Raw genomic sequence first — 57,671 nt, forward strand, 5'->3', positions numbered from 1 at the left:
TATGTAAAGAAGCCGGGAGAAGCGAAATTTGATATAATTCCCGATGCCAACGGGGAGTCATTGGTGTATAATAATTTCGTAAATACCGGAAGCTCTTTTGTGACATACCAATTTAAACGGACAGGCATTTGTGCTGTGGGCATGGCGGAAACAGTGACGAATGTGTATGTGGCACCTCTTCCGTGGACAAATTCATTGGACACGTATACCAATGTTTACCCCTCTTTTACCGTAAATTCAACATGGGGAAATATGCCGCAGGCACATTGGAAATTGGAAACACCTCCCGCAGGGATATCAATTTCTAATCATGGTGTCGTAGCGGGTTTGACTTCCAATTCTGTATTTTGGGCAGATGTGACGGTTTCATCGGATAAATGCCCGGGGCAATCGTGGACGAAGAAGCTGGAAGTAAGAAGAGAGTTTTACTATACGGGAAGTTCACAATCTATTACGCTGGCACCGGGTAAATACAAAATGGAGTGTTGGGGGGCAGAAGGAGGAATCGGTTATATAAATCAAGCGTATCCGGGTAATCCCGGAAACGGGGGATACAGCTATGGAGAACTGCAGCTTACTTCTTCAACTGCTTTTTATATATATGTCGGAGGTCGGGGAGGTAATGCAAAGAAAAATTGTAAAAGCTATTGTGGAGGAGGTGCTGCGGGTTGGAATGGTGGTGGTAGGGGAGGACATGATGATAACGATGATAATGGAGGAGGTGGTGGTGGAGCCAGTGACATCCGTTTGGTTTCCGGTAATCTTTATTCCCGAATCATGGTTGCCGGAGGAGGTGGTGGAGCACGGGGGGGTACGAGTACTTACGGGGGCTCTGGAGGAGGTGTATGGGGAGGCGGAACAACAGGTGCCGGCCAGACCGGCAATTCTGCTTATTTTGGACAAGGGGCTGCAGGAGGGAAAGGAGGATCTGCTACCGGTGTTTATGGCGGCGGTGGCGGTGGTGGAGGCTACTATGGAGCAGCTTCTAATGGCAGGGATGTAGGATGTGGTGGTTCCGGCTTTGTATCCGGTATGTCCGGATGTAATGCCATTACGGGTGACGGGAATTTAGCCCCGACAGGACAACCTAATCACTACAGCGGACTCGTCTTCCAGAACGCCAGTATGTCAAGTGGAACACGCATAGGAAACGGATTGGTACGGATTAGTCCGGTGATACCCTAATTGTGGCGGAAGGGCGGAATGTTTGTAACTTGTTGGCGGGAAGTCCGTATGTATGAATAAATGAAATATGGATAAGATGAATAGAAAACGATGGATGACAGTGATAGGTTTGTTAGGATGCCTGCTTTGTTTTTGGGTCGGAGAGGTGTTCGGATATGAGTTCAAGCTTCCGCCTTTGCCCTATGAGAAGAGTGCGTTGGCTCCGGTAATCAGCCGGGAGACGATGGAGTTTCATTACGGTAAGCATTTGAAAGGATATTTGGATAATTTGAACAGTCTGGTTCCGGGAACTCCGTTTGAGGGGGCGGATTTGCCGACAATTGTCAAGTATGCGACCGGCCCGATTTATGATAATGGCGCCCAAGCGTTAAATCATATTCTTTATTTCAATACGTTTTCCGCAGAACCGGCACATGAGCCTACGGGTGCTTTGGCAGAGGCGATAGCCCGTAAGTGGTCTACTTTCGAGGATTTCAAAAAGGCTTTTTCGGAAGCCGGAGTTTCGCTGTTCGGCTCGGGATGGGTATGGCTGGTGAAAGATAGGAATGGCGATTTGTTTATTTTGCAGGAGAGTAATGCTGGGAATCCGTTGTCCAAAGGATATACACCGTTGTTGGGTATTGATGTCTGGGAGCATGCTTACTATTTGGATTACAGGAATAAACGGGCGGATTATATGGAGAATATCTGGAAGATTATTGATTGGGATACTGTGGAAGCCCGTTATTAAAAATTGATTTTTTAGCGGTTGGTATATCAAAATGTAGTATATTTGCATGTGATATCTGATCGTGCGAATGGATTTTAAGGTTTTCTTATATAAACATAATGGAAGACGCTTGTTTTTTGAGTATGGTTTTGCTCAAAAAGCGGATGATATAATGATTGGGATTGAAGGAGGATGCCGTAAGGCATCCTTTTTTTGTATTTGTTGATTAAAACAAGCAGATGATATGAGTGATGCAATAAAACATGAATGCGGAATCGCAATGGTGCGGCTGTTGAAGCCGTTGGCTTTTTACCGGGAGAAGTACGGGAGTTTCACGTATGGTTTGAATACGTTGTATTTGCTGATGGAGAAGCAGCATAACCGGGGACAGGAGGGTGCCGGTATGGCTTGCGTGAAGTTGGATGCCCGGCCAGGAGAGGAGTATATTTTTCGGGAGAGGGCGCTGGGTAGCGGAGCTATCAGTGAGGTTTTTGAGGCTTTGGGAAAACAGATGAGTGAGGCCCGCCGGGAGGGGGTAAGCGATGAGCGGTTGCCTTTTATGGGAGAACTTTATTTGGGGCATTTGCGGTATAGTACGACGGGGAAGTCGGGGATTTCGTATCTGCATCCGTTTTTACGTCGGAATAATTGGAGGAGTCGGAATCTTTGTCTGGCTGGTAATTTCAATTTGACGAATGTGGATGAGATTTTGGCGGATATTGTGGCGAAGGGGCAGCATCCCCGGCATAACGCCGATACGTTTATTATGTTGGAACAAATAGGCTATCTGCTCGACCGCGAGGTGGAGAAGTTGTATGAACAGTATAGTGTGACCGGTTTGTCGGGCTTGGAGTTGAATGAGGTGATAGAAGAGCATTTGGATATAGAAGCGATTGTCCGGACGGCTTCGGAGAGGTGGGATGGCGGTTTTGTGATTTGCGGGCTGACGGGAAGCGGGGATGCGTTTGTGTTTCGGGATAAGTGGGGAATACGCCCGGCTTTTTATTATTCGGATGATGAGATTATTGTTGTGGCTTCGGAAAGACCTGTGATACAGACGATTTTGAATGTTTCGACGGAGAGTGTGTGGGAGTTGTGTGCGGGGCAGGGGCTGGTGATTAAGAAGAACGGGGCGATGCAGGTGTCGCAGATTCAGCCGGTGGGAAAGATTACTCCCTGTTCGTTTGAGCGGATTTATTTTTCGAGGGGGAGCGACCGGGATATTTATAAGGAGCGGAAGATGCTGGGGCGATTGCTGACTGACCAGATTTTGCGGGCGGTGCATTATGATACGGACCATACGGTGTTTTCTTTTATCCCGAATACGGCGGAAGTGGCTTATTACGGGATGATGGAGGGATTGGAAGAGTATTTGAATTCTAAGAAGAGTGTGGAGTTGTTGGGAACGACGGACAAGATTTCTTCGTATCGGGCGGAACAGATTCTGTCCCGGCGCATCCGGACGGAGAAGTTGGCGATAAAGGATATTAAGCTCCGTACATTTATTGCGGAGAATAACAGCCGGAATGATTTGGCGACGCATGTGTATGATATTACATACGGTTCGATTGTCGAGGGGGAGGATACGATTGTGGTGATGGATGACAGTATTGTGAGGGGGACGACGTTGAAGCAGAGTATTATTAAGATTTTATGCCGTTTGAAACCGAAGAAGATTGTGATAGTTTCCTCTTCTCCTCAGATTCGCTATCCCGATTATTATGGGATTGATATGTCCCGGATGGAAGAATTTATTGCGTTTAATGCGGCGATAGAGTTGTTGAAGGAGACGGGAAAGAAAGAGGTGATAGAGGAGGTTTACCGGAAGTGTAAGGCGCAGCAGGGGAAGCCGAAGGAAGAGATTGTGAATTATGTGAAGGAGATTTACGCTTCGTTTACCGACGGGGATATTTCAAAGCGGATTGCCTTGATGGTGACGCCTCCCGATTGCGAAACGGAAGTCGAAATTGTTTATCAGACGATAAAGAATATGCACGAGGCGTGCGGAAGCCATAACGGTGACTGGTATTTTTCCGGGGATTATCCGACCCCCGGAGGGAACCGCCTCGTGAATGAGTCGTTTATCAATTATTACGAAAAGATTTATATTTCCTGATCGATTTGATATACGTTGCGATCGACTGCCGAGCGGGATACCAGTTCGGCGATGAACCCCGCAAGGAATAGTTGCGTACCCAATATCATGCTGGTCAGAGCAATATAGAAAGAGGGCGTGTTTGTGATTAGCGGAGCTTTGATACCGTGCACGAGGCAGAGGTATTTGTTTACGGCAATCCAGCCGATGGCAAAGAGTCCGATAATAAATAGCAGGGTGCCGATAGTACCGAATAAGTGCATGGGTTTTTTGGCAAACCGCGTGATGAAGGTGACGGACAATAAGTCTAACATTCCGTTGATAAAGCGGTTCCATCCGCCGAATTTGGTTACCCCGTATTTTCTGGCCTGATGCTGTACGACTTTTTCCCCGATGCGGGAGAAACCGGCTTCTTTGGCAAGGATAGGAATGTAGCGGTGCATTTCGCCGTATACTTCGATGCTTTTGACTACAGTGTTTTTGTATGCTTTCAGACCGCAGTTGAAATCATGCAGTTTGATGCCGGAGAATTTGCGTGCCGTGGCGTTGAATAGTTTCGTGGGAAGGGTTTTGCTAAGTGGGTCGTAGCGTTTTTTCTTCCACCCGGATACCATGTCGTAGTTTTCTTCCAGTATCATTTTGAATAAAGCCGGTATTTCGTCAGGGCTGTCCTGCATGTCTGCGTCCATTGTGATGACGACATTACCCTGTGCCGCATGGAATCCGCAGTGCAGGGCTGCCGATTTTCCGTAATTGCGTCTGAATTTGATAGCGCGTATATGGGAATTATTGCCGGACAGCGTACGGATAATTTCCCAGGACCGGTCTTTGCTGCCGTCATCAATCATGATGATTTCATAGCTGAAGTGGTTTTCATTCATGACTTTTTCAATCCATGCCGTGAGTTCGGGCAGGGATTCTTCTTCGTTGTACAAAGGTATGATGACGGATATATCCATGATGCTGTAATTTGAGTTTTTATATAAGTTTTATCGGTTGTTTCCGGATGAAAACGGCTATAATGAGCGAAAATATCAATCCGTGGATAAATTTACCGAATAATTCGGATAAACCGATAGAAAAGGGGGTTGTAAAGGTGGTGATAATTTGAGCCATCATGTCGTTTAACGCATGTTCTCCATATATTTGTTTTATCATGTCTTGCATGATATTCAGGTAACTGGTGATGAGTTCCGGATGAGATGAATAGAGAATGATGGTGTAAAGACTGTAGACAAGTCCGGCAATGAAAGAGAGCCATATTCCGGTAAGGAGTGCTTTCCCGTATGTGATGTATCCCTGCCGGGCGTCGCTGTCCCGGTATTGGCGGATGCGCATGAACAGGCCGATAATCAACAGGAAGTTGAGGGTACGGTCGAGTACCGGATTGTTGAATATGTGCCCCGTGTTGAGAAAGCAGATGTAGGAGGCGATTGCCAAACATCCTCCCATGAGTAAGGCAAAGGGGGTGGTCAGTTTATAAAATAGTTGTTTTTCCGTTTGCATGGTTATTTTCCCGCCCTTTTTCTTAAATATATTTTTTCACCTTCTTTCAACGGGGAGGTCGCCTGAGTGTTGTTGAAGTATGTCAGACTTTTGAGTCTGACACCGTACGTTTGGGATATGGTGTACAGGTTTTCCCCTGCTTTTACCCTATGGAAGTCATATCCTGGTGCTGCCCGCAGTCTTTTGTGTTTAAGAAATACGTATTCTCCTTTTGTGAGAGAGGCATCTTTCTTTTCGTTGTAGGCGAGCAGGCGTTTGAGTTTGATGCCATAGTATTTGGCGATGCTTTCAAAGCTGTCGCCTGTTTGGGCTTCGATACATAGGATGCCGTTTTTGATTTCTTCCCGTTTGTGGTAGTTTACCGACGCGGTACGTTGGGTCGTGATGGGTTTGGCGACGGTCGGTTGCTGCTGTATGGTCGGTGTTTCAGCCGGCGCTTTGGTCGGATGTTTGATTTTCCGGTCGTACAGGTATAGTTCTTCTTCTTCTATGATTTGTATCAGTTTGTCTGCATATTGGGGATTGGTGGCATAGCCGGCGGCTTTCAGGCCTTTTGCCCAGCCTTTGTAATCGGTACTTGAAAGTTCAAATAGTCCGGCGTACCGGGGGCGCGAGGTGAGAAATTCGCTGTGGTCTATCCATGATTGTTCGGGATTGTCGTATTTGCGGAAACATTCGTCTTTGGCGTCATCGTCTTTGTGGTAGGTGGGGCCGTCCCAGTCATGGCATTTGATGCCGAAGTGGTTGTTGGCTTCTGTGGATAGGTCCGACATGCCGCAGCCGGATTCAAATATGCCCTGTGCAAGCGTGATGCTGGCAGGAATACCGGTGCGTTCCATTTCTTTGATGGCGATGTGTTTGTATTTCCGAATGAATTCTTTGCGGGATTGTCCTTGTGTTGTCGAAACTGTCAGACAAAGTATGAGAATGATAAAAATTCCGGGAGTGTGTTTCATTTGCTTTTTTTATTCTGTTTTTTTGCGAACTTTACCTTTCTTTTCCGGCGTAAAAATAATAAAAAAGTCATGGAGAAAAAAGAGCTGAAAATAGATTATCACGTTTATAGGAAAACATATCCTGAAAAGTATGGCGATTTGTGCCGTAAGGTGTTTGAGGTAATCCCTCATGCTTATAGTGTTTATTCGGGTTTTTCGGTGGGTGCCGCTCTGTTGTTGGATAACGGGGTGGTGGTGACGGGTACGAATCAGGAGAATGCGGCTTATCCGAGCGGTATTTGTGCCGAACGGACGGCGTTGTTTTATGCAGGTTCGCGTTATCCGGAGGCGAGGGTGGAGGCGCTTGCTATCGCTGCTTTTGACAAGGGGGTGCAACCGGAACATTTTGTGGCTCCCTGCGGGGCTTGCCGGCAGGTGATGGCGGAAACGATAAAGAGGACGGGGGATTTTGATGTGATTATGCTGGGAGGGGAAGAGACGGTTATGCTCAAAGCGTCTGCTTTGCTTCCGTTTGTGTTTGATCTGCTATAGTTTTATTCTCCGAAAGCGATGCGGTTAAGGATGGAGCGTCCTAAGGTGAGTTCGTCGGTATATTCCAGGTCGTTGCCGACGGAGATTCCTTTGGCGATGGTGCTGATTGTCAGATTTTCGTGGTTTTTGAGTCTTTTGTAAATGAAGTATCCGGTGGTATCTCCTTCGATGGTGGCGCTCAAGGCGAAAATGATTTCTTGGATGTCTTCGTTTTCTATCCGTTGCAGGAGGCTGTCAATGTGAAGGTCGGAGGGACCGATGCCGTCGATGGGTGAGATGATGCCCCCTAGAACGTGATATAGTCCGTGGTATTGTCCGGTTGCTTCGATGGAGAGAATGTCTTTCAGGTTCTCTACTACACAGATGGTATGGGGGTCTCTTTGAGGGTCTGTGCAGATTTCACATAGTTCGCTGTCTGCCATGTTGTGGCATTTCCGGCATTCTTTGATGTTTTTTTTCAGATCATCCAGACTCTGAATAAATGCGGTGACTTCCTCCGGGCTTTTTTTCAGCAGGTGAAGTACGAATTTTAAAGCTGTTTTACGCCCGATGCCCGGTAGGGAGGCGAATTGCTCTACGGCATTATCCAGTAGTTTTGAGGAATGGTTTTGCATCTTGGCGGGATGTTATTCGTCGAATCTGATGTCTTTTAATATCATTTGGATGTCCGTTTTTCCCATGAATTCGTTTTCCTGGAGGTTGTAACATATATCGAAACATTTCCTTGAAGTGATTTCATGGTATAATTTCCCCATGCCGAATCCGATGCCGCTTTTGTCATTGCATACACGCGTGTCGTCGACGACGACCAGTTTTAAGTGTTCGTTGTTGCGTCCCACTCGTTTACTTCCGATAAAGTTTGTGACATTTGGGGTCATAAATACGGGTATGGTATTGTTTGGGCCGAAAGGTGCGAATTTCTGGAGCATGCCGTACAGTTCGGGGGTGATGTCCGATAGCTTTATCTGGGCGTCTATGTTGATTTGGGGCGTCAGCATTTCTTCGGTGATTGTTTCACTGACGATTTGTTCAAATTTCTTTTTAAACGGTTCGATGTTTTCCAGTTTCATCGTGAGTCCCGCTGCGTATTTGTGTCCTCCGTAGTTTTCAAGATATTCACTGCATTGCGATATGGCGTAGTATAGGTCGAATCCTTCAACGGAGCGGGCGGAACCGGTAGCGAATCCGTTCGATTGAGTCAGTATGATTGTCGGACGGTAGAAGGTTTCTGTTAGTCTTGAGGCTACGATACCGATGACGCCTTTGTGCCAGTTGGGATTGTAGAGTACTGTTGTTTTTTGTGTGGGGGAGATTTCGGCTTGAAGAAGGTATTGGATGGCTTCTTCCGTAATGTCGTGGTCTAGTTTTTTGCGTTTGTCGTTGAAGGTGTTGATGTCGGAGGCTATGTTTTCGGCACAGTTTTCTTCGTCCGCCGTCAGTAGTTCTACTGCTTTGCGCCCCGATTCGATGCGTCCTGCCGCATTGATTCTCGGTCCGATACGAAAAACAATGTCGTTGATGGTGATTTCTTTGTCGATGTTGGAGGTTTCGATGATGGTTTTTAGTCCCAGGCCGGGCTGCGTGTTGAGTTGCTGGAGTCCGTAATAGGCCAGTATCCGGTTTTCTCCGGTGATGGGGACGATGTCGCTGGCAATGCTGACACATAGTAAGTCCAGCAGTTTGTAGAGTTCAGACATCGGCAGATTGTGTTTTATCGTGTGTGCCTGAACAAGTTTAAAGCTGACACCGCATCCGCTCAGCCATTTATAGGGATAATTGCAATCGTTGCGCTGGGGGTCCAGGACGGCTACTGCTTCCGGCAAGGATTCGCCGGGAGTATGGTGGTCACAGATGATGATATGGATACCTTTTTCTTTGGCATATTTTACTTTTTCGACGGCTTTTACGCCGCAATCCGTGACAATTATCAGTGAGAATCCGTTTTCGGCAGCATAATCGATGCCTTTTATGGAGATACCGTATCCTTCCATGTACCGGTCAGGAATGTAATATTCCAGATTGGAAGGATTGCATTTGTTTTTGAGGTATTTGTAAAGCAAGGCAACCGCTGTTGTTCCGTCGACGTCATAGTCTCCGTATATCATGACTTTTTCGTCTTCTGCAATGGCTTTGTCCAACCGTTCAACGGCTTTGTCCATGTCTTTCATCAGGAAAGGGTCATGAAGCATATTAAGGGACGGATGGAAAAAGGCCTGTACTTCTTCCGGTGTTTCAATCCCTCTTTGAAGCAAAAGATTTGCTATGATAGAGCAGCAGTTTGTTTTTTTTGATAGTTCTGATATTTTATTTTCCTCTGCGGGAGTGTTTAAAACCCATCTTTTTTTCATTATACTTTTTTCAATTCTGCTACAAAGTAGCGGAATTTCCGCGTGATTTCAAAGCTAATTATTTATAATTTTTCAATAGTTATGGTATGGTTTTATCTATCAAATAAATAGAGTCTGCTTTTTGAGATTCAATGGTTTATTTTATTATCTTTGTACCTTTAAAAGGGGAAATAATATATTAATTTATTGAAATTAAAGTATATAAAGAAATGAGTTTTACCGAGTTAAGTGAACAAGAAATTATCCGAAGGAATTCTTTGGCCGAATTGGAAAAATTGGGGATTGAGGCTTATCCGGCTCCGGAGTTTAAGGTGAATGCCCATGCGGCGGAAATAAAGGAAAGTTTTAAGGATGATGAGGCTCCGAGAGAAGTGGTGGTGGCAGGACGTATGATGAGCCGGAGAATAATGGGTAAAGCTTCGTTTTTTGAGTTGCAGGATGCTACGGGCAGGATTCAGGTGTATGTGAGCCGGGATGATATTGCTGTCGATGAGAATGCAACGGCTTATAATACGGTGTTTAAAAAGTTGATGGATATAGGGGATATTGTAGGGGTGAAAGGATTTGTATTCCGTACGCAGACGGGAGAGATTTCGGTACATGCCAAAGAGTTGGTTATGCTGTCGAAGTCGTTGCGTCCGCTTCCGGTGGTAAAGGAGAAGGACGGAAAGGTTTTTGATGCGTTTACGGATGCCGAGCAACGTTATCGTCAGCGTTATCTGGATTTGATTGTAAATCCGCAAGTGAAGGATGTGTTTGTGAAGCGGACGAAGATGATTAATGCTATCCGTGAGTTTTTTAACAGTAAAGGTTATTTGGAGGTAGAAACTCCCGTGTTGCAGTCTATTCCTGGAGGAGCATCTGCCAGACCGTTTATTACGCATCATAATGCGTTGGATATTCCGCTTTATTTGCGTATTGCGAATGAGCTTTATCTGAAGCGATTGATTGTGGGAGGTTTTGAAGGCGTGTATGAGTTTTCGCGTAATTTTCGTAATGAAGGCATGGACAGGACGCATAATCCGGAGTTTACTTGTATGGAGATTTATGTGGCTTACAAGGATTATTTGTGGATGATGAATTTTACGGAGGAGATGATTGAGCGTGCGGCGATGGCGATTAACGGAACAACGAAGGCGGTTATCGGAGAGAATGAGATTGATTTTAAGAGGCCTTTTAAGCGGGTACGGATGGCAGATGCGATTAAGGAGTATACAGGGTATGATATAGAAAAGATGTCGGAAGAGGAGTTGTATGATGCTTGTGTGAAGATGGGTATTGAGGTGGATAAGACGATGGGAAAGGGCAAGTTGATAGACGAGATTTTCGGAGAGAAATGTGAGGCTCATTATATTCAGCCTACGTTTATTTATGATTATCCGAAGGAGATGTCGCCTCTGACCAAAAAACATCGGGAGAATCCGGATTTAACGGAACGTTTTGAGTTGTTTGTGAATGGGAAGGAGGTTGCCAATGCTTATTCCGAGTTGAATGATCCGGTTGATCAGCTGGAGCGTTTTCAGGAGCAGTTGCGGTTACAGGAGCGGGGAGATGATGAGGCGATGTATATTGATTATGATTTTGTGCGTGCTTTGGAGTACGGAATGCCTCCGACGTCCGGTATGGGAATCGGTATAGACCGTCTTTGTATGTTTTTGACGAATAGTCCTTCTATTCAGGATGTTTTGTTTTTCCCACAGATGAAGCCGGAGAAGAAGATTGTGGCGGATGCCGATGATAAATTTGAAGCTTTGGGGGTTCCTCACGAATGGGTAGACGTTATCAGGAAGGCCGGCTATCAGACGGTAGAGGCATTGAAAGCTGTCGATAATTTCAATAAGTTGCACCAGCAGTTGTGCGGAATAAACAAGAAAGAGAAGTTGGGGCTGTCGGCACCGAGTCCGGAGCAGGTGAAGGAATGGATCGGATGATAAATAGAATGTTATGGAATTATCTCAAACACCAAGAATAGGGGTTGTCGGAGGCGGTAGTTGGGCAACGGCGATTGCAAGAATACTGACGGAGACTAATGGGCATATTACCTGGTTTATGCGTAATATCGATACGATTAATGCTTTTAAGTCTTTTAGTCATAATCCGCGTTATCTGACGGAAGTGGAGTTCGATTTATCCAGGATTACGTTTACGAATCGGCTGGATGAGTTGATTGATATGTGTGATGTGATTATATTTGCTATTCCGAGTGCTTTTTTGAAGAATGTGACTTCCCAGATTACCCGTCCGTTGGGAGGAAAGATTGTGGTTTCGGCAATTAAGGGATTGATTCCCGATGACAATTTGATTATTGCAGAGTTTTTCAATAATTATTTCAATGTTCCTTTGGAGCAGATTGTGGTGATTTCAGGACCGTGTCATGCGGAAGAGATTGCTTTGGAAAGGTTGTCTTATCTGACTTTTGCCAGCAATGATTTGAAGGTAGCGCGGTATGTGGCCCAGGCGTTTGATTGTCATTATGTGAAGACCAGTATATCGGATGATATATATGGTACGGAATATTCGGCCGTTTTGAAGAATGTGATTGCCATTGCTGCCGGGATTTGTCACGGTTTGAGATATGGGGATAATTTTCAGGCGGTGTTGATTGCAAATGCGATACAGGAGATCGAGCGTTTTGTGGCGACGGTTCATCCTATTCACCGGGATATAAAGAGCTCGGCTTATTTAGGAGATTTGTTGGTGACGGCTTATTCGCAGTTTAGCCGTAACAGGACTTTCGGAACGATGATAGGAAAGGGGTATTCGGTGAAGTCTGCGCAGATGGAGATGCTGATGATTGCGGAGGGGTATTTTGCCGTGAAGGGGATAAAGGAGATTAATGAACATTATAATGTACACATGCCGATAACGAATGCCGTATATAATATACTTTATGAACGTATAAGTCCGGCGATGGAAATCCGTTTGCTGACGGAAGAGTTGAGATAATAACAGGTATTGCCTATGTTTTATTTGGAAGAGATAAGAACGCAGAAGCAGGAGGAGGCGTTTATAGAACTCCCGGTTCGTTTATATAAGGATTGTCCTTATTGGATACGTCCTTTGAATCAGGATATACGGAATGTGTTTAATCCGGAAAAGAATCCGTGTTTCAAACAGGGTGAATGTGAGCGGTGGATGTTGAAGAATGAGGCGGGGGAGTATGTGGGAAGGGTGGCGGCTTTTGTTAATGGCAAGACTTGCGGACTGGATAAATATAAGGTGGGACAGATGGGTTTTTTTGAGTGTGTGGATGACCGGGAGGCTGCTTTTATGTTGTTTGATTGTTGCCGGAAGTGGCTTGAAGCAAGGGGAATGGAAGCAATGGAGGGACCTGTGAATTTTGGAGAGCGTATAGAATGGTGGGGATTGCTGATTGATGGTTTTGAGCAGTATCCGAATTATGCGATGCCTTATACTCACTCCTATTATGTGAAGTTTTTTGAAGAATACGGATTTCGTGATTTTTTTAAACAGTATACATATCGTACCAAGCTGGTGATGGATAGTTTGGCGCCGATTGTTGTGTGGAAGGCGGACCGATTGTTGAAGAATCCGGATTATTCGGTTTTTACTTATAGGGAAATTGGCATGCGGAAGGCGATAGATTCGTTGTTGGATGTATATAATAAGGCATGGAATCTGGAGGTGCACGGCGTTGACGGGATTACCCGGGAGCAAGTGGTGACTATTTATAAGAGTTTACGTCCGATAATTGATAAGGATTTGATTTATTTTGCTTATTATAAGGAGCAACCGATAGGTTTTTTCTTGATGTTTCCGGAGATTAACCAAGCGATAAGACATTTGAAAGGCAGGATGGATTTGTGTGGTATGCTGAAATTTTTGTATTATCGTCATGTAAAAAAAATAGATGTGGCGTTGGGGCAGTTGTTTGGCGTGGTGCCGGAGTTTCAGGGGAAAGGGGTGGAAGCTGCCATGATTAAGCGTTTTTGTGAAAAGATTGTAGAGAAGAATAGTTGTTATAAATATTTGGAAATGAATTGGGTGGGTGATTTTAATCCCCAAATGATGCATTTGATGGAATATTTGAGTGCAACAGCCGTAAAAACACATGTTACTTATCGTAAGCTTTTTCGAGATGACATAGAATTTGTCCGGTCAGTAGATAAATAATGATGAGATTATGCGTCTTTTTCTGTTTGTGTTATTGTTATTGCCGGTTTTTGTAGCTTGTAGTGATGATCCTTCAGAGCCACAAGAGGGTGTGGGGCGTACTGTCATTGTATATTTGGGCGTGGATAATAATTTTGCCGGTGAAGGCGCTGAAAAAATCAAGGTATTGACCGAGAACTGGAAGGGAAGTTATAATGGGAATCTGTTAGTATATGCTGATGCGGGGAGAGCGGTGTTGGTACATATTTATGAGAATAAGAGTGGTCGGAGGATGGCAGATACTATACAGGAATACGGCTCTGAAAATTCGGCAGATCCGGTTGTGTTAAAAAGAGTATTGTCTGAGGTGAAAGAGCAGTTTCCTGCCGATTCATATGGAATGATTGTGCTTTCGCATGGTTCCGGGTGGTTGCCCCAGGGGCAGTTGACGGCTCCGGCTTCTATTATTCAGGATCGTCGTAGCGAGATGGAATTGGGGGATTTTGTAGAGGCTATTCCGATGCCTTTGGACTTTATTATTTTTGATGCCTGTTTTATGGGGACGATAGAGGTTGCTTATGAGTTGAAAGAGAAGGTGAAATATGTGGTTGCTTCTCCGGCCGAAGTGTTGGCGCCGGGGTTTGTTTATGAGAATATAGTTGGGCATTTGATGAAGGATGAACCGGATTTAGTAGCTGTTGCGAAAGATTTTTATGAGTATTACGATGGATTGAGCGATTTTTGGAGGTCGGCTACCGTATCGGTTGTAAAGACGGAGGGCTTGGATGAGGTTGCTGCTTGTTTCAGGGAGATTGGAGATATGGAGGATGCGGAAGGGATGGATTTATCGCAGATACAGAATTATGGGTATGCTTCTCATATTTTATTTACAGATATAGGGGATTACGTTTCTCATTGGAGCCCGAAATGTTATGAGCAGTTTATGAAAAAGTTGAATGAGGCTGTTGTTTATAAAGCTCATACACCTGGGTATTATTCTTCAGGAAATATGGCTTATAATGCAATTAATGCATATAGCGGATTGGCGCTGTATGTTCCGCAAGTTTATTATCCATTTCTTAATGAGGAATTTCAAAAATTGAAATGGGTAAGGGCCATTAGTCGATAATCAGTCGTTTGATGACTTTGAGGTTGTGTGTATAACGTTTCAAGTCTTCGTTAAAAATGCCTTGGTGGTCTATTTTATCGATTCTAACTTTTCCGGAAGCGTGAATAATCCGGTTTTCCTGCCAGATGATGCCGACGTGTGTGATGGCTCCCAAGTCGTCTCCAAAAAAAGCTAAATCTCCGGGAAGAGCTTCTTCGACGAATGAAAAGTTTTGTCCGCAGAGTACCTGTTGTGAAGCGTCGCGAGGGATTTCCATACCGGCCATTCGATATACGATTTGAGTGAAGCCGGAGCAGTCGATACCGTATGGAGTCCGTCCTCCCCAAAGATAGGGCGTGTTGTGATACATGAGGGCGTATTCGATAATTAATTCCCGGAAACTGTCGATGCCGACATCTTTTAAACGGGTTACTAATGTGTATGTGTCGTTGCCGATAAGCATGGTGTTGTTGTCGGCGTTAAAAAAAGGTAGTACGCTTCCGGAAGTAATCAGATAGTTACCGTAGGCTCCTTCTTTGCGAACGATGTTAAATAGTTCGGTGGTCAGGACTGGAGTTTCTGCTTGATATTTTGCAGCGTATTCGTCCGTTACTTCCTGATACATTTTTTTATCAATCCATCCTTCGTATTGGTCGTGTAGTAATTTGATGTATACCCATTTGTCTGTTGTTTCCAAAATGGAAAAGAGTTCTCCGAACAGGACTTGGGAAACCATTTCGCTTCTTTCCGACTGCTCCTTCCGCATGGGGATAATGCTTAAATTGGCAATACCATACATAAGATGTTCTGTTTAGAATGATAAAACAGTAGTTATTTTGACAAAGATAATGTAAGTTGGATACAATGCCAAGTTTGTTTATATATAAAGTGATATAAAAGTAGTAATGGATTAAAGATACTCGGGGGCTTCCGGTCCCATGTTGAATAATAAATCTAAGATACTTAAGTTGGGTATAAAGGGGAATTTTTCTCCGAATGTCTGCGGGTAAGTTTGGAGTGCTTCAGGGAATACCGATGGTGATAATGCAGATTTTTTCGGATGAATGGTGTTTCTGTAGTCGATATAATTTTTGGTATTTTCCTGGATGTAATTTTCTGTCAGGCTTATATTAATATGTAATTTCAGTAATTCAGTTAGTGTATCAAGGATTTTTAGGTTTAAATCCAATAGATATTTTTCTTTGTTGTTAAAATAGGTTTTGAAATCTTCTTCGTAATAGTCATAAAAAGGAGAATTTCTGTAAGCTGACTCGATACCTTTGAAATGTAATTTTTGCCAAGGAGTTGAGTAATCGATTTCAGCATCTTTGGTGAAAAATTTGATTTGTCTGTTCTTTTTGATAGGAATAGTTAGGGATAATTTCCCGTTTGCAGACATGATTTCGCATCGGTTTCTGTAGGTTTGTTTCGGATAGTGCTCAAATTGCTCTATTAAAACGTTTGAATTGTGATTTAGCGCGTATATGTACCCGATGGGAGGGAAATAGGCTGTGCTTATTAAAAGAGTGTCCATTTTAAATAGTTTATGATAGCAAAATTATAAAATTACTTTTAAAAAGGAATAGAAGATTGTTTGGATGGCAATGTGTTGGTAATTAGTGTGTTGGTAAAATGTTTTCGTCGAATTATAAAAACAAAAACAGGAACTTCCAAAATAATTTACAGAAAAATTGTGAAATTTTATAATTATTATTTTTTTTATAATATAAAATTGATACCTTTAAAGATGAATTTTGGAGTGATTGAGGGACGGTATAATTTAGGCGCAGAAGGGGGTGTAACAGAGGGTGATTGCAAGGCGTATAATGTAGTTTAGGAAAATTGACAGATATAGATTTGGATAGGAAAGGGAGGTGGCTATGGAATTGAATTTGATACAGAAAGATCCATTGTTAGATGCGTTTCGCTATACAATAGAGCAACGTTATCGGAATTTTATTTTGAGGGAAGTCGGATTTACAGAGGAAAATAAGAGGTTGGCGGATGTTTTTAATTCGTATTTGTATTATGGAATGCACTATTCCAAGGAAAAATGGGTTTTTCGGGAATGGGCTCCTAATGCGACTGCAATTTATTTGATTGGAGATTTTTCCGGGTGGCGAAAGGAAGAGGGGTTTCGTTTGAAGAGTGTGGGGAATGGGAATTGGGAGTTGGTGGTGGCGTCAGAAAAAATAAGGCATGGTATGAAGTATCGCTTGTTGGTAGAATGGGAAGGTGGTTGTGGCGAACGACTTCCGAGTCATGCGAGACGGGTGATACAGAATGAAGAAACGAAGGCTTTTGATGCGGAAGTCTGGTTTCCGGAACAATATGTGTGGAAGCATAAGTGTCCTTCAAAGTTAAAGAATCCGTTAATATATGAAGCGCATGTAGGGATGAGTACGGAAGCGTGTCGGGTTTCTACTTTTGAGGAGTTTCGTACACAAGTATTGCCGCGTGTTGCGGACTTGGGATATAATGCGATTCAGTTGATGGGTATTCAAGAGCATCCTTATTATGGCTCTTTCGGCTATCAAGTGTCAAATTTTTTTGCTGTGAGTTCCAGATTCGGGACGCCGGAAGATTTGAAATGTTTGGTGGATGATGCCCATGGGCGAGGGATTGCTGTCGTGATGGATTTAGTACATTCGCATGCCGTAAAGAATGAACTTGAGGGATTGAGCCGTTTTGACGGGACGTATAATCAATATTTTTATCAGGGAGAGCGCGGTGAGCATAATTTGTGGAATTCAAGATGTTTTGATTACGGTAAAAATGAGGTCTTGAATTTTCTTTTATCTAATTGTAAGTATTGGCTAGAAGAGTTTCATTTTGACGGTTTCCGTTTTGATGGAATAACCAGTATGTTGTATTGGGATCACGGGCTTGGGCGTGATTTTACGGAATATAAGTTTTATTATGATGGGAATCAGGATGAAAATGCAATTATTTATTTGACGTTAGCCAATCGTTTGATTCATCAGATAAATAAAAATGCGATTACCATAGCAGAAGATATGAGCGGAATGCCGGGGCTTGCTGTGCCGATAGATGATGGAGGAATTGGTTTTGATTTTAGGTTGAGTATGGGAATTCCTGATTATTGGATAAAGTTGGTGAAAGAGAAGAAGGATGAGGAGTGGCATGTCGGGGATATGTTTTATGAATTGACTAATAAGCGGGAAGATGAGCATACTATTAGTTATGCGGAGAGTCATGATCAAGCGATGGTTGGAGACAAGACTTTGATATTTCGGATGGTAGATAAGGAAATGTATACTTCCATGAATGTGTTTGAACGGAATATGACAGTCGATCGTGGAATGGCTCTGCATAAGATGATTCGCCTTTTGACAATAATGACAGCGGGGGACGGGTATCTTAATTTTTTGGGTAATGAATGGGGACATCCCGAATGGATCGATTTTCCAAGAGAAGGGAATGGCTGGAGTTTTGAACATGCGCGGCGTTTATGGCATTTGGCAGAAGATACAAATTTGCGTTATCGTTATCTGAATGTGTTTGATAAGGATATGATTCATTTGGTGAAGTCGGAAAATATTTTTCAATTCCGTCCGGAGCCGATGGTAAGAGATAATGAACAGCAAGTGTTAATTTTTTCCAGAGGGGATTTGATATTGGCTTTTAATTTTAATCCTTTTAAATCTTTTTCTGATTATGCTTTTGGCGCAGCTCCCGGAAAATACAAGGAAGTATTGGGTACGGATGATAAAATATATGATGGGTTCGGACGTATGGATAAGTCTATAGAACATTTTACCTTATATGATGAAAAGACCGGAGATAATCGGATGAGTCTGTATCTGCCGGCACGTTCCGCTTTGGTCTTGAAATATGCAGATTGAATAAATTTATAGAAATTAATAATAAATATGGCTTATTTAAAGTTTAACAAAGATGAATTAGTGAATTTGGAGTATTCACTGAAACGTGAAATTTTAGCGACGAATAGAGCAGGAGGATATTTATCTTCTACTATTATTTGTTGTAATACACGAAAGTATCACGGATTATTGATTGTGCCGATTGAAGAATTTAATGGAGAACGGCATGTATTGTTATCTGCTCTTGATGAAACTGTTGTACAGCATGGCCAGGCATTTAATTTGGGTATTCATAAGTATCCGGGAAATTATGAGCCGCGGGGGCATAAGTATATTGTAGATTTTGAGTACGAACCGGTTTATACCTTGACTTATCGTGTCGGTGGGGTGGTTTTGAAGAAGGAGATTGTATTGGTGCATAATGAGGACCAGGTTGTAATTCGGTATACTTTGGTGGATGCTCATTCGGAGACGTTGTTGCGCTTGAAACCTTTCTTGGCTTATCGGAATGTGAATAGTCTTTGTAAGGCAAATATGATGGCTAATACAAAATATGAACCGATAGAGAATGGAATTCGCTCTAAATTGTATAATGGTTTTCCATTTTTAAATATGCAGTTGAGCAAGGCCAATGATTTTGTAGCAGTGCCGGATTGGTACAAGAATATCGAGTATATGGAAGAGGAAAGTCGGGGATATGATTTTCGGGAAGATTTGTTTGTTCCAGGGTATTTTGAAGTGCCGATTAAAAAGGGAGAGAGTATTATCTTTTCCGCTTCTACGACTCCCGCTGCTTCCGGACGTTTGAAAACGAAGTTTCAGAAATTAGTAGATGAACGCGGGCCTCGTAACAGTTTTGTGAATTGTTTGAAATATTCAGCTTCTCAATTTATTGTGAAAGAGGGGAAAGATTCTGAAGTAATTGCAGGGTATCCTTGGTTTGGAGCTTGGGGACGTGATACATTTATTGCTTTGCCAGGGGTAACACTTTCTGCTAATAATGATGTGAAGAGTTGTAAGGATGTATTGGATACGATGGTCCGTCAATTGAATAACGGCTTGTTCCCGAATGTGGGGAAAGGAAAGAATGCGGCATATAATTCCGTTGATGCCCCGATGTGGTTTTTCAAGGCTTTACAGGAGTATGGGGAAGCAGTTGGTGATGACGCATTGATTTGGAAGAGTTATGGCAGTAAGATGAAGTTGATATTAGCGGCTTATCGGAATGGTATTAATGCTTTTGTAAGAATGCATGATAACGGATTGATTTGGGCAGATGAGCCGGGGAAAGCACTTACTTGGATGGATGCTATTGTAAATGGTTGTCCGGTAACACCACGTGGAGGCTATCAGGTAGAAATAAATGCTTTGTGGTATAATGCCATTTGTTATAGTTTAAAGTTGGCACAGGCAGCAGGTGATACTAAGTTTGTGAAAGAATGGGAGGCAATGCCTGAGAGGATAAAGGATAATTTTGTTGATATTTTCTGGATTCGGGATAAGGAATATTTGGCAGATTATGTCGGACCGGAAGGACAAAATATTTTTGTTCGCCCCAATCAAATCATAGCTTGTTCTCTGGAGTATAGTCCATTGACAGATGAAATGAAAGGGAAAGTGTTGAGTGTTGTAAAGAGAGAATTATTAACTCCGAGAGGTTTACGAACGTTATCACCTAAAAATCCTTTATATAAGGGGCTTTACGGAGGAGATCAGGTTACTCGCGATGAAGCTTATCACCAAGGAACGGTATGGCCTTGGCTGACGGGACCTTATATTGAAGCTAATTTCCGTTTGTATGGTGCAGCTTTTGTTCCGAAGGCAAAAGAATTGGTTGCCGGGTTTGAAGAAGATATGACTTTGTATGGAGTATGTTCCATATCGGAAGTATATGATGGTAATCCGCCTTATCAGCCTAACGGTTGTATATCCCAGGCTTGGAGTGTCGGTGAAATTCTTAGAGCGCTTGCATTGACAGAAAAGTATGAAAATCTGGCTTCTCAGAAGAAAAAGAAATAAGGGTTGTAAATTATATTGAAATAAAATAATATGAAGACAAGAGTATTAATGTTCGGTTGGGAGTTTCCTCCCCATATTGCAGGAGGCTTGGGAACGGCTTGTCTTGGCTTAACAAAGGGGTTGGCCAAGCAGGGGGTGGAGGTCTTATTTGTGATGCCGAAAGCCAGTGGTGATGAAGATCAAAGTTCTGCCAAGATTATTAATGCGAGTGATGTTGAAGCGTTGTACAATCTTGCCGATATAGAGGAATATTGGAAGAATATCAATTTTATGGAAATAGGTTCCAATTTGATTCCTTATATGGATCCGGAGCAGTTCGAGCGGGAGGTGAGTGAGCAGAAAAAATACGGCACCCGTACAGAACGTATCGGTTTTAAGAATAAATATACGTTTTCCGGTAAGTATGGAGCAAACCTAATGGAAGAGGTGGCTCGTTATGCGATAGTTGCAGCAACGATAGCCCGTCAACAGAGTTTTGATGTTATTCATGCTCATGATTGGCTGACTTATGCTGCAGGAATTGCGGCAAAGAAAGCGACCGGTAAACCTTTAGTAATTCATGTACACGCAACAGAATTTGATAGAAGCGGGGAGAATGTAAACAGTTTGGTGTTTAATTTGGAACGCCAAGGAATGTTGGCTGCAGATAGGGTAATCACTGTAAGTAATTTGACCCGTAATATTGTGATTAATCGTTATGGTATAGATCCGGCTAAAGTTGTTACGGTTCACAATGCTGTAGATTTCCAGTCTTATTCCGAACTGAATGTGGAGCGGGGTGTGAAAGAGAAAGTAGTGACTTTCTTGGGACGAATTACTTATCAAAAAGGACCGGAATATTTTATCGAAGCCGCGAATAAGGTACTGAAAGCCTATCCAAATGTTCGTTTTGTAATGGCAGGTAGTGGTGATTTGATGAACCGTTCAATTCGTCGGGTTGCCCGTTTGAAAATAGCTACTCGTTTCCATTTTACGGGTTTTTTACGGGGACAAGATGTACAGAGAATGTTTGCACATAGTGATGTTTATGTGATGCCCTCTGTATCAGAACCATTCGGTATTTCCCCTTTGGAGGCTATGCGTTCGGGTGTGCCGACGATTATTTCTAAGCAATCAGGAGTCGCAGAAGTATTGAAGCATGCCATAAAAGTTGATTTTTGGGATGTGGATGCTTTGGCCGATTCGATTTACGGACTATTGAAGTATCCGGCATTGTCAGAAATGGCAGGTCGTTGTGGGTTGGATGAGGTAAATACCTTGAAATGGGAGAATGCCGCCTATAAACTGAAAAAAATATATGAAGAAGTGAAAAGATAGAGGGGTAAATAAAAGAAATAACAATAAAAAGATATATTATGGATAAGAAAACCTTATGTTTATATTTTCAGGTTCATCAACCGGTACGCCTCAGAAAATATCACTTTTTTGACTTGGGTAAAAGTCATGATTATTATGATGAGTTTGCTAATCGAACCATTACACAAAAAGTTGCCCGTCGCTGTTATTTACCGGCAAATCAATTGATGTTGGATTTGATAAAGAAATATGGGAAAAATTTTAAAGTAAGTTTCTCCATTTCAGGATTGGCAATAGAGCAATTTGAAAAGTATGCGCCGGAAGTTATAGAAAGTTTTAAAGCTTTGGCAAAGACTGGTTGTGTAGAATTCTTAGCAGAAACTTATTCACATTCTTTGGCATCATTAGTGGATGAAAAAGAATTTGATTTGCAGGTGAAACAGCATGCCGCTTTGATTAAAAAGCTGTTCGGGTATACACCTGTTACATTTAGAAACACAGAGCTGGTTTATTCAGACAAAATAGGTGAAATGGTAGCTCGTATGGGGTATAAGACGATGCTGACAGAGGGAGCGAAGCATGTATTGGGATGGAAGAGCCCTGATTTTGTTTATACAAACGCTTTAAATCCGAAATTAAAATTATTGCTGAAAAATTTCCGTTTGAGTGATGATATTGCTTTCCGTTTTTCCGATAAATCATGGGAAGGATGGCCGTTGACAGCTGAAAAATATGCTAATTGGTTGGCAGAGACAGTGAAGAATGAAGATATTATCAATCTGTTTATGGACTATGAGACTTTCGGTGAACATCAGGATTTTTCTACCGGAATTTTTTCTTTCATCGCTAATTTACCACAGCAGGTATTTGCAACGTCAGCTTTTGAATTTCTGACTCCTTCCGAGGCTACGGCAAAACATCAGCCGGTAGCTCCGTTGAATGTGCCTTACGCTATTTCCTGGGCAGATGAAGAGCGCGATTTGACGGCATGGTTAGGAAATGAATTGCAGTTGGAAGCTTTTGAAGAATTATATAAAGTAAGAGATAAAGTAAAAACAATAAATGATCCGGCATTAAACTACGATTATTGTTGTTTGCAGGCAAGTGACCATTTCTACTATATGTGTACAAAACTGTTTTCGGATGGGGCTGTTCATAAATATTTCACACCTTATGATTCTCCTTACGAAGCATTTATAAATTATATGAATGTATTGAGTGATTTTATTGCCCGTGTAGATGAAAAATATGCAGGGAAATCCAAAGTCACTAAAAAAGTGGAGAAAACAACTCAAGTAAAAGCAAGTGCAACAAAAGAAGAAAAAGTAAGTGTGAAAACAACAACTTCTCGGACTAAGAAAAAATAATTGTTTGATAAATGAGTTTTTAGAGTAGGATTTATAAAGTTTGGATTGTTTTTTAATGGTAAACTTAATGAATCCTACTTTTTTCTGTGATTTTTTTCTTATCTTTGCACACCTATATATTTAAATATTAAAATTTTATGGATAATAATAAAATGAAAAATCCCGCTTATTTATTTGAGGTTAGTTGGGAAGTCTGTAATAAAGTCGGTGGGATACATACAGTTATTTCGACAAAGGCATTAAATATGGTAAAAGAATATAGCAATAGCCATATTCTTATAGGGCCGGATGTATGGAGATATACGGAGCGAAATCCGGAATTTATTGATGATCCCCGTTTGTTCAAATCGTGGCGGATGAGAGCTGCACAAGAAGGTTTGCGCATCAAAGTCGGTCGTTGGAACGTTGCCGGACAGCCTATAGTCATACTTGTCGATTTTACGACTTTTATAGCACAAAAAGATGCCATTTTCGCTTCTTTTTGGGAAAAATATAAATTGGATTCTATTGGAGGACAGTGGGATTATGTAGAACCGGCGTTGTTTGGTTATGCATCCGGTAAAGTAATTGAAAGCTTTGTGCGTTTTAATACAACATTGCGTCAGAAAATCATAGCACAATTTCACGAATGGATGACCGGTACCGGATTGCTATATTTAAAACACGCTATGCCGCAAGTAGGTTGTGTATTTACGACTCATGCAACCGTATTAGGACGTTGTGTTGCCGGGAATAACTTGCCGCTTTACAGTGAGATGAAAAACTATGCCCCGGAAGAGCTTGCCCGTCGTTTTAACGTCGTATCAAAACAATCTTTGGAAAAAACAGCAGCATGTAATGCAGATTGTTTTACCACAGTGAGTGAAATTACAGCGACCGAATGTGCTCATTTCTTGGACAAAGAAGTGGATTTAGTCACACCAAACGGTTTTGAGCCGGTATTTACACCTAAAGAGGAACAGTTTGAAGCAAAACGTTTGGCAGGACGGGAAAAGTTTATGCAAGTAGCTCAAGCCTTATTGGGGCGTCCGGTAGATCAAGATGCTTTTATTGTTGGTATTAGCGGACGGTATGAATTCAAAAATAAAGGAATAGATGTATTTGTTGAAGCTTTAGGGCGTTTGAATAGGGCGAGTGGACTCAAAAAAGAAGTATTAGCCTTTATTCTTGTACCGGCAGGACAAAATGGTCCTAATAGTGAATTGGTACATAATCTGAACACTCCGAATCAGCCGACAACAGTTAGCAACAGCTATGTGACTCACAATTTATCCGATGTGGCACACGATCCGGTAATGAATAGTATTCGGGTACAAGAATTGGGTAATAGTGAGCAAGATCGTGTAAAAGTATTCTTTGTACCTTCTTATTTGAATGGAGACGATGGCGTTTTCAACATGCCTTACTACGATTTATTAATAGGTATGGACTTGACAATCTTCCCGTCTTACTATGAACCGTGGGGATACACACCGTTGGAAAGTTTGGCATTCAAAGTACCGACCATTACCACTACATTGGCAGGTTTTAGTGTATGGGTAAAGGAACATTACAATATGGAGCATCCGGGCATTGAAGTAATTCGGCGTGAAGATGGCAACGGAGATTACGTCATTAATTCAATCGTAGACCGGATTAAATATACCATGGAATTAAGCGGTACTGAGATGGTTAAAAACAAAGAAAATGCGAAAGACGTTTCTCGCATAGCTCTTTGGGACAACCTTCTGATATATTACAAAAAAGCTTATGAATTGGCATTAAATCGGGTTAATGACAGATTAAAAGACATATCTACAACAATCCGCGAACAAGATACCTATATTGAAAAACAATTATCTGTAAATAATCCTCATTGGATTAGCGTCATGATACATCGCTCCATTCCGGAGAAATTGAGCGGATTGGAAGAACTATCCAAGAATCTTTGGTGGTGTTGGAATGATGAAGCCAGAGAATTATTCCGGAGCATTGATATTGAACAATGGCGTGCATGCGGACACAACCCGATAGCTTTGCTTGATAAAATCTCTTTGAATCGTTATAAAGAATTGGAGAATGATGCTGCCTTTGTAAGTAAATTGGAAGCCGTATACAACCGCTTCAAAGAATATATGGCAGGAAAAGATAAAATGAGTGGAGCTGGAGTTGCTTATTTTAGTATGGAATACGGCTTGCATACATCTTTGAAGATATATTCCGGTGGACTGGGAATCTTGGCAGGGGACTATCTGAAAGAGGCCAGTGACAAAGGTACCAAAATAACGGCAGTCGGTCTGTTGTACCGTTACGGTTACTTCACACAGAAATTATCGGCAATGGGAGACCAGGAAGCTGAATACGAAGCACAAGACTTCATGAAAATTGCCGTAACTCCTGTACGTGATGAACAAGGAAACTGGCAGACCATCAGTTTAGTATTCCCAGGACGAAACGTATATGCCCGAATCTGGAGAGTTGATGTCGGTCGTATTGAACTTTATTTATTGGATACCGATTTTGAAGATAACTTACAAGAAGACCGTTCCATTACCCATCATCTTTACGGAGGAGATTGGGAAAACCGCTTGAAACAAGAATTACTTTTGGGATGTGGAGGTATACAGGCTCTGAGAAAATTAGGTATCGAAGCAGCCACCTATCATTGCAATGAAGGACACGCTGCATTCACGGGACTTGAGCGTTTGAAAGAATACATACAGGACGAACATCTAACCTTTGCAGAAGCATTGGAAGTTGTACGTTCCTCTTCTCTTTTCACGACCCATACGCCGGTACCTGCAGGACACGACGCATTCTCCGAAAATATGTTGCGTACATATATCGCTCATTATGCTGACCGGTTGAAGATTTCTTGGGAAAAACTTTTGGGATTAGGTAAAATAAACGTAGGTGACCCGAATGAGAAATTCTCCATGAGTTTCTTAGCTGCGAACTTGGCACAAGAAGTAAACGGAGTAAGTTGGTTGCATGGAGAAGTAAGCCGTGATATATTCAAAGGATTATGGCCGGGTTATCTTCCGGAAGAGTTACATATCAGTTACGTGACCAATGGTGTACATTATCCGACTTGGACGGCTCCGGAATGGAAAAAAGTAGAAGCTGCTATCTTCGGAAACGCTTTCCAATCCCATCATTACGATAAGAAATGCTTTGAAGAAATATACAAAGTACCTGACGAGACGGTATTTGAAATCCGCAACACCCTGCGTAAGCGTTTGATAGACCATATCAAAAAGATGCTGACCAGTGGCGTAGCTGCTTCTTATTTCACACCTCGGCAGGTTATTGAAATTCATGACACCTTGCGGGATGACATTTTGACCATTGGGTTTGCCCGTCGTTTTGCCACATACAAACGCGCACATCTGCTATTCCGCAACTTAGACCGTCTGGATGAAATCGTAAACAATCCAAAACATCCCGTACAGTTCATCTTTGCAGGAAAAGCCCATCCGGCAGATCGTGCAGGACAAGATTTAATCAAACGCATCGTTGAAGTATCCAAAGATCCTCGGTTCATTGGAAAAATCCTCTTCTTGCCGAACTACGACATGGATTTAGCGAAAAACTTAGTACGGGGCGTAGACGTATGGATGAATACACCGACCCGTCCGCAAGAGGCTTCCGGTACCAGTGGTGAAAAGGCTGCCATGAACGGCGTAATGCACTTCAGTGTATTGGATGGTTGGTGGGTAGAAGGCTATCGGCCGGATTCCGGATGGATGCTACCGATGGAGCGCACCTATGAAAATCAGTCTTATCAGGACGAACTGGACTCTGAAATGATTTACAACATCATTGACGATGACATTGCGCCCTTGTTCTATGACAAGAACGAAGCGGGTATCTCTCCGAAGTGGATAGGGTACATTAAAAATACCATAGCCAAAGTAGCTTCCAACTTCACAACAAACCGTATGTTGGAAGACTATGAGAACCAATATTACATTCCGATGGCAAAACGTTATCAAGGCATGATAGCAAACAACTATGCAGAAGCAACGGAAATTGCGGAATGGAAGAAAAAAGTAAGCCGTGAATGGGATAACATTGAGGTCGCAAACATACAGTTACCCAACCGCTCCAAACAGATTATCTCTTTAGGTAAATCTTATTGGGCAGAGGTAACATTGGAAATCGGCGATCTTTCCATAGAAGATGTCGGTGTAGAATTAGTAGCAGCGGAACAGCGTAACGGTAAGCTGGTAATTCGTGAGAAACATGACTTTGTCGCAGTTTCTCAGCAGGACTGCAAAGCAACCTATCGTCTGGATGTAACAGCCGATGCTCCGGGATTATTGAACTTAGCCATCCGGATTTATCCGAAAAACGCTTTGTTGCCTCACCGTCAGGATTTCGCACTGGTGAAATGGTTATAATAGAGAAGTTACACACTTCAACGAGAAAGGCTGCCATTCGGCAGCCTTTCTTCATATAGTTTATATTCCTTTATTTATTTAGCCCGGTATTTATTTGCTTGCAAAATAGCCAAGACCTTATCTTTAAACGCCCCTTGTATAATAATCTGTCCATCTTTCACGGAACCACCCACTCCGCACTTACTCTTAAGCAACTTTGCCAGCTCCTTCAAATCCTCTTCCGTTCCGACAAAACCGTCCACAAGAGTCACCGTCTTGCCTGCCCGTTGTTTGGAATCAAGCGTCACACGTAAAGACTGTTGCTCTGGAGGCAGCGTAGCTTGTGTCTCTTCCTCCTCGTACTCATAATTAAAATCTGGATTTGTCGAATAAACGACATTAATTCTTCCTTTTTTATCACTCATCATTTAATAACATTGGTTTCGCTGCAAATGTAAAATTTTTTAATCAAATCTTCTCTAAAGAATTGCAAGGAACGAAATACAGAGTATTTTTGTGTGTCGATTTGAAAATCAGCATCGGATAATGAATAAGATATTAAGCAAGACACACTTTTCTGAAAAAGTTGTGCAGTTGGAAGTTGAAGCACCCTTAATTGCCAAAGCGCGAAAACCGGGAAACTTCGTCATCGTGCGGGTAGGGGAACGGGGAGAAAGAATGCCTCTAACTATATCGGCAGCAGATATAGAGAGGGGTTCCATAACTCTCGTAGTACAGAAAATGGGAGTATCTTCCACTAAATTGTGTAATCTGAATGTCGGAGACTTTATAACCGATGTAGTCGGACCGTTGGGAAAACCTACACACATAGAGCAGGTCGGAACCGTATTGGCTTGTGGAGGTGGAGTCGGAGTTGCCCCCCTGCTACCCATTGTACAGGGTTTCAAAGAAGCCGGCAATCGGGTCATATCCGTATTAGCTGCCCGCAACAAGGAATTGGTCATACTTGAAGACAAAATCCGGCAATACTCCGATGAAGTAATCGTCATGACCGATGACGGAAGTTACGGTAGGAAAGGACTTGTTACCGAAGGTATGGAAGAAATCATCAAACGTGAAAAAATCGATATGGCAGTCACCATAGGGCCGGCCATCATGATGAAATTCTGTGCCTTATTGACGAGAAAATATGAAATATCCACTATAGCCAGCCTCAACGCTATCATGGTAGACGGCACGGGTATGTGTGGTGCGTGTCGGGTCACTGTCGGAGGGAAAACCAAATTTACCTGTATAGACGGACCGGAATTTGATGCACACCAAATAGACTTTGACGAAATGATGCTGCGGCTGGGAGGATATAAAAGCATCGAAACGGAAAGAATGAAAAATGCCACCCTCTAATCCGGTGAGACAATGAACAAAATGTGGGCAATAAGTCTGATAATAATAGGGCTGGCAACACTTAGCCTGTCAGTGGCCAGACATCTTGATATAGAACTTAGCGATACGGTGAAGAGAACTATCTGCATCATAGAGCTGATAGCTCTTCCCGTCTTGGCGTATTCGACAGTAAAGAAAATAAAGACAAAGGGCAAATAACGCAATAATGGAAGCAAGTGACAGAAATACAGAATGGAGAAAACAACTTCGGCAAGCGTTGAATGCAAAGGAGAGAACCGAAATTGAACGTGTAAAAATGCCGGAATTGCCTCCAAAAGAAAGAATAAAAAGCCAGCGTTTGGAAGTAAATACCGGCTTGACACCGGAAATGGCTCAACGGGAGGCAAAACGGTGTATGGACTGTGCAACCCCGACCTGTATGGAAGGGTGTCCGGTAGGAATAAACATTCCGGGGTTCATTAAGCAAATTGAGATCGGTGAGTTCAAGGGAGCGGCGGATATCTTAAAACAGACAAGTGCATTGCCTGCGGTATGCGGGAGGGTATGCCCGCAGGAAAAACAATGCGAGTCAAAATGTTTTTATCTGCAAAAATTAAAAAAAGCTCCTGTTGCTATTGGTTACTTAGAGCGTTTTGCATCTGATTATGCTTGGGAATCGGAGCGAACCAGTAAACCGAAAATAGAGAACTCCCTTGGGGGTATTGCTGTAGTGGGCTCCGGACCTTCCGGATTATCTTTTGCCGGTGACATGGCAAAAAAAGGATATGACGTAACCGTCTTTGAAGCATTGCATGAAATAGGCGGTGTATTAAAATACGGTATTCCGGAATTTCGTCTTCCGAACCGGATTGTAGACAAAGAAATCGAAAGTCTGCGAAAACTGGGCGTGAAATTTGAAACCAACTTTATAGTCGGAATGACCAAGAGCATTGAGGAACTGAAAGCGGAAGGCTTTCGGGCCTTCTATATCGCCTCTGGAGCGGGACTGCCTCGGTTCATGAACATTCCCGGCGAAAACCTGAACGGAGTCCTCTCTTCCAACGAATACCTGACCCGTGTCAATCTCATGGGAGCTGACGGAGCCGATTCCGATACACCCGTATTTTGCGGGAAAAATGTCGTCGTAGTCGGCGGGGGCAATACGGCTATGGACTCCGTGCGTACGGCTCGCCGGTTGGGGGCGGAGCGGGCGATGATAGTATACCGCCGTAGCGAAGCGGAAATGCCCGCACGGCTGGAAGAAGTAAAACACGCTAAAGAAGAAGGATGTGAATTCATCACCTTGGCGAATCCGGTTGAATACATCGCTGACGAACAAGGACGGGTAAAACAGGTGAAACTACAGAAAATGGAATTAGGCGAACCGGATGCCAGCGGGCGCAGAAGTCCCGTACCTGTGGCAGGGGCGGAATACTTAATAGATGCCGACGTCGTCATCGTCGCAGTAGGTGTTTCGCCTAATCCTATAATTCCGCATTCCGTTGCCGGACTGGAAGTATCCAAAAAAGGCACCATCGTCGTAGACGAAAAGACCATGCAATCCAATCTGCCCGAATTATATGCGGGTGGGGACATCGTGCGGGGAGGTGCCACCGTCATACTCGCGATGGGGGATGGACGCCGTGCCGCTGAATACATGCACCGGCAATTACAGCAGCAAACTTAAAGTAACTTAGCCGCCATAGCGTACGCAATATTACGGCAATTCTCCTCGTCAGAGGGGGAAAGGGCTCCCGTCGCTTCAGCATGGGGGCTGACCACTTCCCATTTGATTTTCTCTGCAAACTGGTTAAAGCGGGGAACGGCACCGCCTGCCCACGTCTTATTGGCAAAGAAACCAACAACGTGATTCTTGACACCCATATTCTCCAATTCACTCAACAAAGTTTCCATCGTCGGGAAAATACCGCCATTATAAGCGCAACTACCCAAGATAACCCCCTTGTATCGGAAAATATCATTGATAATATAAGACGGATGCGTCTTCGACGTATCGTGAATCCGGATTTTGCGGACCCCTTTTTTCGTCAGATAACGGGCAATGCAGTCCGCCATACGCTCCGTGTGGCCGTACATCGAGCTGAAAGCAATCACTACGCCGGGTTCCGTCTCATATTTACTCCATTTGTCATACTTCGCGATAATATCCTTGATGTGTGAGCGCCAAATTGGACCGTGCGTAGCACAAATCGTCTCCACTGGCAGTGCGCCCAGCTTCTTCAAAGCCGTTTGGGCGGGAACACCGTATTTTCCGACAATATTGGAATAATAGCGGCTGATATCTTCCTCTAAATATTCCAAATCAACCTGGTCGTCAAAAATACCGCCGTCCAGCGTACCGAATGCACCGAAAATATCGCCGCTGAACAGAACTTTGTCTTCGGGGACATAAGTAACCATCGTCTCCGGCCAATGCAGCATCGGCGCCATGTAAAACTGCAACTCCCGTTTCCCCAAAGAAAGCTTGTTTCCTTCCTTCACTTCCAACAAATGAGTGTGAATGCCATAGTAATTTTGAAGCATCGGGAACGTCTTGGCATTTCCGATAATGGTTATGTCAGGATAGTGGCACAACAGAGCTTTGATAGCCCCCGAATGGTCGGGCTCCATATGATTGATGACAAGGTAATCGACTTTCTTGCCTTGCAGAATATTTTCCAGATTTTCTATGTAATCTTCCATACGGCTTCTTTCCACCGTATCAATAACCGCTACTTTTTCATCTACGATGAGATAGGAGTTGTAAGCGACGCCTTTGGGTAACGGCCAGTAATTCTCAAACAAATGCGTTCTCCGGTCATTTACGCCAATCCAAAATATGTTTTCTTTGATTTCAATAGCTTGGTTCATGGTCATTTGTTTTTAATTTTTGAGTGCTGCAAATATAGAAAAGTAGATTTTTTTAAACAATTTCTTGCCGCAATTTGCAGCAGGAAGAAAATGAAAAGAGTTGAAAAGAGTCACAATCTTTTCAACTCTTCCTGTTAAAGTAGTTGGCTATTTTCGGACGTTTCTGCTTTTATTTTATGCCGAGTTTATCTTTCAGAGTTTGCGGAAGCGCGTCTTTGTGAATCATGACGGTTGTTGTCTTATAAGCTACGAAAGGATAGGAGGCATACAAGTAACCGTGGTACTTGTTGTAGTCACCCCAAGAGTTTTTCACTATGAAGTATTTGTTTCCGTTTTGGTCTACGGCTTTTCCAACAACGTGCATGCCGTGGTCGTCGGTAGTTTCGTAGTTATCGAATGCTTCTTGGCGCATTTCCTGAGTGATTTCTTTTTGTGCTATGGGCTTTTCAGCGAGTTTGGCTTGTTTGTCCGTTTTATTCATTTTTACCCATTTGGCAATTTCTGCGTCTTTGGTCTCTACGTTCTCGATGTCGGGAACGACAGCGATGCCTTCGCGCAGGAAGCCAATTTCAGAGACGTCGGAACCCCATGCGAAGGTGTATCCGTTGTCGATGGCTTTGTCAAGAATGTCCATGAGTTCGTCTAACGGCAGGTTGTAACTCATTTCACCAATCCAATTGTCCGGTATTTCCAAAGCGAATTGGGTGTAGAATGGGTGATGGGTGAAAGAAGTAAGGCTCACATAGTCGTTCATGTTGAGGCCGGTAGCTTCTTTGTAGAAGGACATGGGGGTGTATTCTTTTCCTTTGTAAGTGAATTTTTCGGGTTTTTCTCCGAGGTATGCGTCAAGTACGGCATCGTATCCTTTTCTCCAGGCGGTGCTGACTTTGCGGTTCGGGTTTTTTACGATGACGTCTACGTATGCTTTGAGTACGCCGTCTAGTTCTCCGTGTGCGTGTACTTTTTCTCCGTAGTTAAGTCCGCTGTATGTTTCCAGCGGTACGATTCCGTAGTTCTGGATTGCCCAGGTAACATCAGCGGATGCACCGCCTTGTCCGAAGTTGAGTTGCCCGTGCATGCGGACGTATTTGTCTGCTTTTCCGTCGTAGGTGTTCCAAACGACGTACATGGGTGACAGGCTGACGGAGTCTTTGCCGAGACGCATGATTTCCGATTCGAGGAAAGAGATGGTTGACCATGACCAGCAGGTACCGGCTCTGTCTTGGGATTTGACGGAAGTGGCAGGAAGGCGTTTCAGTTCGGTAAATACGTATTTTTCCTTTTCTTCTTCTTTTTTCTTTTTGCTTTCGGCCGTAGCGATGGTTGCTCCGATGAGCAGCAGGCCGAGTGTTAAGAGTGCGGTTCTTTTCATGTTTTTTATTTTTGGTTAAAAATGAATTTGCGTAAAGGTAATGATTTTATTTTAACTCGTCGTGCAGGAGCCGGTATTTGCGGTTGCAAATGGCAATGAACAGGATTCCTGCCATGATGAGTATAAGTGTGTCAAGATGGGATGCCGTAGGATTGAGGTCTTTGAACAGTGCGTTTGTCTGGAGTGCGGAGGCGTCGGATGTGAGTACGACGGAGGCAATGATGTTGTTTGCCGCATGCAGTCCGATGGCAAGTTCCAGTCCGTTGTCTTTATAAGCGATGTATCCGAGTAGCAGTCCCATGGCGATGTATTGCGGCAGGGCTATTTCCATGCCGAAGTTTTCGACTTCCGGATTGGCTCCGTGCATGAGTCCGAAGAGTATGGCCGTGAGGATGAGGGCGAGCCATTTGGATTTGAATAGGAGGAAGAGGCCTTGTTGCAGGTAGCCCCGGAACAGGATTTCTTCAAAAGCGGTTTGGAAGGGCAGGAGCAGGAGTGAGATGATGAGCAGCCCGGCGAATTTCGGGGCGTTGAATTGGAATACGACTTCTTTTTCGGTGTAGATAGAGATGAATATGATGACGAGGCTGATGGCAGCCCAGATACCTGCACCGAAGAAGAAACGTTGCCAGTTGAATGTGGGGCGGCCGGTGACGATGCTGAGGGGTTGTTTTTGCTGGAAGTATTGTATGCAGAAGAATATTGCGAAGAATCCGCAGAGGAAGGGTAGGAGTGTGAGTGCTAATCCCCAGTTGGTGTCGGTAAAATTGATGAGTCCATTTTGAAGGGCCTCCGGATTTGTATGCAAAAGGTATAGCATGAGGGGGAGGCTTCCTATTTGTGTAATGAAGAAAACAACGAGTATCGTGAAAAGGTACAGGTACCAATTGTTTTTTCCGGTGTAGGCTTGTTCAATGAACATGATGTGTGTGTTTAAAATTTGTCTCCTATGTTATTGAGTAATGATTCGAGGCTGTATTCGTCGGGTATGAGTACCTGACGCGCTTTGCTTCCTTCAAAGGGACCGACGATTCCGGCTGCTTCAAGTTGGTCGATGATTCGTCCGGCGCGGTTGTAGCCTATGGAGAAGCGGCGTTGTATGGAAGAGGTGGAGCCTTGCTGTGAATTGACGACCATGCGGGCGGCTTCTTCAAAGAGCGGGTCTTTGGTGCCGAGGTCTGCTTCGGAGATTCCGCCTCCGCCTTCTCCTTCGGGTATGTATTCCGGTAGTTCAAAGGCGCACGGGTAGGATTGTTGTTCGGCGATGTAATGTGTGATGGCGTCGATTTCGGGTGTGTCTACGAAGGCGCATTGTACGCGGGTCATTTCGCTTCCGACGGAGATGAGCATGTCTCCCCGCCCGATGAGCTGGTTAGCTCCGGGGGAGTCGAGGATAGTGCGGGAGTCTATCATGGAGGCAACTTTGAAGGCGATACGTGCCGGGAAGTTGGCTTTGATGACGCCGGTGATGATGTTGGTGGAGGGGCGCTGAGTGGCGATTATCATGTGGATGCCGACGGCTCGGGCGAGTTGGGCGATGCGGGCGATGGGTTGTTCAACTTCTTTTCCTGCGGTCATGATGAGGTCGGCAAATTCGTCTACGACAACGACGATGTAGGGCAGGTATTTATGCCCTTTGTTGGGATTGAGGTGCCGTTTGACGAATTTTTCGTTGTATTCTTTTATGTTTCTGACTTGTGCTTCTTTTAACAGGTCGTAGCGGCTGTCCATTTCGATGCACAGGGAGTTGAGTGTGTTGATGACTTTGGTAGTCTCGGTGATGATGGCTTCTTCGGCTTCCGGTATTTTGGCGAGGAAGTGTTTTTCAATGACGGAGTAGATGCTTAGTTCGACTTTTTTGGGGTCGACCATGACGAATTTGAGTTGTGACGGGTGCTTTTTGTAAAGCAGTGAGGTGATGATGGCATTTAGTCCGACGGATTTACCTTGCCCGGTGGCACCTGCAACGAGGAGGTGTGGCATTTTGGCGAGGTCGAAGGTGTATGTTTCGTTGGATATGGTGCGTCCGATGGCGACGGGCAGTGCGTATTTGGATTCCTGGAATTTTTTGGATGCGATGATGCCCCGCATGGATACGATTTCCGGATTTTGGTTGGGGACTTCGATTCCGATGGTTCCTGCGCCGGGTATGGGGGCGATGATACGGATTCCCAATGCCGCGAGGCTGAGGGCGATGTCGTCTTCGAGGTTTTTGATTTTGGATATTTTTACACCTGGTGCGGGTATGATTTCGTACAGGGTGACGGTAGGCCCGATGGTGGCTTTGATTTTAACGATTTCTATTTTATAGTTTCGGAGGGTTTCGACGATTTTGTTTTTGTTTTCGTCAAGTTCTTCCTGTGTCACTTTTGGGGTTCCGTTGGAGTGTTCTTCAAGGAGTTCTAATGCCGGATACTGGTAGTTGGAAAGGTCGAGAGTGGGGTCGTAGTCTCCTTCGGGTTCGAGGTTTTTTTGTAAGGTTTCTTCCGGATTTTCCGGATTGACGGTGATGAGGATTTCTTCGTTCTCCTCTTCTTCTACTGCTGCCTCTTCCTCCTCTTCTTCTTCGTTGGCGTGGTAGTTGAGAAGTTCCTCGGGTTCGTCTATGTCAAATTCGTGTTTTTCTTGCGGATTGAGATTTTCGCAGATGTTTTCGTCGTCGATGTCTTCGATGACGGGATTGAATTCTTCTTCGTCGGTGGTTGTGTCATATTCGTCATGAACGAAGGGATGTTCTTCTGTCTTTCCTTCCGTTGTTTCGATTTCGGCTTCCGAAGCGGTTTGCTGTATTGTTGTCTGTTTTTTCGGGAATAAGTTTTTGAAGAAGTTCAGGCACTGGGCGAATGTTTTTTCAAATCCGAAGAAGAGGATGGTTGCCAGTGTGAGCAACAGTATGAAAAATGTACCGATGGAACCGATGACGGAGTTTAACCATTGGGAGAGGAAGTAGCCGTGTGCTCCTCCCGGATAGAGGTAGTTTGGGGTGAGTTGGAAGAATGAGTATATTATGTCAGCGATGTAACCGAGAAAGAGAGAGAGCCAAAGTATGAGGAAAAAAGAGGTGATGATTTTTTTCCAAAAATTTGTAATGGTTCTGCCAGCGATTTTTATTCCGCATAGGATGAGTAAGTAGCAGAATAGGAAGGAGGAGATGCCGAACCAGCGGTTGATGAGTAGGTCGGATAACCAGGCTCCTAGTTTTCCCGCGGGGTTGTGTGCTGTTATTTCCGGGTTGGAGATGATGAGATGTGCTCCTTTGTCAACTAAACTTTGGTCTATTCCTCCGGTGAGGAAGAAGCCGCAAAGGGCGAAGAATGTGTAGCAGGCGAAAAGACATAATGCCAAGCCGGTTATGACACGTGTACGAGGTTCTTTTAAGAAAGAGAGTGCCGCTTCGGTTTGTTTTTTTTCAACCGGGCGGCGGTTTATGTTTTTTTTCATGAATGTTGCGCTTTTGAGCAGCGAAGATACGAAGTTTTCGCTAAAAAAGGCAAAATGTACGGCAATAAGTTTTTGTTACGGTTGTTGATAGAGGAAGCGTTTGATGCTGCGTTTGGGGGTCTTCTCAAATTCTTCGTTGTATATTTTTATTTGTGCGATTTGACTGTATGCGGGAAGTGTTTGGTTAAGGGCTTTGCGGTTTTCTTCCATGATGTTAGGGATTTGGTTTTCCGTGATTTTTTCAGCTTGCAGACTGTCGAAGTCGGGGTATATGAGAGCCACGAGTTTTCCCTGTTGTTCGATGACGATGGATTCGGTGACGTATTGCATGTTGTTGAGTCGGTCTTCTATTTCTTCGGGATAAATGTTTTGTCCGCTGGGGCCGAGTATCATGTTTTTGCTTCGTCCTTTGATGAACAGGTAGCCGTCGGCGTCAATGAGACCAAGGTCTCCGGTATGGAGCCATCCGTCTTTGTCTATGGCAGCGGCGGTAGCTTCCGGGTTTTGGAAGTAGCCGGTCATGACGCAGTCGCCTTTGGCAAGGATTTCACCGACGATGTTTTGTGGGTTGGGGGAGTCAATGCGCAATTGGACGCGGTTGGCTGCTTTCCCGCAAGAGCCTTGTTTGAAGGTTTTCCAACCGTCGTAACTGAGCAGGGGACCGCATTCGGTCATGCCGTATCCGACGGTGTAGGGGAAGTGTATGGTGCGTAGGAAATTTTCGACTTCTTTATTGAGGGCGGCGCCTCCGATGATGATTTCCTGGAAGTTTCCTCCGAGTGCGTCGATGAGTTTTTGCCGGATGGTGTCTTTGATTTTGTCGTTGATGATAGGGATGTTCATCAGGAGTTTCATGTGTGGCTTTTCGATGGCCGGAAATATTTTTTTGCGTATGATTTTTTCAAGGACTAAGGGGACGGTGACAATGAGTTCGGGTTTTACTTCGGCGAAAGCGTCGGCGATGATTTTTGGGGACGGTGTACGGGACAGAAAGTGGATGTGTGTGCCGTTGACGAATTGATAGATGAATTCAAAGGCGAGTCCATACATGTGTGCCATCGGCAGCATGCTGACGATTTGAATGCCGGGATTGAGTCCCAATACTTCGATTCCGAATTTCATGTTGGTCCAGAGGCTCCGGTAGGTGAGCATGACTCCTTTGGAGCTGCTGGTGGTTCCGGATGTGTAGTTGATGACGGCCAGTTCGTCCAATTGGTCGTAGGTGTATTGGACGTTGTCGGCAGTGAATCGGTCTGGGTATTTTTTCCCGAAGAGTTCGTTGAGGCGTTCGCGGGCTTGAGTGAGTTCGGTTTTGTTGGAGTGTCGTAGAGAGAAGTCCTCTATGCGTAGGATGCCGTCAAGGTCGGGCATGGCGGATTCATCGAGGTTTTCCCATACAACGTCGCCTACAAATAGGAGGTGCGCTTCGGAGTGGTTAACGATGTGGTGTATGTTGTCGGGTTTGAATTCGTTGAGGATGGGGACGGCTACTGCTCCATAAGTGAGGGTGGCGAGGAAAGCGATTCCCCAAGAGGACATGTTGCGGCTGCAAAGGGCTATTTTGTCTCCTTTCCGGATGCCGCTTTCTTCAAAGAGTATGTGTAGTTTTTCTATTTTTCGAGCAACGTCTTTGTAAGAAGAGGTGGCGCCTTTGAAGTCGGTGAGAGCAGGAAGATTCCAATTTTTTTTGATACTCTCTTCTATGTATTGTATGAAGCTTTCAGACATGATATGTAGTTATTTAGCTGTTCAAAGATAAGGGTTTCATTTTGAATGCCAAATGGTGCGGTTAAAAGTTTATTTTTGGTATAGGTAGCGTTTGATGCTTTTTTTAGGTGTTTTCTCAAATTCCTGCTGGCGTATGCGTATGCGGGTGATTTGGCTGTATGCGGGGAGGTGTTCGTTTAGTTGTTTGCGGTTATGGTCAAGTTGTTTGGCAAGGCTTTCTTGTGTGATCCTTGCGTTTTGGGCAGCTTCTAGGTCCGGGTAGATGAGGGCAATAAGTTTGCCGTCATGCTCGATGACGAGGGATTCGCTGACGTAGGGCATGGTGTTGAGTCGGTCTTCTATTTCTTCGGGATAGATGTTTTGTCCGCTAGGGCCGAGTATCATGTTTTTGCTTCGTCCTTTGATGTAGAGATATCCGTCGCTGTCGAGTATGCCGAGATCTCCGGTGTGTAACCAACCATCGGCGGTGAATGCGTTTTGGGTGGCTTGAATGTTTTTGTAGTAGCCTTTCATGAGGTTGGTGCCTTTGACCATTATTTCGCCGACGGTATTTTGCGGGTCAGGAGAATCTATGCGTATTTCGATGCGGTCGATGGCTTTTCCACAGGAACCGAGCCGGAATGTCTGCCAGTTGTCGAAAGAGATACCGGGTCCGCATTCGGTCATGCCGTATCCGACAGTGAAGGGGAAGCGAATGGAGGCGAGGAATGTCTCTATTTCAAGGTTGAGGGCGGCACCTCCGACGGCGAACAGTTTGAAGCGCCCACCGAAGGCGTCGAGTACTTTTTGTCGGATGCGTGCTTTGATTTTTTTATGTATGTAGGGGAGTTTCAATAGTAGTTTTATGTGAGGGCGGTTGATTTGGGGGAGTACGCGTTTGCGTATGATTTTTTCGATGATGAGGGGAACGGCGACGATGAGATGGGGACGAATGCGGGTGAATGCTTCCGAGATGATGCGTGGGGAAGGTGTTTTGTTGAGAAAATAGATTTGTGAGCCGCTGGCGAATGGGTAAATGAATTCAAAAGCGAGTCCGTACATGTGTGCCATCGTGAGGATTGCGATAAGTCTGTCGCCAGGGTGGTAGCCCATTTTGTCAAGGGCAAAGCGGAGGTTTGACCACATGCTGCGATAAGGAAGTATGACGCCTTTGGAGGCACTGGTAGTTCCGGAGGTGTAGTTGATGAGGGCGGTGTCTTCCGGATTTTCGCGTGGATAACGTATGTTTTGCCAGGTGAAATGGGTTGAGAATTTTTGTTCAAATAGTTCGTTTATTTTTTCTCTGGCGGTGATTAGTTCTGCTTTTTTTGTGTGCCTTATGGTGAAGTCTTCCATTCGGATGATGCTTTCGAGGGTGGGCATGTGTTGGTGGTCTAAAGTTGCCCAGTTGCCGTCTCCTACGAATAGAAGTCGTGCTTCGGAGTGGTTGATGATGTGGTGTATATTGTCGGATTTGAATTCATGCAGGATGGGTACGGCAATGGCTTTGTAGGTTAGGGCCGCGAGGAAAGCAATGGCCCAGTGTGAGCAATTGCGGCTGCAAAGTCCTATTTTATCGCCTTTTTTGATTCCGGAGTGTTCAAATAATAAATGCAGTTTTTCGATTTTAACGGCGACATCTTTATAGGTGTAACTGATGCCGTTGTAGTCGGTGAGGGATGATAGATCCCAATGCTTTTTTATGCTGTCTTCCAGTAGTGCGATAAAACTTTGTTCCATGTGGCGACAGGGGTTAGTTGGTATCGGTATGGTTGGGCTGGTTGTTTCTTTTGGCTTGAAATTTGGTGGTTACGTAGGCGGTGAATATGGGGAAGAATATCATGCCGGCGGCTGCGAGGAGTACGGCTAAGGATTGTCCGAGTTTGGTTACACCGAAGATATTGGAACCGACAGTGGTTACGTTCATGAGTGACCAATTGAAGGAATCCCAGTAATTTTTGACCATGGGATTGGGACCGTGTTCCATGAAGTAGAAGATGATGCTTGAGAAGTAGACGACGGTGCATAATATGGCGATGTAGGTGACGAAAAGGTTAGTTATCTTGCTATAGGTCATCCATGATACGATGATGGAAATACCGTAGATACCCCGGATGACAGGGAAAATGCGCAGAGCTATCCAAAGACTATGAGGGATGGTGTCGGAACAGGCGTACACGATATTGAGGTAGGGTATGGCTATGAGAAGGAGGAAGAGATTACCCCATGAGAATTTCCAGTTGTCGCTGTACCAGCGGAAAAAGAAGTCTGCCAGGAATACAGAGCAGAGGATGAGGTGGCTGATGAGAATGAATCGTTCGCTGAATACGGTGTGCGAGGAGAGCAGTTCGATGGAGAGGATAACGATGATGATTAAGCTGCTGGCAATGACCAGTATGTTCAGTAGGTCTTTGAGGTGTTTGTTGTTTTGTTTCATGAGATTTCTGTTTTCTATAATTGTTTGGGTAGTTACGGGAATGGGTGATGAAGGTTTTGAATCTGGTGTGATTTAACGTTAGATTGGTTTTTTATTATTATTTTCGGGCGCTAAAAATAGAGAATGAAAATTATGCAATTTAGAAGGTTTTATCTGGGAATGCTGTTGGTGTTTACGGTGTTCCTTTTTGGTTGTGGTGGAGCCTCTGATTCTACGGAGGTAGTTATTATTTCTACGAATGATATTCATGCGCAGATTGAACGGTTTCCGAAATTTGCGGCTTTTGTAGCGCAACAACGGGCTATCTATCCGAATCTGCTTGTGGTGGATGCCGGAGACCGAATTTCCGGGAATGTATATGTGGATAATGCGGTGGAGCGGGGTAAGCCGATGGTGATGCTGATGAATAAGGTGGGGTATGATGTGGCGACTTTCGGAAATCATGAGTTTGATTATGGGCAATCGATACTGAAAGAGCGTTTGGAGGAGATGGATTTTCCTGTGATTTGTGCTAATATGGAGACGGAGGGGAGTGTGTTGGAGAAACCGCAGGGACATTATGTATTGGAGAAGGCTGGGATTCGTTTTTGTTTTTTGAGTATGATTGAGATTAATGAGAAAAGGCGTATCCCTGCGACGAATCCGGCGAATGTGGAGAATGTTACGTTCCGTTATTTTGGAGATGTTGTGGAAGAGAATAGGGGATTGAAGGAGGGGTGCGACGTTTTTATTGCATTGACGCATTTAGGATATACGGCGGATTCGGTATTGGCGACGATTATGCCTGAGTTGGATGTGATTATCGGGGGACATTCCCATACATTGATACATGACTCGAAGGTTATTAATGACGTGTTGGTAAGTCAGACGGGATCTTATTTGAGATATGCAGGGGTGACGAAGTTGGATTTTAAGGGGAAGAAGTTGGTAAATAAGTCATTTCATATAGTGAAGTTGGATACAATTAGTGCTTCGGATGCGGAGGTGGAGAAAATGCTGGAGGAGATTTGCAATCGTCCGGAGTTTCGGGAGAAGATAGGTGAGACGTCAAAGGGGTTGAAGTATAAGGAGGATGTGGCTTCGATGGTGACGGATGCGATGTGTGATGCTGCCGGATGTGATTTTGTTTTTTATAATAAAGGAGGGGTGCGCTTGAATTCTATTCCTGCAGGTGATATAACGAGGGAGATGGTGTATCAGATAGAACCGTTTAGTAATTATATTGTAATGCACGATTTGACGTTGCAGGAGATGAAGGAGTTGGTTTTAAACCGTTTTAACGGGACGAAGAATCCGGAGAAGCGTTATCTTGATTTATTTGTGTCTGAAGGGCGGTATACGATTTTAAAGGATAAGGAGGGGAATGGCGTAGATGTGGTATTTGTGGACAGAAATGGGAAGAAGTTGAAGGATGGGCAGCGGAAGTATAAGGTGGGATTGAGTAATTATGTAAATAGTGCGTATGATTTTGTCGGGAAAGGGAAAGGAACGAATACGGGGATTATGATTACGGATGCGGTGCTTGATTTTATAAAGAAGCAGAAGGATGTCAATTATAATAAGCGGAGGACATTTATTGAACGGAAGTCGTAGCAGACAGAGGTCAGAGTTTTTCGCATACTAACAGAACACGTCGGGAATTGGCGATTGTCGTGGCAAACAGATAGAGGTGGCCACCGTCTCCGATTCCTGATGTTTTTCGTATTTGTTCAACGGTCATCGGAAAGTTGCGTACAGTGATGTTGGCTTGTGGAATATCGTGTTTTAGTTTCTTTAATAGTTTGCCGGTGAAAGGGAGAACGGCTGTGATTTTGAATTTTCTGCCGGGAAATTCGGGACAGGGCGTGTCAGAGGTGTAGAGGTGGCTGTGTTGATGTAGTTTTAAGAGCCGGAAGCGGGTGGCTATGCTTTTGAATGCTCCGCTTTTTAGAATGGCGGCATTGGGTTCGTAAAGGTAGCTATCAAGTGCTTCTGCCAGTTGCAGGGGTGTTTTTTTTTCTTCTTCCGGGTTGAAACTGAAGTACTGGTGTTCGTTTGTTTGGAATGATACGGTATGGATTTGTATTGTTCGGGGAGAGGGGTCCAGTACGAATAGTATTTCTTTGCATTCGTTTTTTATAGCAAGGATGTGTATCTCTGTTGTTTCGGGAAGTAGCCGCAGGGTTTCCGAGATATCTGCCATAGGGGATATTTTGATGATGAGGCGTTGGGTGTTGGTTAGCAGTGTTTGTTTGAGGGGGATTATATTGGGTTCGCAGTCAGCTAATGCGAACAGACGTTTGTTGCTGTCGGTGCGTCTTGCGGGGTCAATGTAGAACGTATCCGTCTGTAATGTGTGGGCGATGTCACGGCAGTCGGCGTGGAGGACAGTTATGTTATTGGTTCCCAATAGGTGAAAGTTGTGTGTGGCAGCCCGGCAATACTCAGGCATGCGTTCTATATAGGTGACATTCTGGGCTTTCTGTGCGAAAAACCAGCTATCGACGCCTAAGCCTCCCGTAAGGTCGCAGAGCGTATTACCTTTGAGAAGATTTTGTTTGTAAGTAGCGGTTGTTTCGGAGGAGCATTGTTCGGCGGCAAGGCGGCTGGGAAATACGATACCGCGGTTTTGATACCATAAGGGGAGCTTTTCTTTAATATGTTTGCGGGCAATGATTTGGTCTACGGCAAAGACAATATCGATGTCCGGATAGGAGCGGGCATGGAGTAGGAGTTTATCGGTGGATGCTGTTTCGTGCTGTGCGATGAAGTCTTGCAGTTGTTGGGAAAGAGGTATTTGCATGTTGTCGTGTTAATGCGACAAAGGTAATCAAATCTTTGTATCATATAAAGCTCTGCAAGTAGTAAATTCCGATGCCGGCCAGGAATCCGAGTATGGCGAGCGGGCTGATATGTTTGAGATACCAGAGGAAATTTATTTTTTCGATACTCATTGTAACGACTCCTGCTGCGGATCCGATGATGAGGATACTGCCTCCGGTTCCGGCGCAATAGGCAACTAAGTCCCAAAAAGTGCCGTTTTGTATAAAATTACTCATATAGAGAGCTTCGGGCAGGTGGGTGGCAACTTCGGGGGTGAGGACCGGATACATACCCATGGTTGCTGCTACTAACGGAACATTATCAATAACGGATGAAAGGAATCCGATAATGGTCGTAATGAAGTATACATTGTGGATTTTCACGTTCAGGAAGTTGGCAAGGTTAGTTAGAATACCGACGGCTTCTAGAGCGGCGACGGCCATGAGTATGCCGAAGAAAAAGAGTATGGTGGAGAGGTCTACTTTTTCCAGTACGCGGGGTATTCTGTATTGGTTGGAAATCGGTATTTCTGAGTGATGGTTATAATATATTTCAATGTAAATCCACATGAGTCCCAAAGCTAAAAGGATACCGGCAAAGGGGGGCAGTTGGGTAAGGGATTTAAAAACGGGTACGGCAAGGAGGCACAGTACTCCGAGTAAGAGAATAATATTTTGTTGCTTTTTGCTAATGGTAGCGTTGGAACTTGCTGATGGGGCGGTAACGATGCTTAGTTCGCCTTTTAAAGAGAAGGAGGCAATGAATACGGGTATCAGGCAGGATATGAGACTGGGGAGAAAAAGAGTTTGCATAATGTGTCCGGAGGTGATATTGTTGCCTATCCACAGCATGATTGTGGTGATGTCTCCGATAGGAGTCCAGGCTCCCCCGGCATTGGCGGCGATGACAATAATACTACCGAACAGCCATCTTTCTTTGGCAGAGTTGAGCATTTTACTTAATAGTGTGACCATGATGAGAGCGGTGGTCATGTTGTCCAATATGGCGGACAGAAAGAATGTGAGCAATGAAACCAGCCATAGTAATTTCTTTTTACTGCGGGTGTGTATTTTTTGTGTGATGTTGTTGAAACCGTGGTGTACGTCTATTAAGGAGACAATGGTCATGGCTCCCAGCAAGTAAAGCAGAATTTCGGAAATGTCTCCGAGATGATCAATTATCTGGTTATTTATAATGAAGTCCTGGGACTGGATTTGGAGTGATTCTTGTTTTAAAGAGGTTTTTTCGGTGATGTAATTTTGAAAATCGGTTTTGTCAGTGTTGATGATTTGGGCGGGAGGTAGGGAGATATAAAGAGTCCAAAGCAGAATGGACAGTATCAGTGCAATGGCGGTTTTGTTTATTCCGGTTTTGTTTTCGAGTGCGATAAGTACATACCCGATGATAAATAGGAGCATCATACTTGTAATCATTGTTTCGTGATTTTATTTCCAACATTTACGAGAAGCCCCTGAATTTGTTTTATTGGCTACCCACCTTAACTTGGGGAAAGAGAATTTTTATATCTATTGAGTTGGTGGTGTTGTTATTTTGTGAATCAGCATACTGATTTGTTGGTCTCGTTCTCGCATGCTTTCGGTAAGGCGGTCTAAAATAAGAATCAATTTTTCATTAACATGCTTGCCTTCCGGATCATAAAGTAATTTTGAGTAGTTCACTTCGTCTTCCTCAACAGAATATTTTGAACCTTCTCCGCTTTGAAGCCATTCTTTATTTACTCCTAAAAGTCTACTTAGTACTGTTAATTTTGTGGAATCTGGTTTTGTTTTTCCTTTGAGATAATTGGATACCGTACTTGCAGAAATGTCAATGGATTTAGCAATTTTGTATTTTGAAATTTGTCTTTCTTCGATAATGCTTTGTAATCTTTCAGGAAATTCCATAATTATTTTAGGTTTTTTATAAAAAATGAAAAATAATAAATAATATTCCAATTTTTACAGTGGGTAGCTTAAGTTTGGATGTTGTTTAAGTCTCCTTCTATACAAATATAATTAATAAACATTTAGATTTTCAAACGTGGGTATTTAGTGGAAAATAACAGGACAGGCAATTACTTCATTTTGAATTTATTTATGGGAAAATATTTATTTATATTTCTTGTGAATAGTCTTTCTTTTATTTGTATTTAATTGATTTTGGCGGAAAAACAAAAAGAATAGTAAATCGTTATACTGTTGCAAAATTGGAATAATGAATAGTTGAGTAAAAGAAGAACTTGTTTTTCTTTTTCTCTATATTTTAATAGATTTGCCGGAAATTAAAAAGTTAAGTTTATGCAAGGGGAAAATACAATAGAGAAAGTAAGGTGTTTGATTATAGGTTCCGGACCTGCCGGTTATACAGCGGCAATCTATGCATCTCGGGCAAACCTGCATCCCGTACTTTATACAGGATTACAGATGGGAGGACAATTGACCACGACAACCGAAGTGGAAAACTTTCCCGGCTATCCGGACGGCGTGACAGGCCCGGTATTAATGGAAGATATGAGGCGGCAGGCAGAGCGTTTTGGTACTGACATGCGTTTCGGAATAGTAACAGAAGTTGATTTTTCCGTAAAACCTCTTCGGGTGACGGTAGATGGAGAAAAGCAGTTGGAAGCGGATAGTATTATTATTGCGACGGGAGCGACGGCCCGTTATTTGGGACTTCCGTCAGAAGAACGTTTCAGAGGGCTTGGCGTCAGTGCATGTGCAACTTGCGATGGCTTCTTTTATAAAGGGAAAGACGTTGCGGTAGTCGGGGGAGGGGATACGGCTTGTGAAGAAGCAACTTATCTGGCGGGATTGTGTCGGAAAGTTTATCTGATAGTTCGGAAAAATTATCTGCGTGCTTCCAAAGCAATGCAGGACCGTGTATTTAATACTTCCAATATAGAGGTATTGTTTGAACATAATACGAAAGATTTATACGGTACGGATATGGGTTTGGAAGGAGCACATCTGCTGTATAAAATAGGTACTCCCGAAGAAAAAGAAATTGATATTAAAATTGACGGCTTCTTTTTAGCTATCGGGCATACACCTAATACCGAAGTTTTCAAGAAATACATAACAACCGATGAGCAAGGCTATATCGTAACGGAGGGGAAATCGACACGGACCAATGTTCCGGGGGTTTTTGCTGCGGGGGATGTCATGGACCCTGTGTATCGTCAGGGAATTACTTCCGCTGGTTCGGGATGTCGCGCTGCCATTGATGCGGAACATTACCTTGCTCAATTATAAAACAGCATAAAGAAGAAAATTTATTTGACGGTGACCATTGTTGCTCCGTAACCGTATTGTTTGAAAGATGCGTCTTGATGTTGGAAACGTTTATAGCGTGTCTGCAATTCCCATAGAATACGCTGGCGCAACACGCCGTCTCCTTTTCCGTGAATAAATACTATTTTCTGTCCTTTACGTAATTTGTATTCTTCCAATGTTTTCCGAAATACATCCAATTGGTATTCCAAAATATCCTTACTCTCCATACCGGAGGTAGAGTCCAGTAATTGTTGGATGTGCAAATCAATCTCTATAACATTCTTAACGGGTTGCTTGGAAGGTTGGACAGGCAGAGTCTTATCTTTTTGAGTCTTTGGTTCAGGGAACAAATGATATAATTTCCTTTCTGTTTCTTGGAATCCCTCTAATGGTCGAAGCAAAGCCATATTGTTAAACCATTTTACATGCTTATAGGCACCGTTCTTTTGCAAAGAGGCCGGAGCGATTTTTATTCGGCTTTCGACAGGGGCTTGATGTGAATATTTCCCTTTCCGATATAAAAGAGCTTGTATGGTTATGGCATTGATTCTGTCAATTTCTTTCCGGGAATAAGTACCGATGGACTGACAATGGTCGGAATCACAATTGCCGGCGGCTATACCGGAATATCCTTCTTCATAATCGAAGTTTATCGTATAAAGGCAAATAAGTGATGTATCATTTACCAGATGAAACTCATAACGGCAATCGGTGAGGTTTTGAAAATCTTCCGGAACAATTGCAAGATACAGCATATTGCTTGCCTCCGTAGGAATAGAGCTGGGCTCTGTGTTTTCTTTGTTAATGGCAGTTGTATTACTAAGTCCGGATTTAATAACAACCAAATCATGAATGTTTGCCGGAATCTCAAAACCATATTCTTCACAATACACATTTACCGTATCTCGGTCAATTAGGCTTGTCACCTTACCTTCCAGTTTTTCAGAAATGAATCTTACAAAATCTCCGATTTTTATATCCATGTCTATTATTTTTATTAAGACAAAAATAGGGGATTTTTTGATTCTTATTTCTGAAATCGGGGGAATATATTAAATTAGCGCAAAAATATATATTATGACATTACAGAAGTTTCAAGAGGCAATCAGAGAAGGAATACCGGCAGAACTTCCTCCTTTGAAACCGTATGATACGGAAATCAATCATGCGCCGAAACGCAAAGATATTTTAACCAAAGAAGAGAAAAAATTGGCATTACGCAATGCCTTACGGTACTTTAAGCCGGAGCATCATGCTGTCTTGGCACCGGAATTTGCGGAAGAACTGGAAAAGTACGGACGAATCTATATGTACCGTTTCCGTCCCGATTATGAAATGTATGCCCGTAACATACAGGACTATCCCCATAAGAGCTTACAGGCGGCAGCCATTATGCTTATGATTACGAACAATCTGGATAAAGCGGTAGCACAACATCCCCACGAATTGATTACTTACGGAGGAAATGGTGCCGTATTTCAGAATTGGGCACAATATCGCTTGACAATGAAATACTTGTCGGAAATGACAGATGAACAAACATTGGTCATGTATTCCGGACATCCGTTAGGCTTGTTTCCTTCCCACAAAGACGCACCGCGGGTAGTAGTAACCAATGGAATGGTCATACCGAATTATTCTAAACCGGATGACTGGGAACGCTTCAATGCATTGGGGGTATCCCAATACGGTCAAATGACAGCCGGCTCTTTTATGTACATCGGACCGCAAGGAATCGTACACGGGACGACAATTACGGTTTTGAATGCCGGACGTAAAATTTCCAAACATGGAGAAGGACTGGCTGGTAAGTTATTTGTAACAGCCGGATTGGGAGGAATGTCCGGGGCACAGCCTAAAGCGGGGAACATTGCTGGATGTGTAAGTATTACGGCGGAAATCAACCCCAAAGCAACACACACACGCTACTCACAAGGTTGGGTGGATGAGGTGATCGATGATTTGGATGTATTGATGAATCGGGTGCGGAAAGCTAAAGCCGGCAAAGAAGTCGTTTCCATCGCTTATCAGGGAAATGTCGTGGATTTGTGGGAACGTTTGGCAAAAGAAGATATTGCGGTGGAATTAGGCTCTGACCAGACCTCATTGCATAATCCGTGGGCTGGGGGATATTATCCTGTCGGAATGGATTTTGAAGAGAGCAAGCGGATGATGGCGGAAGAGCCGGAAAAATTTAAACAGAAAGTAAAAGACTCGTTAAAACGGCATGTGGCAGCGATTAATAAATGTGTAGAGCGTTTTGGAACTTATTTCTTTGATTACGGAAACGCCTTTTTGCTCGAATCTTCCCGGGCCGGGGCAGATATATTGAAACCGAACGGCAATTTCAAATACCCGTCGTATGTGCAGGACATCATGGGCCCCATGTGCTTCGATTACGGTTTTGGACCATTCCGTTGGGTATGTACCAGTGGTAATCCCCGGGATTTGGCAAAAACAGACGAACTGGCGACGCAGGTATTGGAAGAACTGGCAAGTACTTCACCGAAAGAAATACAGCAGCAGATGTATGACAACATCCGTTGGATTAAAGCTGCCGGAGAAAACCACTTGGTGGTAGGTTCACAGGCTCGCATCTTATATGCGGACGCTTTGGGGCGGATAAGGATAGCGGAAGCCTTTAATAAAGCTATTGCTTCGGGAGAATTGACCGCTCCGGTTGTTTTAGGACGTGATCATCATGATGTATCCGGCACGGATTCTCCCTATCGGGAAACGTCTAATATCTACGACGGGTCCAAATTTACTGCGGATATGGCAGTACAGAACGTTATCGGGGATTCTTTCCGCGGTGCTACATGGGTATCGCTTCACAATGGAGGGGGAGTAGGTTGGGGAGAAGTAATAAACGGCGGATTCGGAATGGTATTGGATGGAAGTGCAGATGCGGACAGAAGATTGAAAAACATGCTTTTCTGGGATGTGAACAACGGAATATCCCGGCGCAGTTGGGCACGCAATGAAGGGGCTGTATTTGCAATTAGACGGGCAATGGAATCCAATCCTGCATTAAAAGTGACATTACCGAATTTTGCAGATGATCGAGTGATAGAAACAGCGATTAAATTTTAAACCTATCGTTTCCGAATAAAAAAGGATAGGTTTTCTATTCAAAAAGAGTATGTTTTTGATGCAAAAAGAGCCTCTTTTTTTAAGGCTTTTTATGTTGCCTTATAAAATGCTTATTTATAATGATTTATAAACTTTGAAAAACACTGTCGGAAAATTTAGATTAAAAAGTAAAAAAGAAAGGAGACAAGCATTGATTGAATGACTTGGTTGATGATGATGCAAAAACAATCAAACTTGCTCCTTTCTGTATATTTTATACAGAGAATTTGACTAAAACCGTTTCCGGATTATGACCGATTCCATATAAAGTATTTTCATTCTTATCGTAACAAATATTACTTACCGGAATATCCAGCGTATATGTATCCATGAGGAGACCATTCCAGTCAAACACCAAGAGAGTCTGACAAAATCCGATATGATAACGGTCTTTCTTTTTACTTTTCCCGGAATACAGGACATAAATGCGATGATCTGATACTGCCATATCCATAAATCCGTGAATCGTACTTTTGTCATAAGCTACTTTTAGATTTTTGGGTGTATTTCCCGAAATATGCACTTTAGGGAAATAGAATGTCAATAATTTTATTCTCTCGATTTGGTCTCCGTTAATTCCGCAAATATCCAAAATACCGCTACGCATATCGGAACAAACAAACGCTTTGCCGTCCGGTCTTATTTTCAAAACACTGCTGGCGTACAAAACACTTTTACTGTATTCATCTAGTTGGGGATAATCGGGATGTCCGGGATAAGATAGAAAATAGCGGGCACTTCCGTTTTCCAAAGAATACAACATATAACGTCCCTTTTCATATAATCCGGTAGAAATAATAAAATCGTCATGTTTATCAGCAATCAGGTGTTGCACACCTTCCGGTAATTGTATGCTATATGTTTCCGACATACCGTTTTCTGTTTCGGGAGTAACAAACAATTGTCCTGTTTGAAAATTCAAAGCGGAGACCTCCGTGGCGGTACTGCTCAAGGCACTGGTATAAAATGCCTGTCCATTTGTGCGGCTTCGGGTAATGCGGTCGATTCTTGCATCTTGATGCAGCGAGAAAAGGCTGATATTATTTTGTCCGTTAGGAGTTGAAACAGCGAAAACGCCATTGCTTTTGGCAATTTCAGACGGATTACTGATTCCCCAATTCTCAAATGGTGCAACAACTTCCAAATGTTCCGTTTGAGCATTTTCGGAAAAATAAGAAACTTCCTGTTCTTCTGACGAACAAGCATATCCCAATCCTAAAATGAATGAAAGTAATATGTATGAAATATTTTTCATGTTTATTCTTTGTATGCAACTCCTATAACAGTTATGCCGTTATAAATACAAAATCCAGCAGTTCTTTCACAACCTGGTATAAGTTCTTCACTTCCCGCTAAAGCCTCTACAGTAAAAATATCAGAAGAGTTCAAAGAATTCTTGCTGTTAGAAAAAATGGCAGTAAGAATGATAATACTACTTAAAACGGCAAGTATACATACTATTTTTCTTTTGCTTTTTTTCATGCCTTTTGAATTATTGATTACTTTTAACTCGATGCAAATATATAGGGAAAAAATAGAAGCAATTGGCTTAGATTGTCATGAAAATGTCATGGTTTTTATTTTAAATTCTTAAAATCTATTAATTGGGGAGCCTTGGAAACTATATGAAAAAGAGAAAAGAATACACTTGGATTATTGCTATTGTGGGAATTGTGGGGGTGTTGTGTTTTCAACTCGTGTTGTTGGAAGGGTTGTATCAATCAGAGAAAGAGAGGTTTGAAGAAAAGATATTAGAGGATATAAAGCAAGGTATTCCTAAGTTGAATGTGAATTTAGGATTTATCTATACTAAAAGTAGAAATCTTATTTCATTTGAATCCGAAACTAGAAGATTGACGATTTTGGTAGAAGATAAAAAATATTGTTATTCGCTTGAAGAAGGGATAACAGAAAAGGAAATTTTTGAACGGGTATATTATGATGCTTCGAATACAAAGTGGAAAGCCTCTCACTTGGGCACATTGATACAAGATAGCCTTCGTGAACTTTATCATGCGGTACCGTTGAAGATAATTATCCGGGATTCCGTGGGGAACAGCATAGATGAGTCGGGGAATTTATCGGTGGCAAAATGCAAAGAAATTAGTTTTGGACCTGTTCCGTTGGGATATGTGACGGGACGTACCTTGGAAGCCTATTACTATTTCCCGTTTATTAATTTTCTGTATCATGAATTCGACCGTATTCTGATGACAGCAGTGTTATTCCTTTTGTTGGTATTCTTTATTGGCTTTTTAATTCATGCCGTACGGGTGGAAAGAGAAAACGCCAATGCGAGAGAAGAGTTCATGCACATCGTACTTCATAACCTGCAATCACCCGTTGATTTTGTTAGGCGTATGAGCTACGAAATCAAAAACCGTTCGGTTTCCGAGTATACCGAAGAACAGGAAAAACTATATACCGAATTAAAAAGAAGGTTGGATACCATGGGACAAGGTATTCGGCGTCTGTTGACTCATTCGGTCGGGGTGTACGGAATACATTTGGAAAAATCGGAGATAAATTTTCCGGAGATGATAGTGGGAATTATCAGGCAATATAAAAGTCTGAGCGGAAAACAGATAGACATGGAATGTGATAGTTCTGTATCCGGTTTCAAGGCAGATTCTGTACATTTGTCGGGTGCGATTGCCAATTTGGTGGAAAATGCTGTAAAATATACAGCGGAAGAGTGTCGGATAAAAATAACATGTAGATTGCACGGCAAAGATATACGGATTACCGTCGCGGATAATGGTCGCGGTATACCGAAAAAAGAACTGCGCCGAATTTTCCGGAAATATTATCAGGGAACAGGAGCACAAAAAGGATTCGGTTTGGGATTGCATTATGTGTGGAAAGTAGTAAAAGCCCATAAAGGAAAAATGGAGGTAAAAAGCGAAAACGGATGTGAGTTTATAATGGTACTGCCATGGAACAACCAATAAAGATATTGTATGCGGAAGATGAAGTGATGATAGCCGAATTAAATCGGGACATGCTCACGAGGGCGGGCTATGCCGTAGACATTGCATCCAATGGAAAAGAGGCTTGGGAGAAATATAAAACCTTTTCCTATGACATACTCCTGTTGGATATCATGATGCCCGGAATGAGTGGTTTTCAGTTACTCCAGGCTATACGGGAAGTAGACACGGCAATCCCGATTGTTATCTACACCTCAATATCGGGAAGTGGCTCTGTAGCAAAAGCCTTGGATATGGGTGCTGACGAATACATTCGTAAAGAATGCGAGCCGCCTGAGATTATCGCCAGATTAAATGTCATCGCCCGTCATATAGGAAAGGATTTACATCACATATTGTCCGAAATTACTTCTTTTTCCTATGCGGATTACTCCTTGACCTTGAATGGCAAAAAGATTAAATTGACACCGAGCGAAGCAAAATTGTTGAGATTCCTGTGTGAAAAACAGAATACTGTTGTATCTAAATCCTTTTTGTGCGAAAAATTGTGGGGAATAGCGACCTTCGGGAAAGAGAGAACAATAGACAATTACATGGTAAAATTGAGAAAATATCTAAAGCCCGATAAATCTTTGCAAATAGTTACAGGTTACGGAGAGGGATTCACTTTGGTGACGGAGGCGAACAAATAAAAAAACGGGAGATTTTATCTCCCGTTTTATATATCTGCAATAAAAGCTTAAGCCTCTACATTAGCATTTTTAATAGCAGCCCAACCCAACAAAATCATTACAAGAGCAACCAAGTTAATAATACCTGAAATGAATGAGGGTAAAAAGAAAGCAGCAATACTACCAACCAAATACAGTATATAAGCTAAAAATAATTTGTTAGCACCTGCTTTTGCCAAAGCCGGGAAAGTTGAAGAATTTTTTAATGCCATAAATCCTAAAAGATTCAAAACATAAGCGGCAATTGCAGCAATCGTACCGATAATTGCAACTCCCGGAATCAAAAAGGCAAGAACAGTGATAACAGATCCTGCAAGAGCCAGAATAGCAGCTAACCAAACTTTAGAAACAGCGGCAGCATCTTCACCGGCCAATATGTTTTTGAAATTTCCTAAGCCCAATACATACAAAACGTATCCCAAGATAGTTGCAATACCTGCAATCAAAACAATAATGCTGATCAAAGTCAGACTTTTAAGGATAAGTCCAAGAATAGCTGCAAGAATACCACCGGCAATACTAGACAAAGAAAAAAGTAATACACCTAAGAAAATCTTGGAAGTCGCATTCTTCCATGCTGAATTTGTAAGTTCCATAGAAATAAAATTTTAAGTTTATATGAAAATTAATTGTTAATGTTCAAACGCACTTTTATTTTTTTCGCGTGCAAAAGTATGAAAAAAATTATAGTAAATAAATAATTTGTTACTTTTTTTTACGTTGAAAAAATGGAAGACATTGGAAGGTCAGGAAGGAATCTTTTTTAAAAATCTGTTCCAGCGATAATTCCCCTCATTATCAATGGATTTTAGAATCAATAATGCTTTGCCAACAATGAATTCTTCGGGAACCAGTCCCCAGTAACGGGAATCTTCGGAATCTTCCACGTGATCGCCTCCCATAAAATAATAGTTTTTCATAAAACGATAGCCGACAATCTCTTCGTCTCCGAGAAATACTTTCTCATTGAAGTAATGCAAAGGCTTTTTTTGTTCCCACTCAATCAGACTTTTATAGAGTATATAATTAAGGGGAGTCAGTTGAACATAAGAATTATGGCCGGGAACAAACAGGGGGCCGAATTCCTTTATATTCCATTTCAAAAAAGCATTGTAAGGAAATGTATAATACTCGGAAAAATCGAACGACTCTTTTGAGCGCAGGGAAAGACGGAGTTGATTTTCCTGATGACCTACACCTTTTCTGTGATTGACAAAGTAGAAACCGTTCCGTATTTCGACAGTATCTCCGGGAACACCGATACAGCGCTTTATATAGTAAGTATTGAGATTCATGCGGATTTGCTGCCAGGAACTGGTAAAAGGGAAATTAAAAACGACTACCTCATTGTGTCTGATTTTCAATGGATTAATCCGCTCTCTTGTCTGGGCCTCTGCACCTTTCAAGGCGGCCAGCGGATTGGCAATCCGGCTGCCTAACACCGGATGGTCGATAATAATATTATCTCCCGTGTATAGTGTCGGCTCCATGGAACAGCCGGAAATATCGAAAAAACTGACGAAAAACAGTGTGGATATAAAATAGATAAACCACAACAGGCATGAAATCAAAAGAATATTAATTATTTTTTTATTCATACTCCTTTTCTTGACATTCGTACAATTTCGGATGGGTGAACGCAAGTAAGGGGGCGAATGTTCGGTTATTATATATTTTTTGTATTTTCTAAAAAAAAAGAACTTCCCGAATGGGAAGTTCTTCATATCGCATGTAATAAATATGTTATTATTTTTTAGCGTGCATGATAGCAGCCTGTGCGGCAGCTACGCGAGCGATGGGTACCCGGAAAGGTGAGCAGCTTACGTAATTCATTCCAACTGAATCGCAGAAAATAACAGAGGAAGGTTCTCCACCGTGTTCACCGCAGATACCTACTTTCAAATCCGGATTGGTCTTGCGTCCCAATTTGACACCCATTTCAACCAGACGGCCGACGCCTTCTTGGTCGAGTACGGCAAACGGATCGGTTTTTAAGATACCTTTTTTGATGTATTCCGGTAAGAATTTGCCGGCATCGTCACGAGAGTAACCGAAAGTCATCTGTGTCAAGTCGTTCGTACCGAAAGAGAAGAATTCAGCTACTTCTGCAATCTGGTCGGCCGTAATGGCGGCACGCGGGATTTCAATCATCGTACCCACTTTGTATTCCACTTTTACGCCTTTTTCTTCAAAAACCTGGGCTGCTACGCGGCGGATAATGTCAGCCTGCTGTTTCAACTCTTTGATAGTACCAACCAACGGAACCATGATTTCCGGACGGGGATCCAAACCGCGTTGTTTCAGATTACAAGCAGCTTCGATAATTGCACGGGCCTGCATTTCGGTGATTTCCGGATAGGTAACACCCAAACGGCAACCGCGGTGACCCAACATCGGGTTGAATTCATGCAAAGCATCTACTTTTTCTTTAATGCGTTCTACCGGCATACCCAATTTGTGTGCCATATATTGCTGTGAAGCCGGTTCGTTCGGCGTAAATTCATGCAAAGGCGGGTCAAGCAAACGGATGGTCACACCCAAACCGTTCATGGCTTCCAAAATACCTTCAAAATCCCCCCGTTGCATCGGTAAAATTTTGTTTAGTGCATCACGGCGTCCCTCTACGGTTTCGGAAAGAATCATTTCACGCATCGCATCGATACGATGTCCTTCAAAGAACATGTGTTCCGTACGGCAAAGGCCTACACCTTTCGCACCGAAATCGCGTGCTTTGCGGGCATCTTTCGGGGTATCGGCATTGGTGCGTACAAACATGCGCGTATATTTTTCTGCCAAATTCATGATGGTTGTGAAATCCTTATCCAAGGTAGCATCTTCTGTTTCCACTTTACCCAAATAAACTTCACCGGTAGAACCGTTCAAAGAAATCCAGTCACCTTCTTTTATCACAGTGTCGTTTACGCTGAATTTGCGTTTTGCATAATCAACCGTAATATCACCGGCCCCGGATACACAGCATTTACCCATACCGCGGGCAACAACAGCTGCGTGAGACGTCATACCGCCCCGGGCTGTCAAAATACCTTCGGCAACGTTCATACCGCGTAAATCTTCGGGAGAGGTTTCCAAACGAACCAACACCACTTTTTCGCCTCTGTTTTTCCATTCTTCAGCTTCATCGGCGAAGAATACGACACGACCGCAGGCTGCACCCGGAGAAGCCGGAAGACCTTTCGTAATCGTATGAGCCTTTTTCAAAGCTTCTTTGTTGAAAACTGGGTGAAGTAATTCATCCAATTTAGCCGGTTCCTGACGCAACAAAGCCGTTTTTTCGTCAATCATGCCTTGATTTAACATATCTACAGCCATCTTGACCATAGCAGCTCCCGTACGTTTACCGTTACGGGTTTGCAACATCCACAACTTACCGTCCTGAATGGTAAATTCCATATCCTGCATATCGCGGAAGTGGTCTTCCAACTTCTCTTGTACGGCATTCAATGCAGCATAAGCTTCCGGCATGGATTCCTCCAGAGACGGATATTTGGAAGCGCGTTCCTCTTCGGAAACACCCTGTAATTTAGCCCAACGGCGGGAACCTTCAATGGTAATTTCCTGCGGAGTACGGATACCAGCCACAACGTCTTCACCTTGTGCGTTAATCAAATACTCTCCGTTGAAAATATCTTCTCCCGTAGCGGCGTCACGGCTGAATGCCACACCGGTAGCGGAATTGTTACCCATATTACCGTAAACCATAGATTGAACGTTTACAGCGGTACCCCATTCTTCGGGAATCTGATTCAATTGGCGGTACAGAACGGCACGTTCCGTCATCCAGGAATCAAATACAGCACAGATAGCACCCCACAATTGCTCCCAGGGATTGGTCGGGAAATCCCTTCCGGTCTTCTTCTTAACGACATTTTTGAATTTTTCAACCAATACCTGCAAATCCTCTGCCGTAAACTCTGTATCTTGTTTGATATTTTTTGCTTCTTTCAGTTTGTCGATTTCTGCTTCGAACGGATTGTGTTCACCTTTACCGGCAGCCACACCCATTACCACATCTCCGTACATCTGTATGAAACGACGGTAAGAGTCCCATGCAAAACGAGCATTGCCTGACTTTTCTGCCAACAATTTTACAGCATCATCATTCAGACCCAAGTTCAACACAGTATCCATCATACCCGGCATGGAAACACGGGCTCCGGAACGTACGGATACCA

At 43.3% G+C, this 57,671-nt stretch carries 42 protein-coding genes and 1 pseudogene (1 of these 43 running past the window's edge); 19 read left to right on the forward strand and 24 right to left on the reverse strand.

What is annotated here, in order from left to right:
- From NFR61_RS03485 to NFR61_RS03495, 3 genes are all read left to right on the forward strand, one after another.
- On the forward strand, nucleotides 1-1,185 hold a 1,185-nt coding region (locus NFR61_RS03485; RefSeq protein WP_251620667.1), incomplete at its 5' end, for a glycine rich domain-containing protein.
- 76 nt (nucleotides 1,186-1,261) lie between these two features.
- Entirely contained in the window at nucleotides 1,262-1,915 is a 654-nt protein-coding gene (locus NFR61_RS03490) for a superoxide dismutase (RefSeq protein WP_251620668.1), read from the forward strand.
- A gap of 223 nt (nucleotides 1,916-2,138) precedes the next feature.
- The gene (locus NFR61_RS03495) at nucleotides 2,139-4,010 is read left to right on the forward strand and encodes an amidophosphoribosyltransferase (protein ID WP_251620670.1); all 1,872 of its coding nucleotides are present in this window, start codon (nucleotides 2,139-2,141) and stop codon (nucleotides 4,008-4,010) included.
- Here NFR61_RS03495 and NFR61_RS03500 read toward each other — a convergent pair.
- From NFR61_RS03500 to NFR61_RS03510, 3 genes are read right to left on the reverse strand one after another with little or no spacing between them, the layout of a single operon-like run.
- Nucleotides 3,998-4,948, reverse strand: coding sequence for a glycosyltransferase family 2 protein (locus NFR61_RS03500; protein ID WP_251620671.1), 951 nt, complete (start codon nucleotides 4,946-4,948; stop codon nucleotides 3,998-4,000). The genes NFR61_RS03495 and NFR61_RS03500 overlap by 13 nt on opposite strands.
- Nucleotides 4,949-4,967: 19 nt before the next feature.
- Nucleotides 4,968-5,495, reverse strand: coding sequence for a DUF4199 domain-containing protein (locus NFR61_RS03505; protein WP_251620672.1), 528 nt, complete (start codon nucleotides 5,493-5,495; stop codon nucleotides 4,968-4,970).
- A gap of 2 nt (nucleotides 5,496-5,497) precedes the next feature.
- On the reverse strand, nucleotides 5,498-6,451 hold the full coding sequence (locus tag NFR61_RS03510) for a glucosaminidase domain-containing protein (protein WP_251620673.1): 954 nt from the start codon (nucleotides 6,449-6,451) through the stop codon (nucleotides 5,498-5,500).
- Between the two features lie 69 nt (nucleotides 6,452-6,520).
- Between NFR61_RS03510 and NFR61_RS03515 the strand changes: the two genes are divergently transcribed.
- Nucleotides 6,521-6,982 carry a cytidine deaminase gene (locus NFR61_RS03515; RefSeq protein ID WP_251620674.1) on the forward strand — a complete coding sequence of 154 codons (462 nt, stop codon included), beginning with the start codon at nucleotides 6,521-6,523 and terminating at the stop codon, nucleotides 6,980-6,982.
- A 2-nt stretch (nucleotides 6,983-6,984) separates the two neighbouring features.
- Here the strand turns inward: NFR61_RS03515 and recR are convergent, their stop codons facing one another.
- Entirely contained in the window at nucleotides 6,985-7,596 is a 612-nt protein-coding gene (gene recR, locus NFR61_RS03520) for a recombination mediator RecR (RefSeq protein ID WP_251620675.1), read from the reverse strand.
- A gap of 12 nt (nucleotides 7,597-7,608) precedes the next feature.
- Nucleotides 7,609-9,330 carry a single-stranded-DNA-specific exonuclease RecJ gene (recJ, locus tag NFR61_RS03525; RefSeq protein WP_277613050.1) on the reverse strand — a complete coding sequence of 574 codons (1,722 nt, stop codon included), beginning with the start codon at nucleotides 9,328-9,330 and terminating at the stop codon, nucleotides 7,609-7,611.
- Between the two features lie 209 nt (nucleotides 9,331-9,539).
- Here recJ and lysS point away from each other — a divergent pair, with 209 nt between their 5' ends.
- The 4 genes from lysS to NFR61_RS03545 are packed head-to-tail and all read left to right on the forward strand — an operon-like array spanning nucleotide 9,540 to nucleotide 14,572.
- A complete protein-coding gene (gene lysS / locus NFR61_RS03530) occupies nucleotides 9,540-11,261 on the forward strand; it encodes a lysine--tRNA ligase (protein ID WP_251620677.1) in 1,722 nt (573 codons plus the stop codon).
- Nucleotides 11,262-11,274: 13 nt separating this feature from the next.
- Nucleotides 11,275-12,276: an NAD(P)H-dependent glycerol-3-phosphate dehydrogenase gene (locus tag NFR61_RS03535; protein WP_251620679.1), complete on the forward strand. Its 1,002-nt coding sequence runs from the start codon at nucleotides 11,275-11,277 to the stop codon at nucleotides 12,274-12,276.
- Nucleotides 12,277-12,291: 15 nt separating this feature from the next.
- Entirely contained in the window at nucleotides 12,292-13,464 is a 1,173-nt protein-coding gene (locus NFR61_RS03540) for a hypothetical protein (RefSeq protein WP_251620681.1), read from the forward strand.
- 10 nt (nucleotides 13,465-13,474) lie between these two features.
- Entirely contained in the window at nucleotides 13,475-14,572 is a 1,098-nt protein-coding gene (locus tag NFR61_RS03545) for a clostripain-related cysteine peptidase (RefSeq protein ID WP_251620683.1), read from the forward strand.
- Here the strand turns inward: NFR61_RS03545 and NFR61_RS03550 are convergent.
- A complete protein-coding gene (locus NFR61_RS03550; protein WP_251620685.1) occupies nucleotides 14,562-15,350 on the reverse strand; it encodes a C40 family peptidase in 789 nt (262 codons plus the stop codon). The genes NFR61_RS03545 and NFR61_RS03550 overlap by 11 nt on opposite strands.
- 111 nt (nucleotides 15,351-15,461) lie before the next feature.
- Nucleotides 15,462-16,085: a WbqC family protein gene (locus NFR61_RS03555; protein ID WP_251620687.1), complete on the reverse strand. Its 624-nt coding sequence runs from the start codon at nucleotides 16,083-16,085 to the stop codon at nucleotides 15,462-15,464.
- A 346-nt stretch (nucleotides 16,086-16,431) separates the two neighbouring features.
- Between NFR61_RS03555 and NFR61_RS03560 the strand changes: the two genes are divergently transcribed.
- The 5 genes from NFR61_RS03560 to glgP all read left to right on the forward strand — a co-directional run bounded on the left by NFR61_RS03560 (nucleotide 16,432) and on the right by glgP (nucleotide 27,460).
- Nucleotides 16,432-18,417: an alpha amylase C-terminal domain-containing protein gene (locus NFR61_RS03560; RefSeq protein WP_251620689.1), complete on the forward strand. Its 1,986-nt coding sequence runs from the start codon at nucleotides 16,432-16,434 to the stop codon at nucleotides 18,415-18,417.
- A 27-nt stretch (nucleotides 18,418-18,444) separates the two neighbouring features.
- Complete coding sequence (locus NFR61_RS03565) at nucleotides 18,445-20,415, forward strand: amylo-alpha-1,6-glucosidase (protein WP_251620691.1); 1,971 nt, start codon at nucleotides 18,445-18,447, stop codon at nucleotides 20,413-20,415.
- Nucleotides 20,416-20,445: 30 nt separating this feature from the next.
- Nucleotides 20,446-21,732, forward strand: a complete 1,287-nt coding sequence (locus tag NFR61_RS03570; RefSeq protein WP_338150533.1) for a glycosyltransferase family 4 protein — start codon at nucleotides 20,446-20,448, stop codon at nucleotides 21,730-21,732.
- 38 nt (nucleotides 21,733-21,770) lie between these two features.
- Nucleotides 21,771-23,078, forward strand: a complete 1,308-nt coding sequence (locus NFR61_RS03575; protein ID WP_251620693.1) for a glycoside hydrolase family 57 protein — start codon at nucleotides 21,771-21,773, stop codon at nucleotides 23,076-23,078.
- 137 nt (nucleotides 23,079-23,215) lie between these two features.
- Nucleotides 23,216-27,460: an alpha-glucan family phosphorylase gene (gene glgP, locus NFR61_RS03580; RefSeq protein WP_251620695.1), complete on the forward strand. Its 4,245-nt coding sequence runs from the start codon at nucleotides 23,216-23,218 to the stop codon at nucleotides 27,458-27,460.
- Between the two features lie 74 nt (nucleotides 27,461-27,534).
- Here glgP and NFR61_RS03585 read toward each other — a convergent pair whose 3' ends face one another.
- Nucleotides 27,535-27,867, reverse strand: a complete 333-nt coding sequence (locus tag NFR61_RS03585; RefSeq protein WP_420910096.1) for a translation initiation factor — start codon at nucleotides 27,865-27,867, stop codon at nucleotides 27,535-27,537.
- A 118-nt stretch (nucleotides 27,868-27,985) separates the two neighbouring features.
- Here NFR61_RS03585 and NFR61_RS11215 point away from each other — a divergent pair.
- Nucleotides 27,986-30,470 (forward strand): annotated as a pseudogene (locus tag NFR61_RS11215) (bifunctional dihydroorotate dehydrogenase B NAD binding subunit/NADPH-dependent glutamate synthase).
- On the opposite strand, the gene NFR61_RS03600 reads toward NFR61_RS11215, so the two are convergent.
- The 7 genes from NFR61_RS03600 to NFR61_RS03630 form a co-directional block, all read right to left on the reverse strand.
- Nucleotides 30,467-31,654, reverse strand: coding sequence for an FprA family A-type flavoprotein (locus NFR61_RS03600; RefSeq protein WP_251620697.1), 1,188 nt, complete (start codon nucleotides 31,652-31,654; stop codon nucleotides 30,467-30,469). The pseudogene NFR61_RS11215 and the gene NFR61_RS03600 overlap by 4 nt on opposite strands.
- A 169-nt stretch (nucleotides 31,655-31,823) precedes the next feature.
- Entirely contained in the window at nucleotides 31,824-33,026 is a 1,203-nt protein-coding gene (locus tag NFR61_RS03605; RefSeq protein WP_251620699.1) for a C1 family peptidase, read from the reverse strand.
- Between the two features lie 46 nt (nucleotides 33,027-33,072).
- Nucleotides 33,073-33,948 (reverse strand): CPBP family intramembrane glutamic endopeptidase, encoded by an 876-nt coding sequence (locus tag NFR61_RS03610; protein ID WP_251620701.1) that lies wholly within the window; start codon nucleotides 33,946-33,948, stop codon nucleotides 33,073-33,075.
- An 11-nt stretch (nucleotides 33,949-33,959) separates the two neighbouring features.
- Nucleotides 33,960-36,467: an FtsK/SpoIIIE family DNA translocase gene (locus NFR61_RS03615; RefSeq protein WP_251620703.1), complete on the reverse strand. Its 2,508-nt coding sequence runs from the start codon at nucleotides 36,465-36,467 to the stop codon at nucleotides 33,960-33,962.
- Nucleotides 36,468-36,542: 75 nt separating this feature from the next.
- Nucleotides 36,543-38,195 (reverse strand): AMP-binding protein, encoded by a 1,653-nt coding sequence (locus NFR61_RS03620; RefSeq protein ID WP_251620705.1) that lies wholly within the window; start codon nucleotides 38,193-38,195, stop codon nucleotides 36,543-36,545.
- Between the two features lie 69 nt (nucleotides 38,196-38,264).
- Nucleotides 38,265-39,914, reverse strand: a complete 1,650-nt coding sequence (locus NFR61_RS03625; RefSeq protein ID WP_251620707.1) for an AMP-binding protein — start codon at nucleotides 39,912-39,914, stop codon at nucleotides 38,265-38,267.
- 13 nt (nucleotides 39,915-39,927) lie between these two features.
- Nucleotides 39,928-40,611, reverse strand: a complete 684-nt coding sequence (locus NFR61_RS03630; RefSeq protein ID WP_251620708.1) for an ion channel — start codon at nucleotides 40,609-40,611, stop codon at nucleotides 39,928-39,930.
- Nucleotides 40,612-40,743: 132 nt separating this feature from the next.
- Between NFR61_RS03630 and NFR61_RS03635 the strand changes: the two genes are divergently transcribed.
- Nucleotides 40,744-42,204, forward strand: a complete 1,461-nt coding sequence (locus NFR61_RS03635; protein WP_251620709.1) for a bifunctional metallophosphatase/5'-nucleotidase — start codon at nucleotides 40,744-40,746, stop codon at nucleotides 42,202-42,204.
- Nucleotides 42,205-42,214: 10 nt separating this feature from the next.
- Here the strand turns inward: NFR61_RS03635 and NFR61_RS03640 are convergent, their stop codons facing one another.
- From NFR61_RS03640 to NFR61_RS03650, 3 genes are all read right to left on the reverse strand, one after another.
- Nucleotides 42,215-43,393, reverse strand: a complete 1,179-nt coding sequence (locus NFR61_RS03640; RefSeq protein WP_420910097.1) for a THUMP-like domain-containing protein — start codon at nucleotides 43,391-43,393, stop codon at nucleotides 42,215-42,217.
- A 40-nt stretch (nucleotides 43,394-43,433) separates the two neighbouring features.
- The gene (nhaD, locus tag NFR61_RS03645; RefSeq protein WP_251620710.1) at nucleotides 43,434-44,846 is read right to left on the reverse strand and encodes a sodium:proton antiporter NhaD; all 1,413 of its coding nucleotides are present in this window, start codon (nucleotides 44,844-44,846) and stop codon (nucleotides 43,434-43,436) included.
- Nucleotides 44,847-44,939: 93 nt separating this feature from the next.
- The gene (locus NFR61_RS03650) at nucleotides 44,940-45,317 is read right to left on the reverse strand and encodes a helix-turn-helix domain-containing protein (protein WP_251620711.1); all 378 of its coding nucleotides are present in this window, start codon (nucleotides 45,315-45,317) and stop codon (nucleotides 44,940-44,942) included.
- A 393-nt stretch (nucleotides 45,318-45,710) separates the two neighbouring features.
- Here NFR61_RS03650 and trxB point away from each other — a divergent pair, with 393 nt between their 5' ends.
- Nucleotides 45,711-46,664 carry a thioredoxin-disulfide reductase gene (gene trxB / locus NFR61_RS03655; RefSeq protein ID WP_251620712.1) on the forward strand — a complete coding sequence of 318 codons (954 nt, stop codon included), beginning with the start codon at nucleotides 45,711-45,713 and terminating at the stop codon, nucleotides 46,662-46,664.
- A gap of 20 nt (nucleotides 46,665-46,684) precedes the next feature.
- On the opposite strand, the gene NFR61_RS03660 is transcribed toward trxB, so the two are convergent.
- Entirely contained in the window at nucleotides 46,685-47,668 is a 984-nt protein-coding gene (locus NFR61_RS03660) for a DUF2027 domain-containing protein (protein WP_251620713.1), read from the reverse strand.
- Between the two features lie 94 nt (nucleotides 47,669-47,762).
- Here NFR61_RS03660 and NFR61_RS03665 point away from each other — a divergent pair, with 94 nt between their 5' ends.
- Nucleotides 47,763-49,778 (forward strand): urocanate hydratase, encoded by a 2,016-nt coding sequence (locus tag NFR61_RS03665; protein ID WP_251620714.1) that lies wholly within the window; start codon nucleotides 47,763-47,765, stop codon nucleotides 49,776-49,778.
- 253 nt (nucleotides 49,779-50,031) lie between these two features.
- Here NFR61_RS03665 and NFR61_RS03670 read toward each other — a convergent pair whose 3' ends face one another.
- Nucleotides 50,032-51,072 carry a BF3164 family lipoprotein gene (locus NFR61_RS03670; RefSeq protein WP_251620716.1) on the reverse strand — a complete coding sequence of 347 codons (1,041 nt, stop codon included), beginning with the start codon at nucleotides 51,070-51,072 and terminating at the stop codon, nucleotides 50,032-50,034.
- 2 nt (nucleotides 51,073-51,074) lie between these two features.
- On the reverse strand, nucleotides 51,075-51,299 hold the full coding sequence (locus NFR61_RS03675) for a hypothetical protein (RefSeq protein WP_251620718.1): 225 nt from the start codon (nucleotides 51,297-51,299) through the stop codon (nucleotides 51,075-51,077).
- 143 nt (nucleotides 51,300-51,442) lie between these two features.
- Between NFR61_RS03675 and NFR61_RS03680 the strand changes: the two genes are divergently transcribed.
- A complete protein-coding gene (locus NFR61_RS03680; protein WP_251620720.1) occupies nucleotides 51,443-52,768 on the forward strand; it encodes a sensor histidine kinase in 1,326 nt (441 codons plus the stop codon).
- The gene (locus tag NFR61_RS03685) at nucleotides 52,753-53,439 is read left to right on the forward strand and encodes a response regulator transcription factor (RefSeq protein WP_251620721.1); all 687 of its coding nucleotides are present in this window, start codon (nucleotides 52,753-52,755) and stop codon (nucleotides 53,437-53,439) included. Before NFR61_RS03680 ends, NFR61_RS03685 begins: the two co-directional genes overlap by 16 nt.
- Nucleotides 53,440-53,486: 47 nt before the next feature.
- On the opposite strand, the gene NFR61_RS03690 is transcribed toward NFR61_RS03685, so the two are convergent.
- The 3 genes from NFR61_RS03690 to ppdK form a co-directional block, all read right to left on the reverse strand.
- The gene (locus NFR61_RS03690; protein ID WP_251620723.1) at nucleotides 53,487-54,074 is read right to left on the reverse strand and encodes a hypothetical protein; all 588 of its coding nucleotides are present in this window, start codon (nucleotides 54,072-54,074) and stop codon (nucleotides 53,487-53,489) included.
- A 150-nt stretch (nucleotides 54,075-54,224) separates the two neighbouring features.
- Complete coding sequence (gene lepB, locus NFR61_RS03695) at nucleotides 54,225-55,076, reverse strand: signal peptidase I (RefSeq protein ID WP_251620724.1); 852 nt, start codon at nucleotides 55,074-55,076, stop codon at nucleotides 54,225-54,227.
- A 148-nt stretch (nucleotides 55,077-55,224) separates the two neighbouring features.
- Nucleotides 55,225-57,671: the 3' portion of a pyruvate, phosphate dikinase gene (gene ppdK, locus NFR61_RS03700; RefSeq protein WP_251620725.1), read on the reverse strand. It continues 286 nt past the right edge of the window; 2,447 of the gene's 2,733 nt are visible here — the last part of the coding sequence; its start codon lies off the right edge, out of view; its stop codon occupies nucleotides 55,225-55,227.

The sequence above is a fragment of the Odoribacter lunatus genome (assembly GCF_943193135.1).
GTDB classification, from domain to species: Bacteria; Bacteroidota; Bacteroidia; order Bacteroidales; family Marinifilaceae; genus Culturomica; species Culturomica lunata.

Bases quoted from the DNA above. Each gene is read 5' to 3' on its own strand.
- NFR61_RS03490 (WP_251620668.1), top strand. From the start codon at position 1,262: ATGAATAGAAAACGATGGATGACAGTGATAGGTTTGTTAGGATGCCTG.
- NFR61_RS03495 (WP_251620670.1), top strand. From the start codon at position 2,139: ATGAGTGATGCAATAAAACATGAATGCGGAATCGCAATGGTGCGGCTG.
- NFR61_RS03500 (WP_251620671.1), bottom strand. From the start codon at position 4,948: ATGGATATATCCGTCATCATACCTTTGTACAACGAAGAAGAATCCCTG.
- NFR61_RS03505 (WP_251620672.1), bottom strand. From the start codon at position 5,495: ATGCAAACGGAAAAACAACTATTTTATAAACTGACCACCCCCTTTGCC.
- NFR61_RS03510 (WP_251620673.1), bottom strand. From the start codon at position 6,451: ATGAAACACACTCCCGGAATTTTTATCATTCTCATACTTTGTCTGACA.
- NFR61_RS03515 (WP_251620674.1), top strand. From the start codon at position 6,521: ATGGAGAAAAAAGAGCTGAAAATAGATTATCACGTTTATAGGAAAACA.
- recR (WP_251620675.1), bottom strand. From the start codon at position 7,596: ATGCAAAACCATTCCTCAAAACTACTGGATAATGCCGTAGAGCAATTC.
- recJ (WP_277613050.1), bottom strand. From the start codon at position 9,330: ATGAAAAAAAGATGGGTTTTAAACACTCCCGCAGAGGAAAATAAAATA.
- lysS (WP_251620677.1), top strand. From the start codon at position 9,540: ATGAGTTTTACCGAGTTAAGTGAACAAGAAATTATCCGAAGGAATTCT.
- NFR61_RS03535 (WP_251620679.1), top strand. From the start codon at position 11,275: ATGGAATTATCTCAAACACCAAGAATAGGGGTTGTCGGAGGCGGTAGT.
- NFR61_RS03540 (WP_251620681.1), top strand. From the start codon at position 12,292: ATGTTTTATTTGGAAGAGATAAGAACGCAGAAGCAGGAGGAGGCGTTT.
- NFR61_RS03545 (WP_251620683.1), top strand. From the start codon at position 13,475: ATGCGTCTTTTTCTGTTTGTGTTATTGTTATTGCCGGTTTTTGTAGCT.
- NFR61_RS03550 (WP_251620685.1), bottom strand. From the start codon at position 15,350: ATGTATGGTATTGCCAATTTAAGCATTATCCCCATGCGGAAGGAGCAG.
- NFR61_RS03555 (WP_251620687.1), bottom strand. From the start codon at position 16,085: ATGGACACTCTTTTAATAAGCACAGCCTATTTCCCTCCCATCGGGTAC.
- NFR61_RS03560 (WP_251620689.1), top strand. From the start codon at position 16,432: ATGGAATTGAATTTGATACAGAAAGATCCATTGTTAGATGCGTTTCGC.
- NFR61_RS03565 (WP_251620691.1), top strand. From the start codon at position 18,445: ATGGCTTATTTAAAGTTTAACAAAGATGAATTAGTGAATTTGGAGTAT.
- NFR61_RS03570 (WP_338150533.1), top strand. From the start codon at position 20,446: ATGAAGACAAGAGTATTAATGTTCGGTTGGGAGTTTCCTCCCCATATT.
- NFR61_RS03575 (WP_251620693.1), top strand. From the start codon at position 21,771: ATGGATAAGAAAACCTTATGTTTATATTTTCAGGTTCATCAACCGGTA.
- glgP (WP_251620695.1), top strand. From the start codon at position 23,216: ATGGATAATAATAAAATGAAAAATCCCGCTTATTTATTTGAGGTTAGT.
- NFR61_RS03585 (WP_420910096.1), bottom strand. From the start codon at position 27,867: ATGATGAGTGATAAAAAAGGAAGAATTAATGTCGTTTATTCGACAAAT.
- NFR61_RS03600 (WP_251620697.1), bottom strand. From the start codon at position 31,654: ATGAACCAAGCTATTGAAATCAAAGAAAACATATTTTGGATTGGCGTA.
- NFR61_RS03605 (WP_251620699.1), bottom strand. From the start codon at position 33,026: ATGAAAAGAACCGCACTCTTAACACTCGGCCTGCTGCTCATCGGAGCA.
- NFR61_RS03610 (WP_251620701.1), bottom strand. From the start codon at position 33,948: ATGTTCATTGAACAAGCCTACACCGGAAAAAACAATTGGTACCTGTAC.
- NFR61_RS03615 (WP_251620703.1), bottom strand. From the start codon at position 36,467: ATGAAAAAAAACATAAACCGCCGCCCGGTTGAAAAAAAACAAACCGAA.
- NFR61_RS03620 (WP_251620705.1), bottom strand. From the start codon at position 38,195: ATGTCTGAAAGCTTCATACAATACATAGAAGAGAGTATCAAAAAAAAT.
- NFR61_RS03625 (WP_251620707.1), bottom strand. From the start codon at position 39,914: ATGGAACAAAGTTTTATCGCACTACTGGAAGACAGCATAAAAAAGCAT.
- NFR61_RS03630 (WP_251620708.1), bottom strand. From the start codon at position 40,611: ATGAAACAAAACAACAAACACCTCAAAGACCTACTGAACATACTGGTC.
- NFR61_RS03635 (WP_251620709.1), top strand. From the start codon at position 40,744: ATGCAATTTAGAAGGTTTTATCTGGGAATGCTGTTGGTGTTTACGGTG.
- NFR61_RS03640 (WP_420910097.1), bottom strand. From the start codon at position 43,393: ATGCAAATACCTCTTTCCCAACAACTGCAAGACTTCATCGCACAGCAC.
- nhaD (WP_251620710.1), bottom strand. From the start codon at position 44,846: ATGATTACAAGTATGATGCTCCTATTTATCATCGGGTATGTACTTATC.
- NFR61_RS03650 (WP_251620711.1), bottom strand. From the start codon at position 45,317: ATGGAATTTCCTGAAAGATTACAAAGCATTATCGAAGAAAGACAAATT.
- trxB (WP_251620712.1), top strand. From the start codon at position 45,711: ATGCAAGGGGAAAATACAATAGAGAAAGTAAGGTGTTTGATTATAGGT.
- NFR61_RS03660 (WP_251620713.1), bottom strand. From the start codon at position 47,668: ATGGATATAAAAATCGGAGATTTTGTAAGATTCATTTCTGAAAAACTG.
- NFR61_RS03665 (WP_251620714.1), top strand. From the start codon at position 47,763: ATGACATTACAGAAGTTTCAAGAGGCAATCAGAGAAGGAATACCGGCA.
- NFR61_RS03670 (WP_251620716.1), bottom strand. From the start codon at position 51,072: ATGAAAAATATTTCATACATATTACTTTCATTCATTTTAGGATTGGGA.
- NFR61_RS03675 (WP_251620718.1), bottom strand. From the start codon at position 51,299: ATGAAAAAAAGCAAAAGAAAAATAGTATGTATACTTGCCGTTTTAAGT.
- NFR61_RS03680 (WP_251620720.1), top strand. From the start codon at position 51,443: ATGAAAAAGAGAAAAGAATACACTTGGATTATTGCTATTGTGGGAATT.
- NFR61_RS03685 (WP_251620721.1), top strand. From the start codon at position 52,753: ATGGAACAACCAATAAAGATATTGTATGCGGAAGATGAAGTGATGATA.
- NFR61_RS03690 (WP_251620723.1), bottom strand. From the start codon at position 54,074: ATGGAACTTACAAATTCAGCATGGAAGAATGCGACTTCCAAGATTTTC.
- lepB (WP_251620724.1), bottom strand. From the start codon at position 55,076: ATGAATAAAAAAATAATTAATATTCTTTTGATTTCATGCCTGTTGTGG.